Source organism: Delftia sp. WSY_10 (genome assembly GCF_043104705.1).
GTDB lineage: Bacteria > Pseudomonadota > Gammaproteobacteria > Burkholderiales > Burkholderiaceae_C > Comamonas > Comamonas tsuruhatensis.
Window position 1 is genome coordinate 1 of sequence record NZ_JBICKY010000034.1, and the last position, 54,006, is coordinate 54,006.

General features: G+C 68.3%; 54 protein-coding genes and 2 tRNA genes (1 of these 56 only partly in view). 25 read left to right on the top strand and 31 right to left on the bottom strand.

The window, feature by feature from the left end:
* The 3 genes from ACF8ML_RS15335 to ACF8ML_RS15345 all read right to left on the bottom strand — a co-directional run.
* Window positions 1–1,899, bottom strand: a 1,899-nt coding sequence (locus ACF8ML_RS15335) for a PAS domain S-box protein (RefSeq protein ID WP_392407337.1), incomplete at its 3' end; no start/stop codon positions are given.
* 15 nt (window positions 1,900–1,914) lie between these two features.
* Window positions 1,915–2,085, bottom strand: coding sequence for a hypothetical protein (locus ACF8ML_RS15340; RefSeq protein WP_016454269.1), 171 nt, complete (start codon window positions 2,083–2,085; stop codon window positions 1,915–1,917).
* A complete protein-coding gene (locus tag ACF8ML_RS15345) occupies window positions 2,085–2,456 on the bottom strand; it encodes a response regulator transcription factor (RefSeq protein ID WP_017407052.1) in 372 nt (123 codons plus the stop codon). The genes ACF8ML_RS15340 and ACF8ML_RS15345 overlap by 1 nt, the downstream gene beginning before the upstream one ends.
* A 113-nt stretch (window positions 2,457–2,569) precedes the next feature.
* On the opposite strand from ACF8ML_RS15345, the gene ACF8ML_RS15350 reads away from it, so the two are divergent.
* Both ACF8ML_RS15350 and ACF8ML_RS15355 read left to right on the top strand, forming a co-directional pair.
* Window positions 2,570–3,220: a response regulator gene (locus tag ACF8ML_RS15350; RefSeq protein ID WP_016450119.1), complete on the top strand. Its 651-nt coding sequence runs from the start codon at window positions 2,570–2,572 to the stop codon at window positions 3,218–3,220.
* Entirely contained in the window at window positions 3,217–4,017 is an 801-nt protein-coding gene (locus ACF8ML_RS15355; RefSeq protein WP_392407338.1) for a response regulator, read from the top strand. Before ACF8ML_RS15350 ends, ACF8ML_RS15355 begins: the two co-directional genes overlap by 4 nt.
* Before the next feature lie 24 nt (window positions 4,018–4,041).
* Here the strand turns inward: ACF8ML_RS15355 and ACF8ML_RS15360 are convergent, their stop codons facing one another.
* From ACF8ML_RS15360 to ACF8ML_RS15385, 6 genes are all read right to left on the bottom strand, one after another.
* Entirely contained in the window at window positions 4,042–4,239 is a 198-nt protein-coding gene (locus ACF8ML_RS15360) for a hypothetical protein (RefSeq protein ID WP_392407339.1), read from the bottom strand.
* Window positions 4,236–5,378 carry a PepSY-associated TM helix domain-containing protein gene (locus ACF8ML_RS15365; protein WP_392407340.1) on the bottom strand — a complete coding sequence of 381 codons (1,143 nt, stop codon included), beginning with the start codon at window positions 5,376–5,378 and terminating at the stop codon, window positions 4,236–4,238. Before ACF8ML_RS15365 ends, ACF8ML_RS15360 begins: the two co-directional genes overlap by 4 nt.
* 100 nt (window positions 5,379–5,478) lie before the next feature.
* Window positions 5,479–7,647, bottom strand: a complete 2,169-nt coding sequence (locus tag ACF8ML_RS15370) for a TonB-dependent siderophore receptor (protein ID WP_341723576.1) — start codon at window positions 7,645–7,647, stop codon at window positions 5,479–5,481.
* Window positions 7,648–7,709: 62 nt separating this feature from the next.
* The gene (locus tag ACF8ML_RS15375) at window positions 7,710–9,101 is read right to left on the bottom strand and encodes a TonB-dependent siderophore receptor (RefSeq protein ID WP_392407364.1); all 1,392 of its coding nucleotides are present in this window, start codon (window positions 9,099–9,101) and stop codon (window positions 7,710–7,712) included.
* 6 nt (window positions 9,102–9,107) lie between these two features.
* Entirely contained in the window at window positions 9,108–10,142 is a 1,035-nt protein-coding gene (locus ACF8ML_RS15380) for a TonB-dependent siderophore receptor (RefSeq protein WP_392407341.1), read from the bottom strand.
* 249 nt (window positions 10,143–10,391) lie between these two features.
* Window positions 10,392–11,588 carry an MFS transporter gene (locus tag ACF8ML_RS15385; RefSeq protein ID WP_392407342.1) on the bottom strand — a complete coding sequence of 399 codons (1,197 nt, stop codon included), beginning with the start codon at window positions 11,586–11,588 and terminating at the stop codon, window positions 10,392–10,394.
* A 95-nt stretch (window positions 11,589–11,683) separates the two neighbouring features.
* Between ACF8ML_RS15385 and ACF8ML_RS15390 the strand changes: the two genes are divergently transcribed.
* Entirely contained in the window at window positions 11,684–12,271 is a 588-nt protein-coding gene (locus tag ACF8ML_RS15390; RefSeq protein WP_016450112.1) for a TetR/AcrR family transcriptional regulator, read from the top strand.
* Here the strand turns inward: ACF8ML_RS15390 and ACF8ML_RS15395 are convergent.
* The gene (locus ACF8ML_RS15395) at window positions 12,268–13,647 is read right to left on the bottom strand and encodes a PLP-dependent aminotransferase family protein (RefSeq protein WP_016450111.1); all 1,380 of its coding nucleotides are present in this window, start codon (window positions 13,645–13,647) and stop codon (window positions 12,268–12,270) included. The two genes, ACF8ML_RS15390 and ACF8ML_RS15395, sit on opposite strands and share 4 nt — an antisense overlap.
* Before the next feature lie 123 nt (window positions 13,648–13,770).
* Here ACF8ML_RS15395 and ACF8ML_RS15400 point away from each other — a divergent pair, with 123 nt between their 5' ends.
* Window positions 13,771–14,634 carry a DMT family transporter gene (locus ACF8ML_RS15400; RefSeq protein WP_012203816.1) on the top strand — a complete coding sequence of 288 codons (864 nt, stop codon included), beginning with the start codon at window positions 13,771–13,773 and terminating at the stop codon, window positions 14,632–14,634.
* Window positions 14,635–14,685: 51 nt separating this feature from the next.
* Here ACF8ML_RS15400 and ACF8ML_RS15405 read toward each other — a convergent pair whose 3' ends face one another.
* Entirely contained in the window at window positions 14,686–15,615 is a 930-nt protein-coding gene (locus ACF8ML_RS15405) for a tripartite tricarboxylate transporter substrate binding protein (RefSeq protein WP_392407344.1), read from the bottom strand.
* A 3-nt stretch (window positions 15,616–15,618) separates the two neighbouring features.
* Window positions 15,619–16,548, bottom strand: a complete 930-nt coding sequence (locus ACF8ML_RS15410; RefSeq protein WP_070080618.1) for a LysR family transcriptional regulator — start codon at window positions 16,546–16,548, stop codon at window positions 15,619–15,621.
* A 145-nt stretch (window positions 16,549–16,693) separates the two neighbouring features.
* Here ACF8ML_RS15410 and ACF8ML_RS15415 point away from each other — a divergent pair, with 145 nt between their 5' ends.
* Window positions 16,694–18,082 carry a hypothetical protein gene (locus ACF8ML_RS15415; protein ID WP_392407346.1) on the top strand — a complete coding sequence of 463 codons (1,389 nt, stop codon included), beginning with the start codon at window positions 16,694–16,696 and terminating at the stop codon, window positions 18,080–18,082.
* Between the two features lie 348 nt (window positions 18,083–18,430).
* Here ACF8ML_RS15415 and ACF8ML_RS15420 read toward each other — a convergent pair whose 3' ends face one another.
* Window positions 18,431–19,321 (bottom strand): LysR substrate-binding domain-containing protein, encoded by an 891-nt coding sequence (locus ACF8ML_RS15420; RefSeq protein WP_016450106.1) that lies wholly within the window; start codon window positions 19,319–19,321, stop codon window positions 18,431–18,433.
* A gap of 64 nt (window positions 19,322–19,385) precedes the next feature.
* The gene (locus tag ACF8ML_RS15425) at window positions 19,386–19,784 is read right to left on the bottom strand and encodes a hypothetical protein (protein WP_047325991.1); all 399 of its coding nucleotides are present in this window, start codon (window positions 19,782–19,784) and stop codon (window positions 19,386–19,388) included.
* A gap of 814 nt (window positions 19,785–20,598) precedes the next feature.
* Between ACF8ML_RS15425 and ACF8ML_RS15430 the strand changes: the two genes are divergently transcribed.
* Entirely contained in the window at window positions 20,599–22,677 is a 2,079-nt protein-coding gene (locus ACF8ML_RS15430; protein WP_034367775.1) for a bifunctional 2',3'-cyclic-nucleotide 2'-phosphodiesterase/3'-nucleotidase, read from the top strand.
* Between the two features lie 100 nt (window positions 22,678–22,777).
* Here the strand turns inward: ACF8ML_RS15430 and ACF8ML_RS15435 are convergent, their stop codons facing one another.
* Entirely contained in the window at window positions 22,778–23,386 is a 609-nt protein-coding gene (locus tag ACF8ML_RS15435; RefSeq protein ID WP_392407348.1) for a PaaI family thioesterase, read from the bottom strand.
* Between the two features lie 105 nt (window positions 23,387–23,491).
* On the opposite strand from ACF8ML_RS15435, the gene ACF8ML_RS15440 reads away from it, so the two are divergent.
* On the top strand, window positions 23,492–23,980 hold the full coding sequence (locus ACF8ML_RS15440) for a MarR family winged helix-turn-helix transcriptional regulator (protein WP_047325988.1): 489 nt from the start codon (window positions 23,492–23,494) through the stop codon (window positions 23,978–23,980).
* A gap of 36 nt (window positions 23,981–24,016) precedes the next feature.
* Complete coding sequence (locus tag ACF8ML_RS15445) at window positions 24,017–25,300, top strand: MFS transporter (RefSeq protein ID WP_017406746.1); 1,284 nt, start codon at window positions 24,017–24,019, stop codon at window positions 25,298–25,300.
* A 30-nt stretch (window positions 25,301–25,330) separates the two neighbouring features.
* Here ACF8ML_RS15445 and ACF8ML_RS15450 read toward each other — a convergent pair whose 3' ends face one another.
* Both ACF8ML_RS15450 and radC read right to left on the bottom strand, forming a co-directional pair.
* On the bottom strand, window positions 25,331–25,990 hold the full coding sequence (locus ACF8ML_RS15450; protein ID WP_013803859.1) for a Smr/MutS family protein: 660 nt from the start codon (window positions 25,988–25,990) through the stop codon (window positions 25,331–25,333).
* A gap of 62 nt (window positions 25,991–26,052) precedes the next feature.
* The gene (gene radC / locus ACF8ML_RS15455) at window positions 26,053–26,733 is read right to left on the bottom strand and encodes a DNA repair protein RadC (protein WP_160853355.1); all 681 of its coding nucleotides are present in this window, start codon (window positions 26,731–26,733) and stop codon (window positions 26,053–26,055) included.
* Between the two features lie 97 nt (window positions 26,734–26,830).
* Between radC and ACF8ML_RS15460 the strand changes: the two genes are divergently transcribed.
* Both ACF8ML_RS15460 and ispH read left to right on the top strand, forming a co-directional pair.
* Window positions 26,831–27,301: a peptidylprolyl isomerase gene (locus tag ACF8ML_RS15460; RefSeq protein WP_016450099.1), complete on the top strand. Its 471-nt coding sequence runs from the start codon at window positions 26,831–26,833 to the stop codon at window positions 27,299–27,301.
* A gap of 1 nt (window position 27,302) precedes the next feature.
* Window positions 27,303–28,301 carry a 4-hydroxy-3-methylbut-2-enyl diphosphate reductase gene (gene ispH, locus ACF8ML_RS15465; protein ID WP_016450098.1) on the top strand — a complete coding sequence of 333 codons (999 nt, stop codon included), beginning with the start codon at window positions 27,303–27,305 and terminating at the stop codon, window positions 28,299–28,301.
* 78 nt (window positions 28,302–28,379) lie between these two features.
* Here ispH and ACF8ML_RS15470 read toward each other — a convergent pair whose 3' ends face one another.
* Entirely contained in the window at window positions 28,380–29,078 is a 699-nt protein-coding gene (locus ACF8ML_RS15470) for an HPP family protein (RefSeq protein WP_016450097.1), read from the bottom strand.
* A gap of 137 nt (window positions 29,079–29,215) precedes the next feature.
* On the opposite strand from ACF8ML_RS15470, the gene serS reads away from it, so the two are divergent.
* Window positions 29,216–30,532, top strand: coding sequence for a serine--tRNA ligase (serS, locus tag ACF8ML_RS15475; RefSeq protein ID WP_016450096.1), 1,317 nt, complete (start codon window positions 29,216–29,218; stop codon window positions 30,530–30,532).
* A gap of 33 nt (window positions 30,533–30,565) precedes the next feature.
* Window positions 30,566–30,655, top strand: a tRNA-Ser gene (locus ACF8ML_RS15480).
* 118 nt (window positions 30,656–30,773) lie between these two features.
* Here the strand turns inward: ACF8ML_RS15480 and ACF8ML_RS15485 are convergent.
* The 4 genes from ACF8ML_RS15485 to ACF8ML_RS15500 form a co-directional block, all read right to left on the bottom strand.
* A complete protein-coding gene (locus ACF8ML_RS15485; RefSeq protein ID WP_016450095.1) occupies window positions 30,774–31,055 on the bottom strand; it encodes an H-NS family nucleoid-associated regulatory protein in 282 nt (93 codons plus the stop codon).
* Between the two features lie 140 nt (window positions 31,056–31,195).
* A complete protein-coding gene (locus ACF8ML_RS15490) occupies window positions 31,196–31,555 on the bottom strand; it encodes a hypothetical protein (RefSeq protein ID WP_016450094.1) in 360 nt (119 codons plus the stop codon).
* A 152-nt stretch (window positions 31,556–31,707) separates the two neighbouring features.
* Window positions 31,708–32,058 carry a four-helix bundle copper-binding protein gene (locus ACF8ML_RS15495; RefSeq protein ID WP_047325987.1) on the bottom strand — a complete coding sequence of 117 codons (351 nt, stop codon included), beginning with the start codon at window positions 32,056–32,058 and terminating at the stop codon, window positions 31,708–31,710.
* 119 nt (window positions 32,059–32,177) lie between these two features.
* Entirely contained in the window at window positions 32,178–32,534 is a 357-nt protein-coding gene (locus ACF8ML_RS15500) for a PRC-barrel domain-containing protein (protein ID WP_016450092.1), read from the bottom strand.
* 401 nt (window positions 32,535–32,935) lie between these two features.
* On the opposite strand from ACF8ML_RS15500, the gene ACF8ML_RS15505 reads away from it, so the two are divergent.
* Together ACF8ML_RS15505 and ACF8ML_RS15510 are read left to right on the top strand one after the other, a co-directional pair.
* On the top strand, window positions 32,936–33,316 hold the full coding sequence (locus tag ACF8ML_RS15505) for a hypothetical protein (RefSeq protein ID WP_047325986.1): 381 nt from the start codon (window positions 32,936–32,938) through the stop codon (window positions 33,314–33,316).
* A gap of 99 nt (window positions 33,317–33,415) precedes the next feature.
* Window positions 33,416–33,766, top strand: coding sequence for a DUF1304 domain-containing protein (locus ACF8ML_RS15510; protein ID WP_017407778.1), 351 nt, complete (start codon window positions 33,416–33,418; stop codon window positions 33,764–33,766).
* A 97-nt stretch (window positions 33,767–33,863) separates the two neighbouring features.
* Here the strand turns inward: ACF8ML_RS15510 and pdxA are convergent, their stop codons facing one another.
* The gene (gene pdxA, locus ACF8ML_RS15515; RefSeq protein WP_047325985.1) at window positions 33,864–35,597 is read right to left on the bottom strand and encodes a 4-hydroxythreonine-4-phosphate dehydrogenase PdxA; all 1,734 of its coding nucleotides are present in this window, start codon (window positions 35,595–35,597) and stop codon (window positions 33,864–33,866) included.
* A 138-nt stretch (window positions 35,598–35,735) separates the two neighbouring features.
* On the opposite strand from pdxA, the gene ACF8ML_RS15520 reads away from it, so the two are divergent.
* Entirely contained in the window at window positions 35,736–36,638 is a 903-nt protein-coding gene (locus ACF8ML_RS15520; protein WP_047325984.1) for a LysR family transcriptional regulator, read from the top strand.
* A 17-nt stretch (window positions 36,639–36,655) separates the two neighbouring features.
* Here the strand turns inward: ACF8ML_RS15520 and ACF8ML_RS15525 are convergent, their stop codons facing one another.
* On the bottom strand, window positions 36,656–37,567 hold the full coding sequence (locus ACF8ML_RS15525) for a LysR family transcriptional regulator (protein WP_047325983.1): 912 nt from the start codon (window positions 37,565–37,567) through the stop codon (window positions 36,656–36,658).
* A 142-nt stretch (window positions 37,568–37,709) separates the two neighbouring features.
* Between ACF8ML_RS15525 and ACF8ML_RS15530 the strand changes: the two genes are divergently transcribed.
* From ACF8ML_RS15530 to ACF8ML_RS15550, 5 genes are all read left to right on the top strand, one after another.
* The gene (locus ACF8ML_RS15530; RefSeq protein WP_392407349.1) at window positions 37,710–37,916 is read left to right on the top strand and encodes a DUF3311 domain-containing protein; all 207 of its coding nucleotides are present in this window, start codon (window positions 37,710–37,712) and stop codon (window positions 37,914–37,916) included.
* Between the two features lie 13 nt (window positions 37,917–37,929).
* Window positions 37,930–39,312: a sodium:solute symporter gene (locus tag ACF8ML_RS15535; protein WP_016450085.1), complete on the top strand. Its 1,383-nt coding sequence runs from the start codon at window positions 37,930–37,932 to the stop codon at window positions 39,310–39,312.
* 14 nt (window positions 39,313–39,326) lie between these two features.
* Window positions 39,327–40,991: an amidohydrolase gene (locus tag ACF8ML_RS15540; protein WP_392407351.1), complete on the top strand. Its 1,665-nt coding sequence runs from the start codon at window positions 39,327–39,329 to the stop codon at window positions 40,989–40,991.
* A complete protein-coding gene (locus ACF8ML_RS15545; protein WP_209672571.1) occupies window positions 40,988–41,968 on the top strand; it encodes a GTP-binding protein in 981 nt (326 codons plus the stop codon). The genes ACF8ML_RS15540 and ACF8ML_RS15545 overlap by 4 nt, the downstream gene beginning before the upstream one ends.
* A gap of 77 nt (window positions 41,969–42,045) precedes the next feature.
* A tRNA-Gln gene (locus ACF8ML_RS15550) sits at window positions 42,046–42,122 on the top strand.
* Window positions 42,123–42,186: 64 nt separating this feature from the next.
* On the opposite strand, the gene ACF8ML_RS15555 is transcribed toward ACF8ML_RS15550, so the two are convergent.
* The gene (locus ACF8ML_RS15555) at window positions 42,187–43,155 is read right to left on the bottom strand and encodes an NAD-dependent epimerase/dehydratase family protein (protein ID WP_343740219.1); all 969 of its coding nucleotides are present in this window, start codon (window positions 43,153–43,155) and stop codon (window positions 42,187–42,189) included.
* A 101-nt stretch (window positions 43,156–43,256) separates the two neighbouring features.
* Between ACF8ML_RS15555 and ACF8ML_RS15560 the strand changes: the two genes are divergently transcribed.
* Entirely contained in the window at window positions 43,257–44,150 is an 894-nt protein-coding gene (locus ACF8ML_RS15560; RefSeq protein ID WP_016450081.1) for a LysR family transcriptional regulator, read from the top strand.
* A 27-nt stretch (window positions 44,151–44,177) separates the two neighbouring features.
* On the opposite strand, the gene ACF8ML_RS15565 is transcribed toward ACF8ML_RS15560, so the two are convergent.
* The 4 genes from ACF8ML_RS15565 to xsc all read right to left on the bottom strand — a co-directional run bounded on the left by ACF8ML_RS15565 (window position 44,178) and on the right by xsc (window position 48,662).
* Window positions 44,178–44,483: a hypothetical protein gene (locus ACF8ML_RS15565; RefSeq protein ID WP_016450080.1), complete on the bottom strand. Its 306-nt coding sequence runs from the start codon at window positions 44,481–44,483 to the stop codon at window positions 44,178–44,180.
* A 137-nt stretch (window positions 44,484–44,620) separates the two neighbouring features.
* Window positions 44,621–45,667, bottom strand: coding sequence for a YeiH family protein (locus tag ACF8ML_RS15570; RefSeq protein WP_016450079.1), 1,047 nt, complete (start codon window positions 45,665–45,667; stop codon window positions 44,621–44,623).
* A complete protein-coding gene (locus ACF8ML_RS15575) occupies window positions 45,664–46,638 on the bottom strand; it encodes a bifunctional enoyl-CoA hydratase/phosphate acetyltransferase (protein WP_016450078.1) in 975 nt (324 codons plus the stop codon). Before ACF8ML_RS15575 ends, ACF8ML_RS15570 begins: the two co-directional genes overlap by 4 nt.
* A gap of 212 nt (window positions 46,639–46,850) precedes the next feature.
* Window positions 46,851–48,662, bottom strand: a complete 1,812-nt coding sequence (xsc, locus tag ACF8ML_RS15580; protein ID WP_392407352.1) for a sulfoacetaldehyde acetyltransferase — start codon at window positions 48,660–48,662, stop codon at window positions 46,851–46,853.
* 131 nt (window positions 48,663–48,793) lie between these two features.
* On the opposite strand from xsc, the gene ACF8ML_RS15585 reads away from it, so the two are divergent.
* The 3 genes from ACF8ML_RS15585 to ACF8ML_RS15595 are packed head-to-tail and all read left to right on the top strand — an operon-like array spanning window position 48,794 to window position 52,272.
* Window positions 48,794–49,621, top strand: coding sequence for an IclR family transcriptional regulator (locus tag ACF8ML_RS15585; protein WP_392407353.1), 828 nt, complete (start codon window positions 48,794–48,796; stop codon window positions 49,619–49,621).
* Window positions 49,614–50,591, top strand: a complete 978-nt coding sequence (locus ACF8ML_RS15590; protein ID WP_013803829.1) for an AAA family ATPase — start codon at window positions 49,614–49,616, stop codon at window positions 50,589–50,591. The genes ACF8ML_RS15585 and ACF8ML_RS15590 overlap by 8 nt, the downstream gene beginning before the upstream one ends.
* Entirely contained in the window at window positions 50,581–52,272 is a 1,692-nt protein-coding gene (locus ACF8ML_RS15595) for a cobalt chelatase (protein ID WP_392407354.1), read from the top strand. Before ACF8ML_RS15590 ends, ACF8ML_RS15595 begins: the two co-directional genes overlap by 11 nt.
* Before the next feature lie 57 nt (window positions 52,273–52,329).
* On the opposite strand, the gene ACF8ML_RS15600 is transcribed toward ACF8ML_RS15595, so the two are convergent.
* Together ACF8ML_RS15600 and ACF8ML_RS15605 are read right to left on the bottom strand one after the other, a co-directional pair.
* Window positions 52,330–53,094 (bottom strand): alpha/beta fold hydrolase, encoded by a 765-nt coding sequence (locus ACF8ML_RS15600; protein WP_126312787.1) that lies wholly within the window; start codon window positions 53,092–53,094, stop codon window positions 52,330–52,332.
* Between the two features lie 108 nt (window positions 53,095–53,202).
* Window positions 53,203–53,823: a hypothetical protein gene (locus tag ACF8ML_RS15605; RefSeq protein WP_026063043.1), complete on the bottom strand. Its 621-nt coding sequence runs from the start codon at window positions 53,821–53,823 to the stop codon at window positions 53,203–53,205.
* A gap of 86 nt (window positions 53,824–53,909) precedes the next feature.
* On the opposite strand from ACF8ML_RS15605, the gene ACF8ML_RS15610 reads away from it, so the two are divergent.
* Window positions 53,910–54,006, top strand: the 5' end (the start) of a protein-coding gene (locus ACF8ML_RS15610) for a YafY family protein (RefSeq protein ID WP_241150422.1). It continues 641 nt past the right edge of the window; the window shows 97 of its 738 coding nt (coding positions 1–97); it begins with the start codon at window positions 53,910–53,912; its stop codon lies beyond the right edge, outside the window.

The window sequence follows — 54,006 nt, forward strand, 5'->3', positions numbered from 1 at the left end:
GCCGAGCTCGGCAAAGCCCATGATGGACTGCAGCGGGGTGCGCAGCTCATGGCTCATGTTGGCGACGAACTCCGATTTCACGCGGAAGGCCTCTTCGGCCGCGTCGCGGGCTTCGCGGGTGGCATGCTCGGCTGCGCGGAATTCGCTCACGTCCACAAAAATGCTGAGCACGCCGGTGATCTGGCCCTGGGCATTCTTGACGGCTGCCTTGGAGATCTGCACATCGCGGTAGCTGCCGTCCACATGGGGCAGCCGGGCCTCCAGCACCATGCGCTGGCCCGAGCGCATCACGACCTGGTTGCTGCGCATCTGCAGCAGGGCATCGTCGCGCGAGTGCAGGCCCTTGATCTCGTGGCCGAGCACGGCATAGCGGCCGCGGCCGAAGAAGTCCTCCCAGGCCTTGTTGACCAGGGCCACGCGCTGGTCCGCGTCGGTGACCAGCATGGGCAGGGGCGTGGTCTCGAACAGCAGATGCTGGAAGGCCAGCTGGGTCTGCAGCTCCTGCTGCGCCTTCCAGCGGGCCGTCACGTCCACGGCGCTGCCCGCGAAGCCCACGAGCCGGCCGTCGCGCAGCAGGGGGACGACGGCGATGTCGCAGAGTATTTCCCGGTGGCCCGGCAGCTGGAACATGGCCTGGCAGTTGCGCGGCGCCAGCCGGGCCAGGGGATCGAGCAGGGCCTGGATCTGCGCGCGGTACGGGCCGTCCACGATGTTCTCCAGCGGCTGCCCTACGGCCTCGGAGCTGGGCTGGCCGGTCAGCTGTTCCCAGCGTGCGTTCACGAAGGTCAGCAGACCCTCGCTGTCAGTGCGAAAGATCAGCTCCTGCACGCTGCGCATGAGCACGGCCATCTCATGCTCGCTGCGCGCCAGGCGTGCCTGGGCCTGCTCCATGGCCTGCTGTGCCGTCTTCTGCTCCCTGCGCGTCTTGAGCACCGACCAGCTCAGGCCCAGCACCAGGGCCAGCAGGGCCACGCCGGCCACGAAGAAGGCGAAGGCGTCATCCCTCCAGCGCGCCACCAGGGCTGCGTAGGGCTCCTCCACCACCAGCAGCAGGGGCCAGTTGCGCACGGTGCGAAACGACACGATCTCATGGGAGCCGAGCATGCCCGCGCCGATGTAGGAGCCGAATTCGCTGTGCGGCAGCCATTGCCGGAACAGCGGTGTCTGCAGCACGGCGGTCGCCTGCACGCCCGTGCCCGCATTGGTGCTGGCCAGCGGCCGGCCGTCGTAGGTCAGCAGCACGGCCTCGTAGCTGAGGATCTCCAGCGTGGCCTGGTAGAAGTTGGCCACGGCGTCGGGGTTGATCAGGGCCACCAGCACGGCGGGCATGCCGTTGTCCTGGTGAAAGCCCAGCAGCTGCGGCAGAAACGACACGCCGCGCGGCGACGGGTGCGCGCGGGGCGCCAGGGCCGACAGGCCACGGCCGGGCACCAGCCGGCCCAGCAGGGGCTTGCCGGGCACGACGACGGCGCTCTTGTCGTGCAGCAGCTCCTGCATGTCGATCTGCTGGCCGGCCTCGCCCGCCTGGGTGCTGGCCAGGATGAGTCCCTTGTCGTCGAGCAGGGCCATGCTGCGCAGGTAGGGCAGCTGGGCGATCAGCTGGGCCATGGCGGCCTCGCGCGTGCTGCGCGTGCTGCCGGCGGCCAGGATGGCGGGGTGGTGCGCCAGGCTGGACAGGGCCATTTCGGTGTTCTCGAAGGTCTTGGCCGTCTGGTCCTCCAGCACGCGCGCCAGCAGTGCGGCCTGGGACTTGCTCTGGTCGGCCTCGGCGTGCAACTGGCTCCAGACGAAGAGCACCAGCCCGGCAAGCACGCACAGGGCAAAGGTCAGCACCAGTGCCTTGATGTGGGCGCTGCGTCCGGCACCCAGGAAATGATGCGCGGTAGCTCGATCAGACATGATGAAGATGCTCCATCAGAAATTCCGGGGCGCGACGATGGCGGTCAACCCGTCGTGCGGCACAGGAACGGGCCGGGCCGGCGCGAACGCCTGCGTCCAGTGCCAGCCGCCCGCCAGCCTGCGGCTGGACGGGCCGTCTGCCATGGACAGGTCCACGCGGCCGGTCTCCCGTGCGCGCATCATCATCAGTCGCTCCTTTCAAGGCTGGCCAGGATCTGCAGCAGCCGGGTCGGGCTGAAGGGCTTGACCAGGTATTCGTCGGCGCCCGCATTGAAGCCCGCCTCGCGGTCCTCTGCGCTGTCCCGGGCGGTGAGCAGCACCACCAGGGTATGTCGCAGATCGTAGGAGGTCTTGATGCGACAGCACACCTCCAGGCCGTCCAGCGTGCCGGGCATCATCATGTCCAGCAGCACGATATCGGGCTTGTTGCGCTGGGCCACGGCCCAGGCTTCGTCGGCGGTGGGCACCTCCATGACCTCGTAGGCGCCGGACTCCAGCGTCATGCGCAGCAGTTTGCGGATGTCGGCCTGGTCTTCGACGATCAGTATCTTCTTCATGGTGGACCTTTCACAACGCAGTTGAAGGGGGCTGCGTGAGGCTAAATCATAAATATCAAATTCATCAAATTTATATTGAATTTTTCAATCGTATTTGATGCAAAATTGCTGCCATGTCCGAGAACAGCACCCCATCAGGCCAAATTCCGCACTACACGACTGCCGAGGTGGCAAAGCTGCTGGGCATGGCCGTGCGATCGGTCCAGCTCATGGTCGATCGCGGCGAGCTCGAGGCCTGGAAGACGCCCGGAGGCCATCGCCGCATTACGCGCGCTTCCGTGGAGCGCTGGCGCAGCAGGCAGGGCGAGCGCGCAGCGCCCGGGGTGCCCGGTGCACCAGCGGTGGCACAGGCGCCGGCCCCTGCCCAGGCGGGTTCGGGCACCGGGCAGCGCGTGCTGCTGATCGAGGACTCCGTGCACTTCCAGAATCTGGTGCGCATGCTGGTGCAGCGTCACTTTCCCGACGTCCAGCTGCATGTGGCGAACGACGGGATCACGGGCATGGCGCTGTACGGCCAGATCCAGCCCGATGTGCTGCTGGTGGACATCCTGCTGCCCGACATCGACGGCGCCGCCCTGATCACCACCTTGCGCACCCATGAGCAGTTCGCGCGCTGCAAGCTGCTGGTGGTCACCTCGCTGGAGGCGTCAGAGCGCGAGGCCTATGCCTTCGCATTGGGCGGCGTGCGCGTGATCCACAAGCCCCAGCTGGTGCAGGAACTGCCCGAAGCGCTGGGCGGGCTGCTGGGCGGGCCGGCGGCGTGAACGCGCCCCTTCCCGCGGTCCTGCTGGTCGAGGACGATGCCTCGATTGCGCGGTTCGTTGCGCTGGCGCTGGAGGGCCTGCCCCTCACGCTGGTGTCCTGCACGAGTGCGGAGCAGGCCCAGCAACTGCTGCAAACCCAGCCCTTTGCCCTGCTGATCACCGATCTGATGCTGCCCGGCGCCTCCGGCGTGGAGCTGATCGAGTGGCTGCGCCGCTCGCCGCAGGCGGGCTGCTGCGCCGTGGTCTTCAGTGCCGGCGTGCGGGCCGATGTTGCGCTGCAGCTGGAGCAGTTGAAGGTGTGGCGCGTGCTGCTCAAGCCGGTGTCGGTGGCGCAACTGGTGGACTGCGTGGAGTCGGTGCTCCAGCAGCATGCGCCGCCTCCCCCTCCCAGGCAGGAGGCCGGGACGGGCGAGGGCGCCGATGCGCAGCCGGATGTGCGATCGGATGTGCAACCGGATGCGCCGTCGGACGCGCTCGCCATCGCCAATTTCTTTGGTGGCGACGCAGGCCTGTTCCACAGCTACCGTGACATCTGCCTTGCACACTTGCCCGACGATATCGCCCGGATGGAGGTCCTTATCGCGGAGCAGAACGCCATGGCCCTGCGCAGGCGGGCGCACAGCCTGCAGAGCGTGTTGCGCCTGCTGGGACAGGAGCGGGCCAGCGGACTGACCAGGAGCCTGGAGCAGGCCTGCCTGGCCGGCGACTGGTCCGGTGTCACCGATGTCTGGCGGCCACTGGGCGCAGCCTTGCAGCAGCTGCTGGAAAGCGCAGGCCAGCGCGACCTGCGCGACTGAGCGCCGTGCCGGCCTGCCCCGGCTTCAGCCCGGCGGCCTGCCCCGCAGCCATCCATGCCAGATCCCGGCCGCCGTGGGAACGGCCAGGCAGACGCCGGCCAGCATGTCGCCAAGGCCGCCGTCGCTGAACAGGGCCGAGACCAGGCCGATGGCCGTCAGCACGCCCAGCGCGATGGGCCAGCCCCAGAGGGCGAGAAAGCCCCGGTGTCGCGCGCCGCTCATGCCGAGACCTCCTTGCCGCGCGGCGCGGGCTGCGGGGCCGGCACGCTCTTGCCCTTGTTGATCCACAGGTACAGGCCGGTGCCCAGCACGATGATGCTGGCGATGTCCAGCAGCGCCCAGAGGATCTGCATGGCCCGCCCGCCGTAGTCGCCGAAGTGCAGCGGCTGGGACACCAGCAGCGCCGTCAGATACCAGGGCAGGGCAGGCGCGGCCGTGACCTGGGCGGTCCTGGCGTCCACCAGCACGGGCAGGAACAGGCGCGAGGTCAGGGGCTCGTTGCCGCGCAGGAAGAAGGTGTGGTGGTGCGGGCTGGAGAACGTGGTGCCGGGGAAGGCGATGAAGTACAGCCTGGTGCCCGGCACCTGCTGCTGGGCGGCCTGCAGCGATTGCTGCAGCGAGGCGCGCTCCGCCACCGGCACCGTGTCCTGGCCCTGGTAGGGCGCCAGCACGCTGCTGAGCTGGTCATGCTGCCAGTACTTGATCAGCAGGTCGGCCCAGGTATTGATCATGCCGGTGGCGCCCACCACGAACAGCCACACCAGCGTGACGATGCCCAGCAGGTTGTGCAGGTCCAGCCACTTCAGGCGCGGCTGGCGCGTGCGGCGCACGGTGCCGAAATCGAGCTTGCGCATGAAGGGCGCGTACAGCACCACGCCGCTGACGATGGCGATCAGCAGCAGCAGCCCCATGAAGCCCAGGAACAGCTTGCCCGGCAGCCCCGCGAACAGGTCCACGTGCAGCTTGAACATGACCCACATGAAGCCCTGGTCGAAGCGCGGCTGGGCCAGCAGTTCGGCCGTGCGCGCATCGATGACCACGGAGCGGAAATCGTCCGTGGGCGCCGGCGTGGGCGTCATGGTGACGAACCAGAGGTCGTCGGTGTCGTCGGACTTGGAGACGAACTGCACCACGCGGTCCGGGTGCTGGGCACGGGCCACCTCCAGCACCTTGTCCAGGCTGGCATGGGGCGTGCCCTGGGGCATGGGCGGGGCCTCCACCTCGGTGCCCAGCAGGTGGCCGATTTCGTGGTGGAAGATCAGCGGAAGGCCGGTCAGGCACAGCAGCAGCATGAAGACGGTGCAGACCAGGCTGCTCCATTTGTGCAACCAGGCCCAGGTCTTGATCGTGTGGCTTTGCATGGGGTGTTCTTTTCTCTGACAGAAGGGGGCCGGGGGCCCCCGCCATCACCGCGCCCCCGGCGCCATGCCGGGGGCGGGGCGGTTGCCGGTTGCCGGGGGCTTAGAAGTCCACTTGTGCCGACAGCATCAGCGTGCGCGGTGCGCCCGTGGTGGTGTAGCCGGCGGCAGTCACCCAGTAGCTCTTGTTGCTGACGTTCTCCAGGCTGGCGCGCAGCACCACCGGCTTGCCGGCCACGTGGGTGCGCAGGCGTGCGCCCAGGTCCAGGCGTGTCCAGCCGGGCATGCGCAGGATGTTGGCCGCGTCGTAGTACATGGACGAGGTGTGGATCACGCGGCCGTTCAGGCTCAGGCCCTCCACCCAGGGCGTATCCCAGTCCAGGCCCAGGTTGAAGGTGCGCTCGGGCACGCCGTTGGCATCGTTGCCCTGGTTCACGCCGCCTGCCGTGCGCGAGAGCTTGGCGTTGTTGAAGGCCGCGCTGGCCAGCAGGCGCAGGCCCTTGTGGATCTCGCCGTAGGCGGTCAGCTCCAGGCCGCGGTTGCGTGTCTCGCCGCCGAAGCTGTAGACATTGGTCACCGGGTCTGTCATGGAGCCCGGGCGCTGGATCTGGTAGAGCGCGGCCTGCGTGGTCATGCGGCCCCAGTCCACCTTCACGCCGACCTCGTACTGCTTGGACTTCTGCGGCGCGAACACCTGGCCGGCATTGGCCGTGTTGGGCCCGGCCGTGCCGCCTGCCGACAGGCCTGCCGTGTAGTTGGCGTAGACCGCGACATGGTTCTGCGGCTTGAACACCACGCCGGCCAGCGGCGTCACGGCGCTGGCCTTGTACAGCGTGGTGCCGCTGGCGTTCTTCTGGTCGATGGTCTGGTCGCGCAGGCCCACGGTCACCAGCAGGCGGTCGCTGAACAGCGCCATGGTGTCGGCCAGCGCCAGGCTGTGCTGCGTCAGCTCGGCGTTCTTGGTGGGCGCGCCGCGCACGAAGTCGATGGCAGGCAGGGGCGACGGGTTGTAGATGTTGGAGGGGACGGCTTTGGTGGTCAGCTGGTAGAAGTAGCCGCTCTCGCGGTCCATGTAGTTGGCCGCGGCCACCACGGTGTGGCCGATGGCGCCGGTCTTGAAGCGTGTGCGCAGGCCCACGTCGGCCGAGGTGGTCTTGTTGAACTCGTCGTAGAAGCCGTTGCGCACGGTGAAGTTGCCCAGCGAGTCGATGCGCTGCACGGCCGTGGGGAAGCTCTGGTCGCTGGACACATCGCTGTAGCCCACGCCGCCGTAGACGGAGGTGTTGGCGTTGATGTCGTATTCCACGCGCGAGATCACGGTCTTGGCCTTGTCCAGCAGTTCCGTGCCCGGGTTGAAGTTGGTGCGGCTGTCGGGCACGGCGGGCACCTGGGTGATGCCGGCCAGGAAGGCGCTTTGCGGGCGGAACTCCGTGGTCTTGCCGCTGGTGGTCAGCGCGTCCAGCGACCAGCGCAGGCCCTGGCCTTCGTAGTCCAGGCCCACCGAGGCCAGGCCCAGGCGCTGGCGGCCGCCGTCGATGTTGCCTTCGCCGTTGCGCCACACGCCGTTCACGCGCACGCCCCACTGGTTGTCTTCGCCAAAGCGGCGGCCCACGTCCAGGTGGGTGCCGAACTGGGCCTTGCCCATGTAGGTGGCGGTCAGGCGGTTCAACGGCACGTCGCCCGCGCGCTTGGTCACCACGTTGATGCTGCCGCCGATGCTGCCGCTGGGACCCACGCCATTGGTCAGCGAGCCGGGGCCCTTGAGCACTTCCACGCGCTCGATCACCTCCAGCGGCAGGCGCGTGGAGGGCGACAGGCCGTACAGGCCGTTCACCGACACATCGCGCATGGACAGGGAAAAGCCCCGCACCTGGAAGTCATCGCCATAGCCGCCGCGCGCCTGCAGGGTGCGCACCGAGGCGTCGTTCATCACCACGTCGGCGATGGTCAGCGCCTGCTGGTTCTCGATCAGCTCCGAGGTGTAGTTGGTCGTGCTGAAGGGCACGTTCATCTGGTCGGTCTTGCCCAGGATGCCCAGGTCGCCGCCGCGCGCGATCTGGCCGCCGGCATAGGTCTTTTGCAGTCCGCCGATGGCCTCGGCCTGGTCGCTCACCGTCACCTCCTTGAGGGCCGGGCCCTCGGCCGTCTGGGCCGCCACGCCCACGGCGGCCAGGGCCAGGCCGGCGCCCAGGCATTGGCGGATCAGGCGCGTGAGGGGATGGGGAGCGAAGCGGAAGTCCGCAGGAGTGCTGGGGTGCGTCATGGCAGTCATGTGCAAAGGTTGGAAAAACCGTGAAGAAAAAGCCGGGAAAGGAGGGCAGGCCGGCCGTGGCCCTAGAAGCGCGCGCGCAGCGACACCGTGACGTTGCGCGGATCGCCGTAGTAGTTGTTGAAGTAGGTGCTGTTGGGCGAGAACTTGGCGTAGTAGCGCTTGTCCAGCAGGTTGCTCACGTTCAGCTGCAGCGAGTAGGTGTCGTCCAGGCGGTAGGCCAGCAGCGCGTCAAAAAGCGCATAGCCACCCTGGCGGGTGGTGACATCGCCCACGCTGGCGTAGGCATCGCTTTGCAGCCGCACGCCGGCACCTGCGGTCCATCCCTGCAAGGGCCCCTTGAAGCGGTGGCTGGCAAACAGGCGCAGCGCATGGCGCGGGTCCACGGGCCGCAGCGGCTGGCCCACGTTGGCCTCGGAGGTGTCGCGCAGGTACCTGGCCTGGGTATAGGTGTAGCCGGCCAGCACCTGCCAGCCCGGCGCGGGCTCGCCGGACAGCTCCAGCTCCCAGCCCTGGCTGCGGCTCTTGCCGCCGGCCATGAAGCAGTGGCTGGTCGGGTACCACGGCAGGCAGGGCATGGCCGATGCCGTGTCCTGCATGGCGCTGCCCACGCGCTGGATGCGGAACAATGACACGCTGGCCTGCAGCCGGCCGTCCATGAAACTGCCCTTGAGCCCGGCCTCCAGGTCCTCGCCCCGGGCGGGCGCCAGGATGCTGCCATCGGCGGCCTTCTTGTCCTGGGGGCTGAAGATCTCGCTGTAGCTGGCATAGGCGTCGAGCGTGTCCGACAGCGCATGCACCAGGCCCGCATAGGGCGTCAGCTCGCGGCGCACGCTGTAGCCGCTTTGGGCATTGCCGGGCTCGAGATAGCTCCACCAGCTCAGGCGCGCGCCGGCAATGGCGGTGAGCGAGTCGGTCAGCGACAGCCGGGCCCGCGCGAATCCGCCGTACTGGTGGATGTGGGACACGGGCGATGAATAGGCGTTGCCGTTGCCCTCGCTGTAGAACGGCTCGGGGTAGCTGGTGTATGGATTCCAGCCGCGGATGTCCACATTGCGCAGCGGGCTCACGCCCCAGTAGCCCGTGGCGCCCGTGCTGCGGATGCGCTGCAGGTCGGCGCCCAGCGACAGCTCGTGCCTGCGGCCCAGGGCCTCGAAGGGGCCGCTGGCCAGCAGGCTCAGCGCGTTCTGCGTGCTGCCGTCGCCGCCATAGATGGAGGTGCTGACATCGAACAGATAGGGATTGCTGTCGCTGGCCCTGGAAAACGAGGTCTGCTTGAACCCGTCCGACCGAAAGCGCGTGTGCGCCGCCTGGGCCTTCAGTTGCCAGCCGCTGTCCAGCCGGTGCTCCAGCTCGGCAAAGGCCTGCTGGTTGTGGCGGTCCCAGGTATTCCAGGGCGTGCCCAGGTAGGTGCTGCGCGGCAGGCCGAGCTGGCTGCCGTCGGCGGCGGCGGGCAGGCCGCCCTAGGAGCCCGTGGCCTGCAGGTCCGTGTGCTGCAGGCCGGCCGTGAGCGTGGTGCGCGGCCCCAGGTCCGCCTCCAGCACGCCGTACAGGCCCAGGCGCTTTTCCTTGCGCGCGGTCTGGAACGATGCCTTGTCGTCCGCCAGCGCCACCAGCCGGCCGCGCAGCGTGCCGGCTGCGTTCAGAGGGCCGGACAGGTCGGCCTCCATGCGCTGGCGGTCCCAGGAGCCCAGCGTCAGCGCGGCCGAGCCCTGCCATTGCGCCGTGGGCCGCTTGCGCACCATGTTCACCATGGCCGAGGGCGAGCCCGCGCCACGCAGCAGGCCCGTGGCGCCGCGCAGCACCTCCACGCGGTCCAGCATGGCCGTATCGGGCTGGATGAAGGTGGAGGCCGAGGCCACCTGGTTCACATTCAGCCCGTCCACCTGCAGCGAATCGATCTGGTAGCCGCGCGAGTAATAGGCGATGCGCTCGCTGTCGATGTACTCCACCGTCACGCCCGGCGTGTGCTGCAGCACGGCATGCAGGTCGGGCAGGGCCTGCTCGTCCAGCCACTGGCGCGTGAGCACGGTCACGGGCTGCGGAATGTCGCGCACCGACTGAAGCCCCTTGTAGCCCGTGACCAGGCTGGCGGCATAGCTGTCCGAGGTTTCGGTCGTTGCACTGGCCGGCGCCGTGGCCCGGACGTTGACGGTGCCCAGCATCTGGCCGCCCGTGCCCGAGGCCGCCGCTGGCAGGGGCCGCAGCGTATAGACGCCGCCGGACTCGTGCACGGCCTGCAGCGCCGTGCCCTCCAGCAGCCTCGCAAAACCATCGTCCACGGCATAGCGGCCCTGCAGGCCCGGCGACTGCCGCCGACCCAGTTGGGCCGCATCGAACGAGAGCGCCACACCGGCCTGGTTGGCGTACTGGGCGATCACATGCGCGAGAGGTCCGGCGGCAACGGAAAAGCTGCGCTGCGCCGCCTGGGCTGACGACGCCGCCCGGGAGGGTGCCGGCGCCGCAGCGGCCAGCAGCAGCGCGATTGCCAGCAGCACGGCGCTGCCCCTGGACGCACGCCACCCCGGGGCGGCGGGGCAGCCGTGCTGGGGCTGTCGGGAGTGCGGGCGTGGCATGGTGGCTGGGAAAAGTGGCGTGACTCCCCGTATGCCGAACAAGCCATGCCCATCCTGCAAGTTCGGCTGGACTTTTTTTGCGCTGCCGCTGAGATTTTCTCCCTTATTTCCCGTTGATCACCAGGTGGATTAAGGCTGGATTGCTATGGTTTTATTTTTCCAGCCAACGCATCAGGACACCACCACCGGCCTGGGCTGGCGCGTCCCCGCCAGCGCCAGGCCCGCGAACAGCATCAGCATCAGGCCGTAGGCATAGGTCACCGGCAACAGGCCGAAGCGCGCGGCGGCCATGCCCGCCGCGATGGCCGGCATGCTGAACGCCAGGTAGCTGGCAATGTAGATGGCCGAGATCAGGGCGCCGCGCTCGTGCGGCTCGGCCAGCGGGACCACGCTGCGCAGCGCGCCCTGGAAGCCCACGCCGAAGCCCGCGCCCGCCACCACCGAGGCGCCCAGCACCAGGGGCAGGCTTTGCAGATGGGCGCCGACCAGCAGCAGGGCCACCCCGGCCAGCAGGCCGCTGCCGCCGAACTGCAGCATGGCGCGCGGCGCGCGGCTGCGCAGCGTCCAGATGGCGGCGGCGGCGCTCAGCGTGTTGATGCACACGGCAAAGCTGGCGGCGACCTCCGAGCCCGTGACCGAGCGGATCATCGAAGGGCCCAGCGACAGGTAAAAGCCCCCCAGCGCCCACACCGTGATGCTCATGGGCAGCACGCGCATGAAGTCGGCCCGGGCCTGGCCCGGAATCCGCACGCGCGGGCGCATGGCGGCCAGTGCGCCGGGGCGGCGCGTGCCCGTCTCGGGCAGCACGGCCATGGCGGCGGCCACGGCCACGAAGATCAGCGCCATGAGCCAGAACACCAGGCCCAGCTGCTGGCGCCACAGCTGCGCGAACTCGCCCGCCACGACAATGCCCGCCGCCATGCCGACCATGGGCGCCATGGTGCTCACCAGCGTGCCGCGCTCGCGGTGCAGATCCAGCAGCGCCGCGCCCATGGCCGCACTGGCCATGCCGGTGGCAAAGCCCTGCAGCACGCGCGCCAGCACCAGGGCCTGCACGTCGCCCGCGCGGGCGAACACCGCCAGCGAGACGATCTCCAGCACCAGCGCCGCCAGGATCACGGGCTTGCGGCCCAGGTGGTCCGACAGCGCGCCCGTGGTGAGCAGGGCCAGCAGCAGGCTCAGCGCATAGACCGCGAAGACCAGGGTCAGCATGCCGGAGGAAAAGCCCCAGTCCTGCTGGTAGAGCCTGTACAGCGGCGTGGGCGCGCTGGAGGCCGCGAAGAAGCTGCCCAGGCCGAAGGCCAGGACGGCCAGGCTGCGGCCGGGCCGGGCAGCGGAAGTGGAGTTGGATGGTTGCAGTACCGACATGGTTAAGAGCCCTGCTGCACAATTAATGCAAAGTTTTTGCGTTAGTGAATTCTGCGCTTGTGCGCTGTTAACGCAAATTTTTAGCTTTAATAACCATGAGCACGCAAGTCCCATCCCTTTCCAAAACAGGCGGTCCCGCCCGTCCCGGCGGACGCAGCGCGCGCATCCAGGCCACGGTCTACCAGACCGTCAAGGGCCTGCTGGAAACCATGCCGCGCGAGGAACTGAGCTTTCCGCTCATCGCCGCCCAGGCGGGCGTGACGCCGTCCACCCTCTACCGGCGCTGGGGCGACCTACAGCAGCTGCTGGCCGATGTGGCCGTGGAAATCATCCGGCCCACGGCGCCGCCGCTGGACACGGGCACGCTGGAGGGCGACCTGCTGGCCTGGGCCGAGCAGTTCCTGGAGGAGTCGGCCTCGCCACTGGGCCGCACCATGCTGCGCGACATGGCCGCCGCAGCGGGCAACGAGCACACGCCCTGCGCCTGCGTGGAAATCCTGCGCGGGCAACTGGCGCAGATCGGCGAGCGCGCAGCGCGGCGTGGCGAGGCGATGCCCGCTGCGGACACCCTGATCGACGCGCTGGCCGCGCCCATCGTCTACCGCGTGCTGTTCGACCTGCCGCCGTCCCTGGAACACGTGCAGGCACGGGTGCGCGGCCTGCTGCAGGCTGAAACGGCCTAGCCCTTCAGCGCCCGCGCCAGCACCTCGAAGATCCGCGCATCCGAGCACTGCGCCACATTGAAGCGCAGGAAATCGCCTGCGCTCTGCGACTGGCTGAAGGCATTGCCGGGCGCCAGCACCACGCCATCTTCCAGGCAGGTGCGCGCAAGCGCCGTGGCATCCATGCCCCCGGGCAACTGGCACCACAGGAACATGCCGGCCTGCGGCACCAGCCAGGGCTTCATGCCCAGGGCCTGCAGCCGCGCGGCCGTGCGTTCCATCTCCTGCGCCAGCCGCAGCCGCACGGACTCCATGTGCCTGCGGTAGCCGCTGTCGGTCAGCGTGCGCAGCACGATGTCGGCGGCCATGCGCCCGCCGCCGAAGTTGGTGGCGATCTTCAGGTCCGCCAGGTCCTGCGTCCAGTCGGGCCGCGCCGCGATGAAGCCGCAGCGCAGCGAGGCCGACACGGTCTTGGAGAAGCTGCCGATCTGGATCACGCGCGACAGGCCGTCGAAGGCCGCCAGCCGGGGCGCCGCATGGGTCTCCAGGTCGCAGAAGATGTCGTCCTCCACGATCACCAGGTCCGAGCTGTCGGCCAGCTTCAGGATGCGGTGCGCCACCAGTGGCGACAGCGTGGCGCCCGTCGGGTTGTGGATGGCCGAATTGGTGATGTACAGGCGTGGCGAGTGGGCCTGCAGCGCGTCGGCGAACCGGGCCACGTCGGGCCCCTGCGGCGTGTAGGGCACGCTCACGGCCTGCACGCGGTGCGCCTTGAGCAGCGCATGGAAATTGAAATAGCAGGGATCGTCGATCAGCACCGTATCGCCGGGCTCCAGCAGGAAACGGCAGACCAGGTCGATGGAGTGCGTGCCCGACTCCGTCAGCAGGATCTGCTCGGGCGAGGTCTCCAGCCCCATGGCGGCCATGCGCCGCGCCAGCAGGCGGCGCAGTGCCGGGTGGCCCAGCGGCGTTGCGTACTCCGTCAGCTCCAGCGTGCCCGAGCGCGCCAGGGAGCGCAGCGCGCGGCGCACGCCTTCCTCGTACAGCCATGAAGGCGGCAGCCAGCCGCAGCCCGGCTTGAGCGCGTGGGCATCTGCCTGCAGCGACTGGCGGGCCAGCCACAGGGGGTCGACCTCCCTGTCCACGCGCGGCCCGATACCGCCCAGCGCCAGCGGCGCCACCGGCCCCGCCACATAAAAGCCCGAGCCCGGGCGCGAGGCGATCACCCCCTCGGCCGCCAGCCGCTCATAGGCCTCCACCACCGTGGACACCGACACCTGCATGGCCTGCGCCTGCGCGCGCACCGAGGGCAGGCGCGTGCCGGGCAGATAGGTGCGCGCGGCAATGCGCGACTGGATGTCCTCCATCACCGCCTGGATGCGTGTGCCGCTGCGCATGGCTGCTCTCTCTTCTGTAGTGGATTTGTGTGCATAACAGTTCTTTTGAATTGTATTGGACTGTCTATGGAAGATCCGGCCGTGCAATGGCCCACTGCCTGCTGCAAACCAAGGAGCTTTTTGATGGACAAGACAAGCAGCGGGTGGATCAACGGATTCATCGGCGTGGCGATCTTTGCGGGATCGCTGCCGGCCACCCGCGTGGCGGTCGCCGACCTGGACCCCACCTTCCTGACCTGTGCGCGCGCCAGCATCGCGGCATTGCTGGCCCTGGCCATGCTGCTGGCGCTGCGCCAGCCCCGGCCCGCGCGTGCCGACATGCCTTCGCTGGCGCTGAGTGCGCTGGGCGGCGTGGTGGGCTTTCCGCTGCTGACCGCGCTGGCGCTGCAGTACGTCACCTCGGCGCATTCCATCGTCTTCGTGGGCCTGCTGCCCCTGTCCACGGCCGTGTTCGCCGTGCTGCGCGGCGGCGAGCGGCCGCGCCCGGCCTTCTGGCTGTTCTCGCTGGCGGGCGCGGCCTTCGTGGCCGGCTATGCGGCCGTGGGCGGGGCCGGGGGCTCGCTGCGCGGCGACCTGCTGATGCTGGCCGCCATCATCGTCTGCGGCCTGGGCTATGCCGAGGGCGCGCGCCTGTCGCGCACGCTGGGCGGCTGGCAGGTCATCAGCTGGTCGCTGGTGCTGGCCCTGCCCGTCATGCTGCCGGCCGCCCTGCTCAGCATGCCGGCATCGCTGGCCGATGTGGGCCGGCCCGCATGGCTGGGCCTGGCCTATGTCTCGCTGTTCAGCATGCTCATCGGCTTTGTGTTCTGGTACCGGGGCCTGGCCCAGGGCGGCATTGCGGCCGTGGGCCAGATCCAGCTGCTGCAGCCCTTCATGGGCCTGGGCCTGGCGGCCCTGCTGCTGCATGAACAGGTGAGCTGGGGCATGGTGCTGGTCACCATGGCCGCCGTGGTCTGCGTGGCCGGGGCCAAGAAGTACGCGCGCTGAGCCCGTCCGGCGTGGTGCAGGGCGTGGTGCGGGGGGAGCGATGCAGGGCGGTCAGCGCCCGGCCTCGCGCATCACCTGCCGTGCGAACTCTGCGGCCGAACCCTCGAACGGCTGGTTGCTGGCCGCCTCCAGCCGGCTGCGGATGGCCGGCGCGCGCAGCGCCTGGGCCACCGCGGCATTGATGCGCTGGGCCAGCGCTGGCGCCATCTGCGGCGGCGCGAACAGGCCGAACAGCGAATCCAGATTGGCCTGCGCATGGCCCAGCTGCGCCAGCGTGGGCACATCGGGCAGGGCTGCCAGCCGCTGCGGCGCGCCCACGGCCAGGGCCTTGAGGCGGCCCGCGCGCAGCGCCTGCAGCTGCAGCGGCGCCACATTGGTGGACAGCAGCTCGAAATGCCCGGCCAGCGCATCGTTGAGCTGCTGGCCCCCGCCCTTGTAGGGCACATGCACGATGGGAATGCGCGTGGCCTGCTCTATGCGCTGCAGCACGGCGTGGCCCGTCGTGCCCTCGCCCGTGGTGGCCCAGCGTATGCCGCCGGGCATGCCGCGCGCCTCGGCCAGCATGCCCTCGAAATCTGCGGCCTTCAGCGCCGGCGTGCCCACCAGCAGCATGGGCGTGCGCATCACGCCGGCCACGGGCGTCACGGAGGCTGCGGCCAGGCCCACGGCGGTGGCGGCGGCAAAGACCAGGGTGCGGCCGTCGGGCGCGCTGCGCGCCAGCAGCTCCAGCGCCACGGTGCCGCTGGCGCCGGGGCGGTTGTCCACGATCACGGCCGTGCCCCATTGCTGCGCCAGTTGCTCGGCCAGGGCGCGGGCCACCATGTCGCTGACACCGCCTGCGGGGTAGGCCACCACGATCCGCACGCTGGCGCCCGGCCAGGCGGGCCGGGCCGGCAATGCCTGGGCGGGCCAGGCCAGCGCGCAGGCGCCCGCCGCCAGCAGGGCGCGCCGGCCGGTATCGGTGCCTTGGGGTGCCCGCATGCCTCAGCCGCCCGGCGCCTGGTGGCGCTGCGCCAGCTCGCGCGCCAGGGCGATGAAGGTGGCCGCGGGTCCTGCGCCGCCGGTTTGCGTGCCGGCCTCGCGGTGCACCAGGGTGAGCGGGGCGCTCAGCCGCACGGCGGGCTCGAAGGCGCGGTAGACCACGGCCTCGGGATGGGCGCCGCGCACCGAGGCGGGCACGATGGACAGGCCCACGCCCGCCGCCACCAGGTTCACATTGGTCATCATGCGTTCCACCTCGGCGGCCACCTCCACCTGTACCTTGTGCCGGGCGCACAGCGCCAGCAGGTTCGCATACAGCCCCGGCGCGCCCGTGCGCCGCACAAGGATCAGGCGCTCGCCATCGAGCTGCCTGAGCGCCACGGGCCGCGATGCATCGCGCGCCAGCCGGTGGTCCACGGGAATGGCCAGCAGCGCGGGCTCCTGCAGCAGCGTCTCGAACACCAGGCCTTCGGGCCGGGCCACCGGCACGCGCAGAAAGCCGCAGTGCATGCGCCCGGCCTGCACGGCCTCGGTGATCTCGGCGGCATTGTTCTCGCTCACATCCAGCGCAATGTCGGGATGGCGGCCACGGCACAGGCGCAGCACCTCGGGCGTGAAGGCATGGGCCGCCGCCGAGCTGGTGAAGCCCACATGGATGCGCCCGCGCTCGCCGCGCGCAAAGGCCTGCATGCGGTCGCGCATGGCGGTGAAGTCGGCCAGCAGCCGCGTGGCCTCGCCCTGCAGCTCCAGGCCCGCGTCGGTCAGGTCCACGCCCTTGGGGTGGCGCCGGAACAGGGCAATGCCCAGCTCCTCCTCCAGCGCACGGATCTGCTGCGACAGCGGCGGCTGCTGCATGCCCAGCAGCTCGGCCGCGCGCGTGATGTGGCCGGTATCGGCCACGGCCAGGAAGTAACGGAGATGGCGCAGTTCCATATATGTGAAAAGTATCCAGCCGATATCCTAAAAATCTTTGAAATATTGGACAAGCCTCTACAGAATCCCATCCAGTCACCGATGCGACCGCTTGCCGCGGCGCGGCAGGTGACTTCCAACAAGAAGCCAAGACAGGAGACAAGACATGCAAGCATCCGCGTATTTCCCCCTGCGTCCCGCCAGCGCCTCGCTGCTGGCCGCGCTCGCCCTGGCCGGCTGCGGCGGCGGCTCGGCCGTGCTGCACGGGCCGGTCACCTCCATCGAGACCGCGCCCAAGAGCACGGCCTGCCCTGCCGAGATTCCTGCGGGCATCAGCTGCTGGGCCGGGCAGGACTCCAAGGGCGCCTACTACCTGATCGCCAAGCCCGCGCAGTGGAACGGCACCCTGGTGCTGCACGCCCACGGCGGCCCGGACCTGGCCGCGCCCACCGCCGCCCGTGCGGCCGAAGACCTGGTGCGCTGGTCCATCATGGTGCGCGCAGGCTACGCCTGGGCCGGCTCCACCTACCGCCAGGGCGGCGTGGAAGTGCGCGCCGCCGCAGAGGACACCGAGCGCCTGCGCGGCATCTTCCGCCAGCATGTGGCCAAGCCGCAGCGCACCATCCTGCACGGCCAGTCCTGGGGGGCGGGCGTGGCCGCCAAGGGCGCGGAAATGTTCAACGAGCAGACCGTGGGCGAGCGCCCCTACGACGGCGTGCTGCTCACCAGCGGCGTGCTGGGCGGCGGCACCCATGCCTATGACTTCCGCACCGACCTGCGCGTGGTCTACCAGTACCTGTGCGGCAACCACCCGCGCCCCAATGAGCCGCAGTACGCGCTCAACCTGGGCCTGCCCGCTGACGCCAAGATGCGCCAGGCCGACGTGGCCCTGCGCGTGAACGAATGCCTGGCGCTGGACAAGCCCGCCGCCCAGCGCACGGCCGCGCAGCAGGCGAAGATCGACACCATCACCAAGGTCATCAAGATCCCCGAAAGCGCCATCCAGTCGCACATGAACTGGGGCACCATGCACTTCCAGGACATCTCGGCCAAGCGCACGGGCGGCGCCAGCCCCTTCGGCAACGAGGGTGCGGTCTATGCCGGCTCGCCCGACGATGCCGCGCTCAATGCCGGCGTGCTGCGCTACCGCGCCGATCCTGCGGCCTACCGCAAGTTCGCCGATGACACCGACCCCGTGGGCAGGATTGGCGTGCCGGTCCTCTCGGCCAAGTGGATCAGCGACCCCACCGCCTTCGTGGAGCTGGATGCGCGGTTCCGTGCGGTGATGCAGCAGGGCGGCAGTGGGGACCGGCTGGTGCAGACCTTTACGCGGCAGGGGACGCACAGCTATATCAGCGATGCGACCTATCCCACGTTGATGACTGCGTTGATGCAGTGGGTGGAGGCGGGGGTGAAGCCGACTGCGGCTGGGATTGCTGCGGCCTGTTCTGCTAATGAGGCCAAGTTTGGGGTGGGGTGTAGTTTTGATGCGGCTTATGTGCCGGCTGCGTTGGGGGCTCGGGTGCCTGAGAGGCAGCGGCCTTCTTTGCAGTGAGCGGGTTTTTGACCCTGCCGGGGGGGGGGGGCGAGGCCGGGTTTCGGCCCGGTGGCCGACCTCCTTTTCTTTGATTCGTCACCGGTACGCCCGCCGAAGAAAAGGAGGCAAAAGAAAGACGACCCGGATGTCCGCGACCCCTTCGCTGCGCTGCGGGGCAACCTGCGTCGGGCCGCCTGCGGGGTTCGCCGCAGAACTCACTGCGCGCTCCGTTCAGACAGCTGCGGCGAGTCAGTTGACGAAGCAGTCCTGTCCTTCGGCAGGACTGCAAGCCCGCAGGCGGCCCGACGCAGGCGCTGACATACGGGGAGTGGGCTCGGGCCTTTGCTGCGCTCGGCCTGGTGTTTTTTAGCGGGGCATGTTGGTTCTGGTGGCGGGGGCCAGTTGCGCCGCGAACTCGCGCGCGGCCGCACTGTAGCTGGCGCCTCGGCGCCACAGCAGGCCTGCGGTGCGGATGAGCTGGGGGGCGACCAGGTGGATGGCCACCATGTCCGTGGCCTGCTGGGCGGCGCGCTCGGGGACGATGGTGGCCATGTCGCCCCAGCGGCACAGCGCGATCAGCGATTCCACCGAGCCCATTTCCGCGCGCAGCAAGGGCGTGACGCCTGCGGTGCGCAGCCCGTCCTCGATCAGGCTGCGCGTGTAGAACGTGCGCGGCAGCAGGGCCAGGGGCACGCCGGCCAGCGACTTGACGGACAGCGTGCGGCGCCCGGCCAGCGGGTGCGAGGGGTTGACCAGCAGCATCATGCGTTCGTCGAACAGCGGCAGCGCGTCCAGCTCGGCGCGCTGGGGCGGGTGAAAGCTCACGCCCAGGTCCAGGCTGCCGTCCAGCAATCCCTGCTCCACGGGCGGGGCCAGCAGCTCGATCACCACCACGTTGACCTTGGGATAGGCACGCATGAAAGCCGCCACGGCCGGGGCGACCAGGGTGTTGAGGAAGGTGGGAATCACGCCGATGGTCAGCGTACCGGTCTGCAGCTCGCTGAGGTCGGCCAGGGCCATGCGCCCGGCCTCCACCTCATGCAGCGCGCGCTCCGCATAGTTGCGGAACACAACTCCGGCCTGCGACAGCTTCAGCCCCCGGCCAATGCGCTCGAACAGCGCCATGCCCAGCTCCTCCTCCAGCTGGCGCAGCCCATGCGAGAGCGTGGACTGCGTGACATAGAGGTTTCTGGCCGATGTCGTCAGGTGCTCGGTCTTGGCGATATCGACAAAGTAGCGCAGCTGGCGCAGTTCCATGGGTGAAGGCAAGGGGGTGTTCGGCGGGCCAGTTTCTCACAGAGATACGGGCGCGCCGCACAGTTCACTCGCCGTCGTCCTGGTCCACGAACTCCACCAGCTCCGGCAGCATCTCCAGCTGCTGGATAGCATCCTTGAGCCGCAGGCCGAAGCGTGATTCCGGCCGCCCGAAGGCGCCCTGCGCCAGCCGCAGCGCCGCTGTTGCCTTGATCCACTCCACCTCGAAGGCATAGCGGTCCGCATGCTGCTGGACACTCATGCGCTTGATGTGCTCCAGCGCCAGCTCCACGGCGCAGTCCACATCGACTTCGCTGTCGTCCCTGTCAGGATCGTCGACCATCAGTTCGATCAACTGCTGCAGCGTGCTGTGCACCAGGCCCAGCGAGGCGTGCATGGCCTGCCGCCAAGTGGGAAGAAAAGGTGGTTGGGGAGAAGACGCCTGTGCGGCGATGAGGGGGTGCATATCTTGGTTCCTGCGTGAATCAAGAGAACCACTCGCTACCCTACGACAGGCGACGGGTGGACGGGATGTTCGTAACACGCACGCAGACGTGCGGCCATCCTTGCGGGTAGGCCCATCCCGTCCAAAACCGATCGAAGCGAATGCGTGCTGACGCACCCGCCCCAGGTATCTGGACATGACAAAGCCCCCTTTAAGGTGGGGGCTGCACCTCTACGTGTTTGGTGTTACGACACACCAAGCCTTTCGGCTCGCCGCAAGTTTAACGGCTGCGTATCAAGAAACCAGGCCGAGCGCAGCGAAGGCCCGAGCAAGCTCCCCGTATGTCAGCGCCTGCGTCGTGGCGGTTGTGGGGTTGCAAGCCTGCCGAAGGACAGGCTTGCTTCGTGATCTGACTCGCCGTGATGTTTGAACGTAGCGCGCAGCGCGAAGTGAGTTTCACGGCGAACCCCGCAACCGCCACGACGCAGGTTGCCCCGCAGCGAAGCGAAGGGGTCGCGGACATCCGGGTCGCCTTTGCTTTGCCTACTTTCCTTCGGCCGGCGTACCGGTGGCGAAACAAAGGAAAGTAGGTCGGCCGCCGGGCCGAAACCCGGCCTCGAAAAGAAACCCCCCGGCAGGGACAAAAAACAGCACCAGACCAAGTCCAGACCAAGTCCAGACCAAGTCCAGAACAAGACCAGAACAAGACCAGAACAAGACCAGAACAAGACCAGAACAAGACCAGAACAAGACCAGAACAAGCCCCCCCACCTGTCACACCCCTGTAAACCCCCACCAACAAACTCCCCCCCTTCACTACCCCCACAAAAACCACATGCCGCTGAGCAAACTCCCCACATTGCAATCCCTGCTCCTGTCCCGCCGCCTGGCGCTGAGCGTCCTGGCCAGCGCCGCGCTGGTGGCCGCCTGCGGTGGCAGCGACAGCAACGACAGCACGACGCCCCCGGTGGCCAGCCAGCCCGCGACGGCCACGCTGGCCGTGCTGGAGACCACGGATCTGCACTTCAATGTGCGCAGCTATGACTATTTCAAGCTGGCCGAGGATGCCTCCTACGGCTTCGAGCGCACGGCCACGCTGGTGCGCGCGGCGCGCAAGGAGTTTGCCAATACGCTGCTGGTGGACAACGGCGACACCATCCAGGGCACGGCCCTGGCCGATTACGAGGCCGAGGTGGCCAAGATCCCCTGCACGCAGCAGCTGTCCATGTACAAGGCCATGGGCGCGCTGGGCTTCGATGCGGGCACGCTGGGCAACCATGAGTTCAACTACGGCCTGCCCTTCCTGAACCAGGTGCTGGGCGGCGGCCTGGACGTGGACGGCGTGGACAAGTCGGTCAAGTGCGCGGGCAATGGCTTTCCGGTGGCGCTGTCGAATGTCTACAGCAGCAAGACCAAGCAGCCGCTGGTGCAGCCCTACGTGATTCTGGAGCGCAAGATCGCGGCCAAGGACAAGGATGGCAAGGCGGTGGAGCTGCCCATCAAGATCGGCGTGATCGGCTTCACCACGCCGGGCATCATGAACTGGGACAAGCGCTATCTGGAGGGCAAGCTCTACACCGAAGGTGCCGTGGAGTCCGCCCAGAAGTACCTGCCCGAGATGCGCGCCAAGGGCGCCGACGTGGTGGTGGCCATGCTGCACGGCGGCCTGGATGGCGCGGCCTACTCGCCGACGATGGAAAACCCCGGCCTGCACCTGAGCAAGGTGGCCGGCATCGACGCCATGGTCATGGGCCACCAGCACGGCGTGTTCCCCGATACGGCGGCCACGCCGGCGTTCACGCAGGCGGGCGTGGACAACAAGGCGGGCACCATCAACGGCGTGCAGTCGGTGATGGCCAGTTCCTGGGGCAAGGCGCTGGGCGTGATCCAGCTGGCGCTCAAGTGGGACGGCAAGCAGTGGAGCGTGGACAAGAGCGCGGGCAAGAGCGAGCTGCGCAATATCCAGACCGGCAAGGACGCCGCAGGCAAGGCCACCTACGTGGCCGTGGACCCGACGGTGGCACCGCTGATCGAGAGCCAGCACCAGGCCGCCATCCAGTACGTGAAGACGCCCATCGGCAGCACGGACTTCCGCATGAGCACGCTGTTCGCCGATGTGGGCGACCCGGGCGCCATCCAGATCGTCAACCAGGCGCAGCGCGACTATGTGGCCGACTATGTGAAGGCCAGCCTGCCGCAGTACGCGCAGCTGCCCGTGCTGTCGGTGAGTGCGCCGTTCAAGTCGGGCTTCCAGGGCGGCGCCGACTACACCGACGTGGCCGTGGGCCCGCTGGCCATCTACAACGCGGCCGACCTGTACCTGTACCCCAACACCGTGTATGCGGTGAAGGTGAATGGCGCCGACATCAAGGACTGGCTGGAGGCCGCTGCCAAGCGCTTCAACCAGATCGATCCGGCCAAGACGGGTGAGCAGCAGCTGATCAGCACCTTCCCGGGCTACAACTTCGACATGTTCACCACGGCCGATGTGCAGTACGAGATCGACGTGACCCAGCCCGTGGGCAGCCGCATCAAGAACCTGCAGTACCTGGGCAAGGCCATCGACCCCGCGCAGGAGTTCGTGATCGCCACGAACAACTACCGCGCCACCAGCGGCAAGAGCTTCATCGCCAAGCTCGACGGCTCCAGCGCCATCTGGGCCTCGCCGGACGCCAACCGCGATGTGGTGATCGGCTACGTGCGCAAGAACGGCAGCATCACGCGCGCTGCCAATGGCGCGGCCAAGAGCTGGCGCTTCACCAAGGTGGCCACCTCGGCCAACGTGGTGTTCAGCTCCGGCGCCAACGCGCTGCCGGTGGCACAGGCTGCGGGCCTGGCCAACATCTCGCTGGTGGCGGCCGATGACGGCTCGGGCAAGGGCACGTCCAAGTACCGCCTGGATCTGTCGAAGTAAGCCGGACCGGCCATCAAAAAGCCCCGTGCCTGGCGCACGGGGCTTTTTGCATTGGTGGCGGCTTTCTGCGTGTTGAGCGGGTTGAGCTTGTTCAGCGTGCTCACCGAGCAGGAGGCATCTCGAACACCAGGCAGGTGGTCGTGGCATGGGCGTAGAGCGTGCCGTCGGGGCCGACCAGGCGCGCCTCGGCCGTGGCCAGCTGGCGGCCGCAGTGCAGCACGCGGCCTTCGGCGCGCACGCGCGGCACGCGCGGGGTCAGGGCCTTGACCAGGTTCACGCCCAGCTCGGCCGTGGTGTAGCCCCGGCCCGGCGGCATGCAGGTGTGGACGGCGCAGCCCAGCGCCGAGTCCAGCAGGGTTGCGAACCAGCCGCCGTGCACCGTGCCCATGGGGTTGAGGTGGTTGGCGCCGGGGCGGCCCTGGAAGACGGCGCTGCCTTCGCCCACGGAAATCAGCATGAAGTCCAGCGTGCGTGCAATGGGCGGGTAGGGCAGTTCGCCGCGCAGCATGGCCTGCATCAGCTCCAGCCCGCTGCGGCCTGCGACCTGGTCGGGGCGCGATACGCCTGCGCCGGGGCCGGCGTCCAGCCGGAGGGTGACCGCCTGTTCCTCGTCCAGCCAGGCTTGCAGGGCAGGGGAGATGGCGCTGGAGGTGACGCTGGAGGTTGTGTTGCGGGCGGCCTGCTCCGGGGAGTGGGTGCGGGTGTCCATGGAATGTCTCTCTTTCATTGGGAAAAGTGCGGGCTCCAGGCTGTCTGGGATGGCGGCGTGGATATTATTGTATCTACAACAGTTGTATATGCAATAATCTGCGCCATGCCAGTGAATCCAGACATCCTCGCCGTGCCCCAGGGCTGCACCAACCACCGCGTGCGCCAGCTCATGCGCAGCGTGGGCCAGGTGTATGACGCCCATCTGAACGAGACGGGGCTGCGCATCACACAGTATTCGCTGCTCAGCCACGTGCTGGCCGCCAGTCCGGTGCGGCCCTCGGACCTGGCGCGGCGCATGCGCATGGACGCCTCGACGCTGACGCGCAACCTCAAGCCGCTGATCGACGCCGGCTGGGTGCGCATGGGCCAGGGCGAGGACCAGCGCAGCCGCCTGGTGCACATCACCGACGCGGGCCAGGCCAAGCGCGAAGAGGCCAAGCAAAGCTGGAAGACCGCACAGAACGAGCTCAACGCCCGCGTTGGCCTGGAGCGCGTGGCGGCCCTGCATGCGCTGATCGACGAATGCCTGGTGCTGCTCGATGGCGGCAATGGCGATGGCGATGGCAACGCTGCAGACGGCCCGCAGGCGTAGGCCCTACCTAATTCCCAACCCCCCGAAGAGACTCCCATGCTCTCCAACTCCACGGCGCGCTGGCTGCAGCGGCGCGGCATCCACTACGGCTGGCTGGTCGCGGCCATCACTTTCCTCACCATGCTGACCATGTCGGCGGCGCTGGGCCTGCCGGGCGCCATGCTGCAGCCGCTGTCGCGCGAGTTCGGCTGGAGTACGGAGCAGATATCGAGCAGCCTGGCGCTGCGCTTTGCACTGTTCGGCCTGCTGGGGCCGTTTGCGGCCGTGATGATGGAGCGCTTCGGCCTGCGTGCCGTGATGTGCATGGGCCTGGCCCTGGTGGGCGGCGCCATGGCGATGGTGACGCAGGCCACGCAGCTGTGGCATCTGTTTTTGCTGTGGAGCCTGCTGCTGGGCATGGGCACGGGCCTGACGGCGCTGGTGCTGGGCGCCGTGGTGGCCAACCGCTGGTTTGCGGCGCGGCGCGGGCTGGTCATCGGCGTGCTCACGGCCAGTGCGGCCACGGGGCAGCTGGCCTTCCTGCCGCTGGCCGCCTGGATGATCGAGCACTGGGGCTGGCGCTCGGCCACGGTGCCGGTGTTCGTGGCCAGTGCCCTGATCGCGGTGCTGGCCCTGCTGTTCGTGCGGGACCGGCCTTCGGACCTGGGCCTGGCGCCCTTTGGCGGCGATGCATCAGCCCCGCCGCCGCCGGCCATGGCCATGAACTTCGGCACGCCCTTCAAAGTGCTGGCCGAAGCCGCGCGCAACCGCACCTTCTGGCTGCTGGCGGGCACCTTCTTCATCTGCGGCCTGTCCACCAACGGCCTGGTGCAGACGCACTTCATCTCGCTGTGCGGCGACAACGGCATGGGCGCGGTGCCCGCCGCGTCGGTGCTGGCCATGATGGGGGCCTTCGACTTCGTGGGCACCGTGCTGTCGGGCTGGCTGTCGGACCGCTACGACAACCGCAAGCTGCTGTTCTGGTACTACGGGCTGCGCGGCCTGTCGCTGTTCTGGCTGCCGCATTCGGAGTTCACCTTCTACGGCCTGGGCCTGTTTGCCATGTTCTACGGGCTGGACTGGATCGCCACGGTGCCGCCCACGGTCAAGCTCACGGCCCAGCATTTCGGGCCGCAGAAGGTGGGGCTGGTGTTCGGCTGGATCTTCGCGGCCCACCAGCTGGGCGCGGCCGCCGCTGCCTGGGGCGCAGGCCTGACGCGCACTTTGCTGCTGACCTATACGCCCGCGCTGTATGCGGCCGGCCTGGCCTGCCTGGTGGCGGCGGTGATGGCGCTGGTGATAGGGCGGGCGCGCAAGGCGGCGGCGGTGGCCGCGGCCTGAGCCCCATCACCGCTCACGCCATCCACGCCTTCAGTACAGCTGGCGCTTGCCTGGCTGCAGCAGGACGACCAGGGCGCCCGCGCCACCTTCGGCCGGGCGGGCCTGCACAAAGGCCAGCACTTCCTTTTTCTGCACCAGCCAGCGCAGCACGCGGCCCTTGAGCACGGGGGTCTTGCCCGGCGAGCCCAGGCCCTTGCCGTGCACCACGCGCACGCAGCGTATGCCGGTGCGGTGGGACAGGCGGATGAACTGGCCCAGCGCCTCGCGCGCCTCGTCCACGCGCAGGCCGTGCAGGTCCAGCTGGCGCTGGATGCTCCACTGCCCGGCGCGCAGCTTGTGCGTCACGTCCAGGCCGATGCCGGGGCGCCGGAAGCTGAGCTGGTCGTCGGTGTCCAGCAGGGTGCTGACGTCGAACTCGTCGCTCATGGCCTCCTGCAGCACGCGCTGCTCGTCCAGCTCCAGCTGCAGGGGCAGCGGCTCGGGGGGCTCGGGGGCATGGAGGTGGCGGGCGTGCGCGGACTTGAGCGCATGCACCGGGCCCACGGTGTTTTCGAACAGCTTTTGCTCGGCCAGGAGGCGGCGCGCCGCCTCGGCGCGCTGCTGCTGGAGCAGGGCCTCTTGGGCGGCGGCTTCGGCCAGTGCGCGGCGCACTGGCGCGAGGTCCTGCAGGCTGGTGGCTTTCAAAGTCATGGTGACGCCGGTTGTACCGCAATTTCGGCACCCCGGCGGCCATGGCGGGCCCAGCCGGGGTCCTACAGCATCCCCTGGCCCGCCATGGACAGAGCGGCGCCCGGCGCCACGATCACATGGTCCAGCACCTGGATGTCCATCAGGCCCAGGGCAGCCTGCAGGCTCTGCGTGACGGCCCTGTCCGCAGCGCTGGCCTGGACATGGCCGCTGGGGTGGTTGTGGGCCAGGATGACGGCACCCGCGTGGTGGTGCAGGGCGCGCAGCACCACTTCCCGGGGGTAGACGCTGGTGCGCGTGAGCGTGCCGCGGAACATCTCCTCCAGCGCGATCAGCCGGTGCTGGCTGTCCAGGAACAGCACGGCGAACACCTCGTGCTGGCGTGCCGCCAGGTGCAGCTGCAGGTAGCGCGCCACGGCCTCGGGCGAGGCCAGGGCAGGGCGCTCGCGCAGTTGCTCGGCCGTGGCGCGGCGCGCCAGTTCGAGCACGGCCAGGAGTTGTGCGCTCTTGGAAGGCCCCAGCCCCTTGATGGCCTTCAGGTCGGCATGCCCGGCCTGCAGCAGCCCGGACAGGCCGGGCCGGCCGGGCAGCTGCAGCAGTTCCTGGGCCAGCTGCAGCACGCCCTTGCCGGCCATGCCGGTGCGCAGCACGATGGCCAGCAGTTCGATGTCGGAAAGCGCCGAGGGGCCGTGTGCCGCGAGCCTTTCGCGCGGCTGGGCCTGGGCGGGCAGGTCTTTGAGAGCCATGGTTCAGCCAGGTGAGGGGCGCCGCAGGGGCACCGTTGCACGGGGCGTGGGGACATGGATGTTTTTCTACAATACGGGCCAGTTTATCGGGACTTCCATGACCTCTAGCGCTTCTTCCCCGGCCCACCCCACGGTCCAGGCCGGCTCGTTCCTCACGCTGCACTACCGCCTGTCCGGGCCTGCAGGCGATGTGATCAACACCTTCAATGACAAGCCCGCCACGCTGTCCCTGGGCGCGGGCGAGCTGTCGCCCGCCGTCGAGCAGCGCCTGCTGGGCCTGGCCGAAGGCACGCGCACCACGTTCGAGATGCCGGCCGGCGAAGCCTTCGGCGAGCGCAACGGCGACATGATGCAGTGGGTGGCGCGCAAGCTGATGAACGAGCTGGGCGACCCGCACGAGCAGTACGCGCCCGGCGACGTGGTGCAGTTCCCCACGCCCGACGGCCTGGGCAGCTACGCGGGTGCCGTGGTGCAGGTGCGCGAGGACGGCGCCGTGCTGTTCGACTTCAACCACCCGCTGGCCGGCCAGCCGGTGACCTTCGAAGTGCAGATCATCGGGGTGCTCTGAGGTGCTGGATTCGACCTCGCCCCAGGAAATCCTGCTGGCCGAGCCCCGGGGCTTCTGTGCCGGCGTGGACCGCGCCATCGAGATCGTGGAGCGTGCGCTGGCCAAGTTCGGCGCGCCCATCTACGTGCGCCACGAGATCGTGCACAACACCTTCGTGGTCAACGATCTCAAGGCCAAGGGAGCGATCTTCATCGAGGAGCTGGACGACGTGCCGCCCGGCGCCACCCTGGTGTTCAGCGCCCACGGCGTGAGCCGGGCAGTGCAGGAAGAGGCGCGGCGGCGCGGTTTCTCCATCTTCGACGCCACCTGCCCGCTGGTGACCAAGGTGCATGTGGAAGTGGCCAAGCTGGCCAAGGAAGGCTACGAGTTCCTGATGATCGGCCACAAGGGGCATCCAGAGGTCGAGGGCACCATGGGCCAGCTGTCCGAGGGCATCCACCTGGTCGAGGACGAGGCCGATGTGGCCCGTGTCACCCCCCGCCAGACCGAGAAGCTGGCCGTGGTCACGCAGACCACGCTGTCGGTGGACGATGCCGCCGGCATCACGGCGGCCATCCGCGCGCGCTTTCCGCAGGTGCGCGAGCCCAAGCAGCAGGACATCTGCTACGCCACGCAAAACCGCCAGGACGCCGTCAAGGTGCTGGCGCCGCAGGTGGATGTGCTCATCGTCGTGGGCAGCCCCACCAGTTCCAACAGCAACCGCCTGCGCGAGCTGGCCGCGCGCCTGGGAACGCCCGCCTACATGGTGGACAACGCGGGCGAGCTGTGCGAGGAATGGTTTGCCAATGCCGGGCGCGTGGGCCTGACGGCCGGCGCCTCGGCGCCCGAGGTGCTGGTGGACGAGGTCATCCAGCGCCTGCGCCAGCTGGGCGCGCTGTCGGTGCGCAAGATGGATGGCATCGAGGAGACCGTGAAGTTCCCGCTGCCCAAGGGCCTGAAGATCGACGCGGCCACGGGCCTGGAGATCTCCGTGGGCAAGCAGCCCGAGACGGGCGGCTGAACCGCAGGCGCAGCGGGCATATTGGCCAAAAAGCAAACGGGCGCCTGGCGCCCGTTTTGCATGGTGGGGCCGAAAGCCTCAGCTCCACAGATCCAGCGGCGGATCGGAGGCCACGGCGCGCAGGATGTCGGTGCGGCTGATGAAACCGGCCAGCAGGCCCTGCTCATCGGTCACGGGCAGGCCCGGCAGGCCGGTCTCCAGCAGCACGCCGGCCACGCGGCGCAGGTCGGTGGTGGTGGCCACCGTGGGTATGGGGGAGATCATGACCTCGTTCACGGGCCGGCGCGCCAGGGCAATGGCGTCCTTGATCGCACCGGGCTCGGGCAGCAGGTCCAGCGGCGCCATGTCGGCACGCAGCAGCAGGCCGACCACGCGGCCACCGGCATCCAGCACGGGGGCCTGGGCCACGCCGTGCTCGGCCAGCACGCGCCAGGCGTCGTTGACACCGGCCTCGGGCGACACCGTCACGGCCTCGTGGCTCATCACGTCGGCCACGGTCTGCAGGGGCTGGCGTGGCTGGCTGGGGCCTTTTTCCGTGGAAAGGTAGGCATCGACCGCGCCACGGCTGCGCGGAGCGGGCTCCGGCGCGCCGGCAGGCTGGCCCGCGAGGTCGGCCAGGATGGCGGGGAACGAGGCGGCGGCGTCGCCCGCCATCACATCGGCCGAGCGCGTGCGCAGGGCCTGCGGGCGTTGTACGCGGCGCACGGGCGCCACCTGGCCCAGCCGCTCGGCGGGACCGCGAAACATCTGTCCGTTGGGACCGAAGACAAAAAACATGGGTGCTCCCGGGTGCGCAAACCGCTGTGGGCGGCATATTGGAAGTATCGGCGCCGGCGCGGGATTTCTGTAGCAGCAAGACCCCCAACGCCCAGGGGCGGGCGCTGCCATGGCGATACCGCCTAAAATTGCCGGCTATGCTCGATATCCTTCTTCTTCGCAAAGACCTTGACTCGGCCGTCGCACGGCTGGAGACCCGCAAAAAGCCCCAGGCCTTCCTGAACGTGGAGGCCTTCCAGTCCCTGGAAGCAGAGCGCAAGTCCCTGCAGACACGGACCGAGGAGCTGCAGTCCAAGCGCAACCAGCTGTCCAAGCAGATCGGCATGCTGATGGGCAAGGGCGAGAAGGACGCTGCCGAGGCCGCCAAGGCCGAAGTCGGCAGCCTCAAGACCGAGCTGGACCAGTCGGCCACGCGCCTGGAGCAGATCCAGGGCGAGCTGCACGCCATGCTGCTGGCCGTGCCCAACCTGCCGCACGAAAGCGTGCCCGTCGGTGCGGACGAAAGCGGCAATGTGGAGGCGCGCCGCTGGGGCACGCCCAAGACCTTTGATTTCGAGGTCAAGGACCATGTGGACGTGGGCCAGCCGCTGGGCCTGGATTTCGACATGGGCGTCAAGCTGTCGGGCTCGCGCTTCACCGTGATGAAGGGCCCCATCGCCCGCCTGCACCGCGCCCTGGCGCAGTTCATGATCGACCTGCAGACCGACTCGCATGGCTACACCGAGTGCTATGTGCCCTACGCCGTCAATGCCGACTCGCTCAAGGGCACGGGCCAGTTGCCCAAGTTCGAGGGCGACCTGTTCGCCGCCAAGAAGGGCGGCCAGGACGGCGAGCCCGTGCCCGACAACGCGGCGCTCTACCTGATTCCCACGGCCGAGGTGCCGCTGACCAACTTCGTGCGCGACGTGGTCGTGGCCGAGGACCAGCTGCCCATCAAGCTCACGGCCCACAGCCCCTGCTTCCGCTCGGAGGCCGGCAGCTACGGCCGCGACACGCGCGGCATGATCCGCCAGCACCAGTTCGACAAGGTCGAGATGGTGCAGATCGTGCATCCGGAAAAGAGCTACGAGGCGCTGGAAGAGATGACCGGCCACGCCGAGGCCGTGCTGCAGAAGCTGGGCCTGCCCTACCGCGTGATGAGCCTGTGCACGGGCGACATGGGCTTTGGCTCGGCCAAGACCTATGACCTGGAAGTCTGGCTGCCTGCGCAGAACACTTACCGCGAGATCAGCTCGGTCTCCAACTGCGAGGCCTTCCAGGCGCGCCGCCTGCAGGCGCGCTTCAAGAATGCCCAGGGCAAGAACGAGCTGGTGCACACCCTCAACGGTTCCGGCCTGGCCGTGGGCCGCACGCTGGTGGCGGTGCTGGAGAACTACCAGAACGCCGACGGCTCGGTGACCATCCCCGAGGCGCTGCGCCCGTACATGGGTGGACAGACTTTGCTGAAGGCCTGAATTTTTAGGCTATAATTTCAGCTTCGACGCTGCGGAGAGGTGGCAGAGTGGTCGATTGTACCTGACTCGAAATCAGGCGTACGTGCGAACGTACCGAGGGTTCGAATCCCTCCCTCTCCGCCAGAAACATGAAACCCAGTGCTATGTGAATAGCACTGGGTTTTTCTGTTTCCGGCATTGCCTGGCGAGAGTCCGGGCGATTGGGGCCGCCATAAAAAATGCCCGCGTTGGCGGGCCATGCTCAGATCTCGAGGGCCTTGCGGTCCTTGCCTTCGATCCAGCGCGGCGGCTTGCCCCGTCCCGTCCAGGTGGCTCCGGTGGCGGGGTCCCGGTATTTCGGCACGCCAATGTTGGCGGACTTGGATTTGCGGGCGCTGAAGATGTCGTCGTGGGTCAATCCGAACTCATGGACGAGTTCTCGGACCTTGGCGATGACTCCGCCTTTCTCCGCCTTCAGCGTTTCGGCAATCCGTGCCTCAAGCTCGCTCTTTTGCTTGAGCAGGGTTTTGTAATCTGCTGTCATATGTTCCTCATGGATAGTGTGCTACACAATGACGCATTTTATGGAGACAGGGTCGATGTCGCATGTGGGACATCGTCGGTGTTTGCACCTAGGTTTTTCAATATTCCGCCATTGTTCGGGATTGAGCGCGAGGCATTTGTCTACGCCTCGACAAACTCCCGGTGGCTGCTGAAGTGCAGGATTTCGGAATCCTGCGCTCCGCCCTGTCTTTGAATGACGATGGTGCCATTGGCATGCAGATAGATTCGGATGCCCGGCGTGGTCTCCGAATCCCAGTAGCAGGGGCTTTTGTCGAGGTTTTTCCAGCCGTGCTCTGCGCACAGCGTGCGCTGGCGCATGCTGTTGAGCAATTGCCTGCGCGCGCCTGCGCCCTCGCAGATGCGCATCCACAGCAGCAGGAGCATGTCGTGCGCTTCCTGGCGGGATGAGCAGGGAGGCATGTGCTTCAACTGGCCCAGGAGGGTAAGGAACCGCTGTTCTATGCTGATGTTCAGTGCCATGCCCATCTCCTTTGTGCGTGGATATGCATCAAAGTGTAGGCAGCGTCGAAGGCTGCCGATATAGGGCGGATGACGACAGCGCCGGTGGCTTTTTTTCCTGCCGGTTTGCAGGATGGGTGCCTGGCCGGCTGTCGTGACAAAGGCCAGCGGCGTCAGTGCGACTGCATGCCCATGAGATTGCACGACATGGCGCATTGCTGGCAGGCTGCCGCGCAGGTCTGGCAATGGTCGTGGGAATGCTTGCTGCATTCGTCGGCGCAGGCCTGGCAGATCCGGGCGCACAGGCGGCAGATGTCTGAGACATGCGGACTTTGGCGCGCCATTGAGGCCACGGCCAGTTCGCAGACCTGCGCGCATTCAAGATCCTGGGCAATGCAGGCGGCCATCATCTGGACGTCTGTTTCCTTCAGGCAGGCGGCGGCACAGGTATTGCAGGCAATGATGCAGGCCTGGCAGGCATCCATGCAGGCCTTGTAGTCGATGGACGGTGGGGTGGTATTCATGGGAGTTCTCCTGGAATGAGGGAGTGAAGTCGCGCAGGGCGTTCTTCCTTGGCCAGCTATCCGCACCAAAGAAAACGCCCCGCGAACGGGGCTGTGTCAAAGACCGCAAGGGTCGGGATTTACAGGTAGGGCACGCCGTAGTAATCGTTCACGCGGCGTCCATATTCATCGGTGTAGGCCGGTGCCGTGTCGCGCTCATAGCGGGGCGCGTTGTCCAGCTGCTCGCGCGTGAGCGACACCACGTAGCCGTTCATGTCGGGCTCGTACTTGAGGGATTCCCAGGGCAGCGGATAGCGGTCCGTGCCGATGCCCAGAAAGCCGCCGAATTCCATGACGGCGTAGCGCACCTTGCCGGACAGCTTGTCGATCATCAGCGTGTCTATGCTGCCCAGCTTGTCGCCCGCGGGGTTGTAGACATTGGTGCCGCTGACGGTTTCGGAAGAAATGACGCTCGATACGGTGTTGGGTGTGACCATGAGGCTCTCCATTGAGTGGGTTGGTGCTGGCACGCCGACGCTGTGCATCTGGCGGCTGGGCGATGCGGCATGGGAAAAGGCGCGGGAGGCGGCCCCTTCAAAGCCCGTGCATCGCCTGGCGAAGTCGAAGCCTGTGTGCTTCTGGGTTCCAGCTTAGGACCGCAATGAAGTGCTCCGGGTAGTCGGTGCGCCGCGACCGGCGTAGGAGGGTCCTTGGGCGCCGGAGGCCAGGTCCTACGAGCCCTTGTAGTCATGGTCTGCGCAGCTGCGGCCGTTTGCTGACGCGGCAGTGCAGCCTGGGCCGGCGTCGGCCTGGCGGGCACAGGCGTACAACGAAAACAGCAAGAGGGATGCTGCGGATGCAGTCCCGCGTCCACGGTCCATCCCCGAAGGAGATTCCCATGAATGCAAGCAACAAGCCATCCATCCCGCCGGTGTCTGCAGATGCGGTGGAGGACGAAGACCTGGCCGAACAGGCACGACCGGGCCACGGCGTACCTTCCCAGGACCCCGAGGCAGCTGCCCAGTACCAGCTGTCGCCGCAGGATGCGCAGCGCGAGTCACGCTCGGTGTTCATCGGCGGCGGCGTACTGGCCGGAGCCGCTGCCGGCGCTGCCGCCGGTGCGGTCATTGCAGGCCCGGTGGGTGTGGTGGTGGGCGGCACGGTAGGCAGCGTGGCCGGTGCGCTGGGCGGTGCGGCCGCAGGTGCCGTGGCGCCGGCAGAGAGTGCGCAAAAGCCAGTGGAAAAGCCCGTGCCACCCGGCAGCCAGTCTTCCGGGTGACACGGGCAGGCCGTTGCAGGCCATGTGTGGCGCGGCGGGCATGGACGGCGGCGGATGCATCCCGTATACAGGGGCCTGTCCACTTTCCTATCCACCCAGATGGCCAACGTTCTCATAGGCATCGTCGCCGCAATCCATGTCTACATCCTCGTGCTGGAGATGTTTCTCTGGGACCGGCCGGCTGGCAGGAAGGCCTTTGGGCTGACGCCGGAATTTGCGCAGCAGACCAGGACGCTGGCCGCCAACCAGGGGCTTTACAACGGCTTTCTCGCCGCAGGGCTGATCTGGGGGCTGGCGCAGGGCGCCGACGGCCTTGCGTTCAAGTACTTTTTTCTCCTGTGCGTGTTGGTGGCAGGCCTGTATGGCGCCGCCACGGCCAGCCGCAAGATCCTCTGGGTGCAGGCCGTGCCGGCCGCCGTTTCGCTGCTGGCCCTGTACCTGGGGCTGTGAGAACGCCCGGGCACCGGTGGGCGAAACCGCTGCAGCTGCTGCTGGACCGTGACCCCGGCGTGCGAGGCGCGGGCCGGCATAGCCGACATGGCCGGCGTCAGTCCACCAGCGCCTGTATGGCCTGCAATTGCGCCGCCAGCCCGGGCCGCGCGGCCGGAAAAGTCTCCTCGAAGGCGGCAGTGCCTATCGTGAAGCCCGCTGCGCCGCCGGCCAGCACGGCCGCGATGCGTTCACTGCGATCAATGGAGCCGGCCACGACCACGGGTTTGTCCACCGCATCGCAGACGGCCTTGATCAAGGCCGGCACGTCGCCGTGGAAGCGGTAGGCCAGCAGGTCCAGGCCATGCACGCCGTCCAGCCCCGCCATGCGGCGGGCGCTGGCCACGATGTCCTGTACCGGGCCTGAAAGCACGCTCGGATGCCCGCTCACCTTGCCGGGAAACGGGTAGTACGCAATGCCGCTGCCGCGCAGCACGGGCAGCACCGCCTCGGGCCGTGTGCCACCCATGAGCACGTCCACACCGAGCTCGACCGCCGCGCGGGCCGAGGCCACTTCGCTGGCCTCGTCCAGGCTGACAACCTCCAGATAGACCCTGGCGCCGCCCGCCCGGATGTCCCGGGCCAGGGCATGCAGCTCGGGCAGGGGCAGGCCGATGTCCTTGAAGCCCACATGGCGAACGCCCTGGGCCAGCACCTCGCGCAGCCGCTCGCGCGCATCGGCAATGGTCCTGTCCTGCTGCGTGAGCATGAAGATGAAGTCCGGGCGTTGCGTTCGTGCACTGGCACCGGTACGGGTGGCCTGCACCATGGCTGCCGCCTGGCGCAGCGCGCAGGCCAGGCTGGCGTGGTCGGCGCGGCCCGTGCCCGCGATGTCGAAGGCCGTGCCATGGTCCACCGAGGTGCGCACAAAGGGCAGGCCCACGGTGATGTTCACGCCTTGCTCCACACCCAGGTATTTCACGGGAATCAGCCCCTGGTCATGGAACTGGGCGACCACCACGTCGAACTCGCCCCGGCGCGCCCGCATGAAGACCGTGTCGCCGGGCCAGGGGCCGCTGGCGTCGATGCCTTCGGCGCGCGCGGCGGCAATGGCGGGGATGATCACCGAGCGGTCCTCGTCCCCGAACAGACCGTTTTCACCGGCATGCGGATTGAGCCCTGCCACGGCCACCCGGGGCCGGGGGATGCCGAACGCGCGGCAGGCCTGGTGCGCGAGGCGAATGGCGCGCAGCTCGTTGTCCATGGTCACGGAGGCGATGGCCTGCTGCAGCGGCACATGGATGGAGACCAGCAGCACCCGCAGCTCATCATTGGCGAGCATCATGGCGAAGTCGCGTGTGCCGGAACGCTCGGCCAGCATCTCGGTATGGCCCGGATGCGGGCAGCCTGCCGCGCGCAGCGCTTCCTTGTGGATGGGGGCGGTCACCAGGCCCGAGACGTCGCCAGCCAGGGCCAGGTCGATGCCGCGCTGGATATAGGCATGGCAGGCCGCGCCGGCACGTGCATCGACGCAGCCCCAGGGCAGGTCCGGCGGCAGGTCCTCGCCGGCCTGCAGCACGAAGAGCGTGGCGGGCGGCACCAGGGCAGGTACCTGGGCCGGTGTCTCGATGGCCCGGATCTGCGGATGGACGTCCAACCCATCGGCCGCCCGCTGCAGCCGGGCGATGTCGCCGATGACGAGAAACGGCGTGCAGGGCCGCGCAGGGTCCATTGCCAGCTTGACGATGATCTCGGGCCCGATGCCCAATGGATCGCCCATGGTGATGGCCAGGGGCGCGCTGGCCGGGGTGCTGGCCGAGGGGTTGGCGGAGTTGGGGCTGGAGTGCTTCATGGTTCTTGCTGAAACCTCAATCGATGGGCTTACTTTGCATGAAGATGCTCCAGTAATAAATCGATATAGACTCATCATTCAATTGAGCAATGTTCAACTGAAAGTCCGCTGTTCCACCTGTCTAGAGCCGCCATTGCCATGCCCGCACCCGTCCACATGCCGCCGCTGTCTGCCTTGCGCGCCTTCGAGGCCACGGTGCGCCATGGCAGTGTCTCCAAGGCCGCGCGCGAGCTGCACCTGACCGATGGCGCCGTGAGCCGTGCCGTGCGCGACATGGAGGAGGCGCTGGGCTTTGCGCTGTTCCAGCGCAGCAACCGCAGCATCATTGCCACGCCCACGGCCCGCGTGCTGGCCGAGGAGGTGGCCCTGGCGCTGGAGCGCCTGCGCGGCGCGCTGGGCCGCGCGCGGCAGGCGGCAGGGCCGGACCGGCCGCTGGTGCTGTCGTGCGAGCCCACGTTTTTGATGCGCTGGCTGATTCCGCGTCTGGGTGGTTTGCAGGAAGCGATCGGCACGCAGCGCGAGCTGCGCCTGGTATCGGCCGGCGGCTCCGTGCCCTTTGCGCGCGAGGGCATTGATCTGGCCATACGCCGCGCGGATTTCGACATGGGCGCCGATGTGGTGGCCGAGCCCTTTCTGCAAGAGCGCGTGGGGCCCGTCTGCAGGCCCGCGCTTGCCAAGGCGCTGGCACGTTCAGGGCCGCTGGGCGGGGTGCTGCTGCATACGCAGTCGCGGCCGGACGCATGGCGGCATTGGAGCGAACTGACCGGCGTGCCGCTGCGGGCCGGTCGCGAGGTGCGCTTCGAGCATTTCTACCTGAGCCTGCAGGCCGCCGTGGCCGGGGCCGGCGTCGCCATCGGCCCGCTGGCACTGGTGGCCGATGACCTGGCCAGCGGCACGCTGTGCGCGCCGCGCGGCTTCGTGGCCGATGGCTCGCACTACGTGCTCATGTCACCCAGGCCGGTGCATGACGAGGCCCGCTTCGCCCTGGTGCTGGAGTGGCTGCGCACGCAGACATTGCCGCTGGCGCGGGCCGATGCATGACTTGCGCCTGCCCGGCTTCACTGGTCGTGCTCGGACAGCTCCCGCCAGTGCGTGCGGGTGAATGCATAGACGGTTTCCAGCGCCGGTGACAGGCTGCGCGCGGCCATGCGCGCCATGCCGTAGCGGCCGCATCGGCGGGGATCGGCGGGCAGGGGCACTTCGGCCATGGCGCCGCTGGCGCGCTCCTTGCGGGTGATGGACAGCACGCCGAACAGCAAGGTGTCCGTGGCCAGGGTCACGCCGCGCAGCAGGTCCAGGTCGTTGCAGTGCAGGGTGAACAGCTTGTCGGGCTCGGCGCCTTCGCCCCACAGCTCGGCCAGCTGCCGCGCCATGGCCGTGCTCAACGTGGTGGTGGCCAGCGGGTAGCGGCGGATCTCGTCCATGCCGGGGTTTTGCAGCACGGGGTGGCCCGCGCGGCAGACTAGGCCGGCTGGCAGCTCGCCCAGCAGTTCCATCTCCACGTCATCGGCGGCGCGCAGCACGTAGGCGTCGCCGACGATGGCATCGATGGATTCGTTGCGCAGCAGCTGCAGCAATGCGCTGGTGGCACCCATTTCGGCGCGCACCTTCACGCGCGGATGCGCCTGCGCCATGTGGATCAGAAAGGGCTTGAGCAGCAGCGCCGCGGGCGCGGGCGCCACGCCAATGGCGAGCGCGCCTTCCTGGCCGCCGCGCAGCAGCTCCAGGTCACGCCGCAACTGGGTTTCCTCCAGCCGCATGCGGCGTGCACGCTCGGCCACGAGCTCGCCAAACACTGTCAGCCGGGCGCGCCGCGCGCCCCGGTCGAACAACTGCGCCCTGAGTTCATCTTCCAGCGCGCGGATGCTGCGGCTGAGCGCCGGCTGGGTGAGATGCACGGCGCGCGCCGCGTCGGAAAAGGTGCCGTGCTCGACGATGGCCAGCAGGTGCCGCAGCTTCTGTGTATCCATGCGGAGTCCTCATGGTTTGTTGGCAAATTTTTCATTTGAATTATAGGTAGGCGCTTCCTAAGATTGCATCCAGGGACATTGAAATGTTCTATAGAGCGGCCACAACCGCCAACTCTTTCATCGGAGCAAAAGGAGACAAACCATGCTCAAGCTGTTCATCGGCATAGGCATCCCGTACATCGCGGTGATCGGCCTGCTTCCCTTGGTCGCGTCCGTCGATCGCTTCGTGTTCGGCGTGCCCTTCATCTACCTGTGGATCTTCATGTGGTTCGTGCTGACGTCGCTGTGCATGCTCGTGTGCTGGCTGATGTTCGACCGCCACGAAGCCGACGACGCGCAGTCCGCCTGAAGGGAGCACCGCCATGACCACCGCAGTCTTTCTGGGCTTCATCGCGCTGTCCCTGTACCTGGCCATCCGCTCGCGCACGGGCAAGGGTGCACAAAGCGTGCATGACTTCTTCGTCGCCTCCCGCCAGTTCGGCGCCTACCTGGTGTTCTTCCTGGCCGCTGGCGAGATCTACAGCATCGGCACCATGGTCGGCTTTCCGGGCGGCATCTACGCCAAGGGGCCGACCTATGGCGTCTGGTTCCTGGGCTACATCCTGCTGGCCTATCCGCTGGGCTACTTCCTCGGCCCCATGATCTGGAAGGCGGGGCTGCGGCACAACGCCATCACGCTGCCGGACCTGTTCAAGGGCCACTTCGGCAGCCGTGCGCTGGAGCTGATCGTGGCCGGCTCGGCCATCCTGTTCCTGCTGCCCTGGGGCCAGCTGCAGTTCACGGGGCTGGTGGCCGCGCTCAAGGGCCTGGGATGGAATTTCCAGCCGCTGCACCTGCTGCTGATCTCTGCGGGCCTGGCCTTCACCTACATCGCCATCTCGGGGGTGCGCGCCTCGGCCTATATCGCCATCCTCAAGGACATCCTGATGGTGGTGGCCATCATCGCCACGGGCGTGGCCGTGGGCTGGCATGCGGGCGTGGGCGATGTGTTCACCGCCGCCAGTGCCAAGGTCAGCAACCACATGACCGATACGCAGCTGCGCTTTTCCATGAGCACCATGCTGTTCCAGGCGCTGGGCTTCTACATGATGCCGTTCGCCGTGCAGAACTTCTTTACGGCCAAGAGTTCGCACACCATCCGCCGCACCCAGATCGCCATGCCGCTGTACATGCTGATGTACCCGTTCCTGGTGCTGGCCTCGTACTACGCCATCAGCCAGAACCTGCAGCTGGCATCGCCCAACGAGGCCTTCTTCGCGGCTGCCGTGCGACTGCTGCCCGACTGGCTGCTGGGCCTGGTGGCCGCAGGCGCCGCGCTGTCGGGCCTGCTGGTGCTGGCGGGCATCTGCCTGGCCATCGGCCCCATCGTGGCCCGCAACCTGCTGCCCGGCCTGCCCGAGGCCAAGCAAAAGCAGGGCGCCAAGGTGGTGATCGTCATCTACCTGGTGCTGTCCATCGTGATGACGCTGCTCACGCCCAACCTGATGCTGACGCTGATCAACACCACCTACTACGGCGTGACGCAGTTCTTCCCCGGAATGATGGCCATCCTCTTCGGCTGGCGCATCCGGCCCATGGCCGTTGCCCTGGGCATTGCCTGCGGCCAGGCGCTGGCCATTGCGCTGTACATCCAGCAGCCGGATTTCGGCGGCATCAACCTGGGCTTCATCAGCCTGGCGCTGAACCTGCTGGTCACGGCCATCGTCCACTATCTGCCCGGTGCCGCGCGCGTCAAGGCCGCCTGAAAAAGACCACCACCATGAACCACGACGAGAACGCGCGCACGCAGGTCTTTGTGGCGCGCACCATCCTCACCATGAACCCGGCCCAGCCGCAGGCCACCCATGTGGCCGTGCAGGGCGGCCGCATCTTGGCCGTTGGCCAGGAGGCCGACATGGCTGCCTGGCCCGAGGCCGAACGCATCGACCACCTGCACGGCAAGGTCCTCATGCCCGGCCTGATCGAGGCGCACAGCCACCTGATGGAAGGCGCCATGTGGGAGGCTGTGTACCTGGGCTACTTCGATCGGCGCGATCCCGAGGGCCGCCTGTGGCCCGGCCTGCGCACGCTGGACGCCGTGCTGGCGCGCCTGGCCGAGGCCGAGCGTGCCCTGCCCGATGCGCAGGCCACGCTGCTGGCCTGGGGCTTCGATCCCATCCTCTTCGGCAGCAGCCGGCTGTCGGTGCGCGAGCTGGACCGTGTCTCCGCCACGCGGCCCATCGTCATCCTGCATGCCAGCGTGCACCTGATGAATGTGAACTCGGCCATGCTGGCGCTGGCCGGCATTGACGAGGACACCGACATCGACGGCATCCACAAGGACGCCGAGGGCCAGCCCACGGGCGAGCTGCAGGAATTCGCCGCCATGTACCCCGTGCAGAAGGTGATCGGCAGCGCGCTGTCGCTGGCCGCTGCCGAGCAGCGCGAGGCCATCTGGAAGTTCGGCCGCGTGGCCCAGCTCGCGGGCGTGACCACGGCCACCGACCTGGTCAGCGATCTCTCGCCCCAGGGCCTGGCCGCGCTGCGCGAAGTCACGGGCGACGCGGCCTATCCGCTGCGCATCGTCCCGGCCTTCGCGCCGCAGCGCAACCCGGAAGGCGGTGCCGCGCGCGTGCATGCTGCAGCGGCGTCCTCGGCCAGCGACAAGCTGCAGTTCGGCCCCGTCAAGTTCATCGTGGACGGCTCCATCCAGGGCTTCACCGCGCGCCTGCGCGCTCCCGGCTACGCGGGCGGGCAGCCCAACGGCCTGTGGCTGATTCCCCCGTCGCAGCTGCCCGCGCTGTTCGAGCCCTTCCACCTGGCCGGGCTGCAACTGCATATCCACACCAACGGAGACGAGGCCACCGAGGTGGTGCTGGATGTGATCGAGGACCTGCTGGCCAGGCACCCGCGCGCCGACCATCGCCACACCCTGCAGCACTGCCAGCTGGCCAGCAGCGCCCAGCTGCAGCGCGCCGCGCGCCTGGGAATGTGTGTCAACTTCTTCTCCAACCATCTCTATTACTGGGGCGATGCCCACGCCGAGCAGACCGTGGGCATGCAGTGGGCCTCGCGCATGAACGCAGCGGGCACGGCGCGGCGCCTGGGCATGGATTTCGCCATGCATTCCGATGCGCCCATCACCCCTATCCACCCCCTGTTCACCGCCTGGTGCGCCGTGCAGCGCGAAACCGCTTCAGGCCGCGTGCTGGGCGAGGCCGAGCTCCTGTCGGTGGACGATGCCCTGCATGCCATCACCATGGGCGCGGCCCGCACCCTCAAGCTGGAGCGGCGCGTGGGCAGCATCGAGCCCGGCAAGCTGGCGGACTTCGCCGTGCTGGAGGACGATCCCCGCGCGGTGGCGCCAGCGGCCCTCAAGGACGTGAAGGTCTGGGGCACCGTGCTGGGCGGCCGCATCTTCCCCGCGCCCGGGTCAGCGCCATGAGCACGCCGGCCGCCGCGGCGCAGCGGGCGCCCGTTCCCATGGTCGTCGTGGGCGGCTATCTGGGCGCGGGCAAGACCACCTTGCTCAACCGGCTGCTGGAGCGTGCCGATGGCCTGCGCGTGGCCGTGCTGGTCAACGACTTCGGCGAGATCAACATCGACGCCGCCCTGATCCGCACACGCAGCAGCGACGTGCTGCAGCTGGAAAACGGCTGCATCTGCTGCTCCATCGGCGGCCGGCTGGCCGAGGCCCTGGCCGCCGTGGGCGCGCGGCCCGACCGCCCGGACCTGCTGGTCATCGAGGCCAGCGGCGTCTCCGACCCCGTGCGCATCGCCCAGGTCGGCATGCTCGACCCCGCGCTGCAGCTCAACGCCATCCTGGTGGTGGTGGATGTCCAGGCCGTCGATGAGCAACTGTGCGACCCGCTGGTCGGCGACATGGTCCGCCGCCAGATCTCGGGCGCGACGGCGCTGGTGCTGACCAAGGCCGATCTGGCCGGCGCATGTGCCACCGAAAAGGTGGCCGCGCGGGTGGCCGGCATGGCGCCCGGTGCCGTGGTGCTGGCGGCCCGCCATGGCGAGATACCGCTGGCCGTGTTCATTGATGCGGCTGCCTCGCCACGCCGCGCGCAAGGCCTGCTGCAAGCGGGCGGCTCCTGGAAAAGCCAGGCCGGGAACATGGCCGGCATGGCCGATGTGGGCAGCTTTTCCTACGCAACGCGCCGCTGCTTTGACCGGCAGCGGTTGCGGCAGGCGCTGCGTACGCTGCCTGTCCCCCTGTTGCGGGCCAAGGGCATCGTGCGGCTGGGCGGGCAGGACAGCGTCCAGGAAGTCCACGTGGTGGGTGGGCGCTTGCGCATTGCCAGCCTGCATGGGGCCAGGGTCTCGGAGTCCGTGTTTGTCTTCATTGGCTGTTTCACGGCGATGGGGCGGGAGGCGATACTCCGCTGTCTTGAGGGAGCCCTGGCCGCGCCATGAAGACAACTTTGGCGGTGTCGAAATTTTTGGAGTTTTGGATTTCGGGCCAAAAAAACGTATTAGAATTTAGGTCTTCTAGGGGAGTCGCCAAGTTGGTAAAGGCACCGGATTTTGATTCCGGCATGCGAGGGTTCGAGTCCTTCCTCCCCTGCCAGATAGACAAAAGCCCTGACAGTTTTGCTGTCAGGGCTTTTTTGTTTTCGGGCTGCAGGCCAGGCTCAGGCCGCAGCCAAGTGTGAGTCGGCACTTGCCATGGCGGCGTTGAGCGTTGCGCATATGCCCTGCGCATAGGGCGTCTTGGCGATGGGGCCCAGCAGGGCGTGCAGGGCGGAGTCCTCCATGATCAGCGGATCGGTCAGCAGGTAGTGCATCTCGGCCAGCTCGCGCATGAAGGGGTTGAACAGGCCGGCCAGGCGCAGCGCGGTCTTTCCTGCAACGCGCAGCTTCAACGGCCTGCCGGTCAGGCGTTCGATCTCCGAGACGACGTCGCGCTGCGTGATCGCCCCCGCGCCGGCGAGGTGCCAGACCTTGCCGAAAGCCTGCGGCGTGCCGATCAGGCGCGCCACGACGGGGCCCACATCGGGCACATAGACAAACTCATGCGGCCGGTCCAGCGGGCCGACCATGTCGGCCCGGCCGCCACGGGCCGCTGCCTCGAAGGCTCCGTGCAGCAGGCTGTTGTGCACGCCCGGGCCGTAGAAGTCGGGCAGGCGCAGTACGGTGGCCTCGATGCGGCCCTGTGCGTGGGCCTGCAGCAGCAGGTCTTCCTGCGCCTTGCGCATGCGGCCCTTGAAGGTATGCGGGTTGCGTGGATGGTCTTCCTTCACGGCATGGGCCTGCGCCTTTCCATAGGGATAGACGGTGCCGATCAGTACGATGCGGCGCACGCCGGCGGCAATGGCGCCGTCCAGCGTCCTGCGCATGAGCTCGGGATGCAATGCGAACTGCCAGTAGTTCACGCCCACCAGGTAGACCAGCGTGTCCACGCCGTGGGCGGCAGCCTCGACGGAGCCGGTGCTGTCCGGGTTCCAGGGGACGATCTCGGCCAGCGGGTCGGCGCCGAAGGTCTGGCGCAGGCTGGCTTCGCTGCGGCCGACCACGCGGTAGGCGCGGCCCTGTTGTCTGAGCGCGGCGGCCAGGCTCTGGCCGATGGCGCCTGCGGCGCCGAAGAGTGCAATGGATGGCATGGGCTGGGTCCTGTGGTGACAGCCTCAGTGTCAGCAACCCGCTGCAAAAAGAAAATTGCCTAGAATTCTCTGGTGTCCATGCATAAATGAATGGATGAGTGATGTCGGAACCCCACTGGGAGTGGTATCGCAGTTTTTTGCAGGTGCTGGAGTCCGGGTCGCTGTCAGCGGCGGGCCGGGCCATGGGTGTGGCGCAGCCGACCGTGGGCCGCCACATCGACGGGCTGGAGTCGGCGCTGGGCCTGCAACTGTTCACCCGCTCATCCGATGGCTTCGCGCCCACGGAGGCGGCCTACGAGCTTCAGCCCTATGCAGCCAGCATGGCCGCGACGGCGGCCGCGCTGCGCCGCGTGGCGGCCAGCCATGGCTCGGGCGTGCGCGGCACGGTACGGCTGACGGCCAGCGAGGTGGTGGGCGTGGAGGTGCTGCCGCCTGTGCTTGCGCAATTGCGCGCGGCACACCCTGAACTGGGCATCGAGCTGGTGCTGTCCAACGCGGTGGACGACCTGTTGCGCCGCGAGGCCGACGTGGCCGTGCGCATGTTCCGGCCGCAGCAGGAGGCGCTGGTGGCACGCCATATCGGCGCCATCGAGCTGGGGCTGCATGCCCATGAAAGCTATCTGTCCGCACGCGGCGTGCCGGAATCGCTGGAGGACCTGGCCGGGCATTCGCTCATCGGCTTCGACCATGAAAGCGCCCTGATCCGAAAGATGCAGCAGCAGTTTCCCATGCTCACGCGCGAAGGCATGGCGCTGCGCTCGGACAGCGACCTGGCCCAGCTGGGCGCCATCCGCGCGGGCTTTGGCATTGGCGTGTGCCAGTCGGCATTGGCGGCCCGGGAGCCGGGCCTGGTGCGGGTGCTGCCCCAGGCGTTTTCATGGAAGCTCGATACCTGGGTGGCCATGCACGAGGACCTGCGCAAGAGCGAGCGCTGCGCCGTGGTCTTCAAGGCCGTGGCCCAGGCGCTGACGGCCTATGCCAGAGGCGGTGCCTGACGCCCGGCACCCAGGGGCACTTGTGCTTCAGCCGGCGTGCAGCAGGCAGGAGCGCGCGAGATGGCGCAGCGTGGACTTTCTGCGCTGGGTGGCGACAAAGGACTGGCAGTTGTGGGCGATGTAGGCGGCCATGACCACGGTCAGGCTGGCGATGGCCCACAGCGGAATGGGCAGCAGGGAATCGAGCAGCACCGCGCACACGGCCAGCATCGACAGGCAGGGCAGCAGCCGCAGCAGGGCGGCTTGCCGGGGTTGCTGATTGCGCAGCAGGGTGAGGACTTGGGTGGCGGTCAGCCTGCGGAATCTGCCGGCTTGCTTGCGAAAAACGTTCACGGCGCGGTAGGGCGTTGATGTGGATCAAAAATTTGTGTGCAAATGTATCATCTTGGTGCATGCCCATCAAGCGATGTGTGGCGCCATGACAAAGGCCCGCGCAGGGCGGGCCTCTTGCGGCAATGCCTGTGCAGGCGTCAGCGCATCTCGATCTCGATGGCGATCAGCACGAAGGCCGCCATCCACAGCGTCTCCACCACCAGCAGTGCAAAAGGCCGCCAGCCGGCCTGGGCCAGTTGCTGGAACGAGGTCTTCAGGCCCAGGGCCGCAATGGCCAGCACCAGGCAGTTGCGCGACAGGTCGCTCAACTGGTGCTGCAGGCCCGGCGGTACCCAGCCCAGCGAGTTGATGGCCACCAGCGCGACGAACACCCACAGGAACCAGGGCACCAGGCCCGGCTTCTTGCCGTGGTGCTGCTCGGCCGCCGCCTCGCGCTGGCGCTTGAACAGGGCCGAGACCATGACCACCACCACGGCCAGCATGGACACGCGGAACAGCTTGACGATGGTGGCGTAGTCCCCCGTGGCCTGGTCGATGGTGTAGCCCGCGCCCACCACCTGGGCCACATCGTGGATGGTGCCGCCGATGAACAGGCCCGCCAGCTCGGGCGGCAGATGCAAGGCGCGCGCCACCAGCGGATACAGCACCATGGCGGCCGTGGACAGCACGGTGACCGTGACCACCACGGTGAGCGTGAAGCGGTCGCTGTCCTTGTCGCGCGGCAGCACCGACGAGATGGCCAGCGCCGCCGAGGCACCGCAGATGGCCACCGCGCCGCCCGACAGCACGCCCTGCGGGCGTGTCAGGCCCAGGCGCCGGCCCAGCAGCGTGCCGCACAGCAGCGTGGTGACCACGGCGGCGATAACGATCAGCGCCGTGGTCCAGCCCAGGCCCGCGATCTGCGTGGCCGTGATGCGCGCACCCAGCAGGCCCACGCCCAGGCGCAGCACGCCGCGCGCGCAGAACTCGATGCCCGGCTTGGCGCGCGCGTCCTGGCTCAGGAAGTGGAAAGCCACGCCGAAGAACAGCGCGAACAGCAGCTGCGGCCCGCCATGCAGCGTGGAGACGAAGGTCGCCGCCAGCGCGATCACGCCCGACAGGCCCGTGCCGGGCAGGAGCCTGAGCCACTGCAGCATGCGCGGCACGGGCGCCTGCGCAGCCACCTGTGCTTGGACCTGGCTCATGACTGCTCCTTGCCGCCCGCCGCGCTGGCCAGCACGGCCAGCGCGCAGGACGCAATGCGGCTGGCCACGGAGTCCGAACGGCTGGTCAGCACGATGGGCACGCGCATGCCCAGCACCAGGCCCGCGCATTCGGCGTCGGCCATGTAGACCAGCTGCTTGTAGATCATGTTGCCGGCCTCCAGGCTGGGCACCAACAGCACGTCGGGCTGGCCGGCCACGTCGGAGACGATGCCCTTGTGGTGCGCCGAGCGCAGCGAGATGGCGTTGTCATAGGCCAGCGGCCCGTCAAGGATGGCGCCGCTGATCTGCCCCCGGTCGGCCATCTTGCACAGCGCGGCCGCGTCGATGGTGCCGGGAATGGCGGGGTTGACCGTCTCCACCGCCGAGAGCACGGCCACGCGCGGCCGGGCAATGCCGATGGCACGGGCCAGGTCGATGGCGTTCTGCGCAATGTCGCGCTTGTCCATCAGCGTGGGGAAGATGTTGACCACGCAATCGGTCATCAGCAGCGGGCGCTCGAAGCCCGGCAGGTCCATCACGAACACATGGCTGGCGCGGCGGCTGCCGCGCAGGCCGGCCTCACGCGCCACGGCGGCGCCCAGCAACTCGTCGCTGTGCAGGCTGCCCTTCATCAGCGCGCGGGCCTGGCCGCTGCCGCACAGCGCCGCCGCCTGGGCAGCCGCCGCGCGTGGATCGTCGGCGGTGGAGTGGATGGACGCGCCCGCCAGGTCCAGCCCGGCCGCCTGGGCCGCCGCCCGGATGCGTGCCTCGGGGCCGACCAGCAGCGGCGTGATCAGGCCCGCCTGCGCGGCCTGCATGGCGGCCTGCAGCGAGCCCGCATCACAGGGATAGGCCACGGCCACGGGAATGGGGCCTTGCGCCTTGGCCTGGTCGAGCAAGTGCTGGAGATGGGGACGGGGCGTGGCGGGCGCATCATCGGCGGCCACGGCAAGTGAAAGTGGGGGGACCATGAAAGCTCCTGCGGGAAAGTACAGGGCCCGGCGCGAGCAACGCAGGGAATCTGGGAATCGGCTTTCGAGGGCCTTGCGCTTCACCCAGGCGCATGAAACCGGCGCGGCCCATCCCAGGGACACCGAGGAAGGGCCGCCCCGCACCGAGGGTGTCGTCCCCCTCCCCCGCGCAGCGGGTAGAGAGGGGGAAGGCGCGTCAGCGCCTCAGGGGGTTAGACAAAGTCCTTGTACTTTTCGAGGAAGCGCACGGGCTTGGAGAGCGCATCGCGGCGGAACGGGTCGCCCAGTTCGCGCGTGCACATCACCTCGATCACGCAGGTCTTGCCGTGGTTCATCTGCAGGTCGATGGCCTTTTGCAGCGCCGGGCCCACGTCCTCGATCTGGTCGACCACGATGCTCTCGGCGCCCATGGCGCTGGCAATGGCCGCGAAGCTCTCGCTTTCCAGCTCGCCGGCCACGAAGCGGCGGTTGTAGAAGTCCACCTGGTTCTTCTTCTCCGCGCCCCACTGGCGGTTGTGGAAGACCACGGCCGTGACGGGAATGTCATGGCGCACGGCGGTCATGATCTCCACCATGCTCATGCCCCAGGCGCCGTCGCCGGCGTAGGCGATGGCCGGGCGGTCGGGCGCCGCGCACTTGGCACCGATGATGGTGGGCAGGGCATAGCCGCAGTTGCCGAAGCTCATGGGCGCGAAGAAGCTGCGCGGCTCGTCGAAGCGCAGGTAGCTGTTGGCCACGGAGTTGATGTTGCCGATGTCGGTGGAGACCATCACGCGCGGCGGCATGGCCTTTTCCAGCTCGCGCAGCACCTGGCGCGGGTGCAGGTACTTGCCGCCCGTGGGCGTGCGCTCGCCCTTGGCCTCTTCGATCATGTCCAGGCTGTAGGGGTCGCGCTCATGCGTCCACTCGTCCAGCTCCTTCTCCCAGGCGGCCTTCTCGGTGGCGATGGTGTCGGCGCGCGCGGCCTTGGTGGCGTCGCAGGCCAGGGTCTGGCCCTGCAGGCGGCGGCCCAGCTCGCGTGCCACGGCCTTGGCGTCGCCGTGGATGCCCACCGAGATCTTCTTGACCAGGCCCAGGTTGGTGTGGTCGGCCTCGACCTGGATGATCTTGGCGTTCTTGGGCCAGTAGTCCATGCCGTGCTGGGGCAGGGTGCCGAAGGGGCCCATGCGCGAGCCCAGCGCGATCACCACGTCGGCCTGGGCGATGAGCTTCATCGCGGCCTTGGAGCCCTGGTAGCCCAGCGGGCCGGCCCACAGCGGGTGCTTGGCGGGGAAGGCGTCATTGCGCAGATAGCCCGTGACCACGGGTGCGCCCAGGCGCTCGGCCAGCTGCTTGCACTCCTCGACCGCATCGCCCATGACCACGCCGCCGCCGGCCAGGATCACGGGGAACTTGGCCGTGGCCAGCAGTTCCGTGGCGGCCTGCAGGCTGTTTTCGCCGCCCGAGCCGCGTTCCACGCGCATGGGCTTGGGGATTTCGCACTGCACTTCGCCATAGAAGTAGTCGCGCGGAATGTTCAGCTGGGTGGGGCCCATCTCGGAGATGGCGCGGTCAAAGCAGCGGGCCGTGAACTCGGCCATGCGCTTGGGGTTGCAGACATGGCCCTGGTACTTGGTGAACTCCTGGAACATGGGCAGCTGGTTGGCTTCCTGGAAGCCCCCCAGGCCCATGCCCATGGTGCCGGTCTCGGGCGTGATCATGACCACGGGGCTGTGGGCCCAGTAGGCGGCAGCAATGGCGGTCACGCAGTTGCTGATGCCGGGGCCGTTCTGGCCGATCACCACGCCGTGGCGGCCCGAGACGCGCGCATAGCCGTCGGCCATGTGGGCCGCGCCCTGCTCGTGCACCACGGGGATCAGGCGGATGCCGGCGGGCGCGAAGATGTCCATGGCATCCATGAAGGCCGAGCCCATGATGCCGAACATCTCCGTGACGCCGTTGGCCACGCAGGTCTCCACAAAGGCTTCGGAAGGGGTCATCTTCTGGACGCCTTCGACCACCGTACGATTGTTGGCTGCAGTCATGTTGTCTCCTTGAAAATGGAACTTTAAGTTCCGAAAAAAGAAATTACGGCGCAAGTCTAGGTGTGATTTCGCCTGGATGTCAAACAAATTTCTTTTTTCGGAACAAATTGACTCGAAAAATTGAAAAACATATGATGGCCAACACCATGAACACCCGAGACCCTGTCCCTGCCCGTATTGATGGCGATACCCCCAACCTGCGGCTGTTCGCGCTGCTGGAGGCCATTGCGCAGAAGAACGAGCCCTTCACGCTGCAGACCATGGTCGAGGAGACAGGCCTGCCCAAGCCCACCATGCACCGCATGCTCCAGCAGCTCGAAGGCGCGGGCATCCTGCAGCGCGAGGGCAATGGCCGGCACTACGGCACGGGCCGGCGCCTGATGCGGCTGGCCGAAAGCGTGCTGCTCAACAACACCACGCATGGCGCGCGCCACGCGGTGCTGGCGCAACTGGTGCGCGATATCGGCGAGAGCTGCAACATCACCGCCTTCTCGGGCAGCGAGGTGCTCTACCTGGACCGGGTGGAGACGCCCGCGCCGCTGCGCTTTTATCTGCACCCGGGCTCGCGCGTGCCGGCCCATTGCTCGGCCACGGGCAAGCTGTTCCTGAGCCAGATGGCGCCCGCGCAGCGCAGGCGGCTGCTGTCGGCCGTGCCGCTGGAGGCCTTCACGGGCAACACGCTGACGGCCTTCGACGCGCTGGACGCCGAGCTGGACCAGGTGCGCGCCCAGGGCCATGCCTTCGACAACGAGGAATTCCTTCCCGGCCTGCTGTGTCTGGGCGTACTCGTGCCCTCCATCCAGGGCGGCCCCTCGAACATGGGGCTGGCCGTGCAGGCGCCCATCATGCGTTTCCCGCGCGAGCGGGCGCTGTCCTTTCTTCCCCAACTGCGCGCGGCGGCCGAGGCGATTGCGCGCATCAACGACGAAGTCCCCCCGGGAGCCCCTGACGATGACTGAGCTGACCCTGATGCATCCCACGCGCACGCTTGGCGTGCGCGAGACCTTCGGCCTGGACACCGACATGCAGGTACCGGCCTTTGCCGAACGCAGCGAGCATGTGCCGGCCGTGGACCCGGCCTACCGCTTCAACCCGCAGGCCACGCTGGCCATCCTGGCGGGCTTTGCGCACAACCGGCGCGTGGTCATCCAGGGGCTGCACGGCACGGGCAAGTCCACCCATATCGAGCAGGTGGCGGCGCGGCTGAACTGGCCCTGCGTGCGCGTCAACCTCGACGGCCACATCAGCCGGCTGGACCTGGTGGGCAAGGACGCCATCGTGCTGCAGGAGGGCCGCCAGGTCACGCAGTTCCAGGAAGGCATCCTGCCCTGGGCGCTGCAGCGGCCCGTGGCCCTGGTCTTCGATGAATACGACGCGGGCCGGCCCGACGTGATGTTCGTCATCCAGCGCGTGCTCGAACGCGAGGGCAGCTTCACCCTGCTGGACCAAAAGCGCGTGCTCCAGCCGCATGCGCAGTTCCGCCTCTTCGCCACCATGAACACCTTGGGCCAGGGCAACCTCAGCGGCCTGTACCACGGCACGCAGATGCTCAACCACGCCCAGCTCGACCGCTGGAACCTGGTCACCAGCCTGGACTACCTGGCACCGGCCGAGGAAGCCGCCATCGTGCTGGCGCGCGTGCCGCAGTTGGCCACGCCGCAGGGGCGCGAGCAGGTGGCCGCCATGGTGGCGCTGGCCGCGCTCACGCGCAAGGGCTTTGCGGTGGGCGACCTGTCGCTGCTGATGTCGCCGCGCACCGTCATCACCTGGGCCGAGAACGCGCAGATCTTCCATGACCTGCGGCTGGCCTTCGAGCTGTCCTTCCTCAACAAGTGCGAGCCGGCCGAGCGGGCCATCGTGGCCGAGTACTTCCAGCGCTGCTTCGGCCAGGAACTGGCGCTGCGCGACGAGCCCGCCCATGCCTGCTGAGGCATCCCCCTCGCTGGCGCGCATGGAGGCCTGGGGCGGCGCGCTGCTGCGCGCCATGGCGGGCGATGCCTCGCTGCAATGGAGCGGGCAGACGCTGTACCGGGGCACGGCGCCCGTGGTGCTGGCAGCGGCCCACCAGGCCGATGTGCCGGCCCGATTGGCCGACCAGCGCGGCCTGCTCGACGGTGCCAGCCTGCGCCTGCGCCTGAGCGATGCCGCGCTGCACGCGCGCCACCTGCCCGGCGACCCGGTGGAGCGGCTGGTGTTCGAACTGCTGGAGCAGTTGCGCGTGGAAAGCCTGGCGCCCGAGGAATGGCCCGGCGCGCGCGACAACCTGCATGCGCGCTTTGTGCACTGGAGCCAGGCCTTTGCCGATTCGGGCCTGACCGAAAGCAGCCTGGGTATCCTGCTGTTCACCGTGGCGCTGACCGCCTGGAGCCGCCTGAGCGGCCATGAGCCGCCCGATGCCCTGGCCGACCTGGCCGAGGCTACGCGCGCCGGCCTGTCCGCGCAACTGGGCGCGCAGTGGGCCCTGCTGCGCCGCCACCGGCAGGACCAGCAGGCCTTCATTGCGCCGGCCCTGGCCATCAGCCGCTGGGTGGGCCAGGCCGTGCGGTCAGCCCAGGAAGAGGCGCCGCGCGGCGCTGGCGGGCCGCGCCGGCGGGGCAGCTTCGCGCTGCCGCTGCACTTTGAATCGCAAAGCCTGGATGCGCCGCCCGTGGCGCTCAGCGGCGACAGCCGCGCCTGGGCCGGCTCGGCCCACAGCTACCGCGTGTTCACGCGCGCCTATGACCGCGAGGCGCAGGCGGCCGAGCTGATCCGCGCCGCGCAACTGGCCGAGTTCCGCGAGCAGATGGATGAGGAACTGGCGCGCAGCGGCTTGCACGCGGGCCGGCTGGCCCGCCACCTGCAGCAGCGCCTGGCCGTGCCGCGCCACGACGGCTGGCAGTTCGGCCTGGAGGATGGACACCTGGATGCAAGCCGGCTGGCGCAACTGGTCAGTGATCCGCAGCAGCGCGCCATCTTCAGGAACGAGCTGCCGCACCCCGTCAGCGATGCGGCCGTGGCCATCTTGCTGGACTGCTCGGGCTCGATGAAGGCGCATGCGCGCCCGCTGTCCCTGCTGGTGGACCTGCTGGGCCGCGCGCTGTCCATGGCCGGCGTGCCGGTAGACGTGCTGGGCTTTTCCACCCAGGCCTGGAACGGCGGCCGCGCCCGCCGCGACTGGCAGCGCGCGGGCCAGCCCCACATACCGGGCCGGCTCAACGAGCGGCTGCACATCGTCTTCAAGGACGCCGCCAAACCCTGGCGCCACGCCCGCCACGGCATTGCCGCGCTGCGCAGGCCCGACCTGTTTCGCGAGGGCGTGGACGGCGAGGCCGTGGAATGGGCCTGCGAGCGGCTGCTGGCGCGGCCCGCGCAGCGCCGCATCCTGCTCGTCATCTCGGACGGCTGCCCCATGGACACGGCTACGCACCAGGCCAACGACGAGCACTACCTGGACCAGCACCTGCGCCAGGTCATCGCCCGGCACGAGCGCGCGGGCGACGTGCAGATCCGCGCGCTGGGCGTGGGGCTGGACCTGGGCGTGTTCTACCGGCGCAGGCTGGCCGTGGACCTGCGCGAGCAGATCGATGAGGCCTTGCTGATGGAAGTGGCGGAGTTGATCTGCCGGCCGTGATGCCGGCCTGCTAGCGGCGTCGCTCAGCGACCATTCCGTCCGGGCAGGACGGCAGATCTAGCGGATCTGCGCGACAAAGTCGCTCACCAACTGCGCAAATTCCACCGGCATTTCCACGGCACTCAAATGCGCGGCGGGTAGCGACACCAGCTGCGCGCCCGGAATCTGCGCCTGCATGTCTTCGGACAGGGAAGGGGGCGTGGCCTCGTCGCGGCTGCCTGCAATGACCAGCGCGGGGCAGGCGATGCGCCGGTTGCTCTCGCGCAGATCGATGCCGCCCACGGCCGCACAGGCCGCCGCATAGGGCGCGGCCGCCGTGGCCTCCAGCCCGGCGCGCAAGGCTGCCACTCGGGCGGCCTGCCCGGCGCGGAATTCGGGCGTGAACCAGCGCTGCATGGCGCCATCGGCAATCGCGGCCACGCCCTGGGCGCGCACCGTGGCAATGCGCGCCTGCCAGCCTGCGCGCGCGGCCTCGTCGTAGTAGCTGGCCGAATTGGCGATGGTGATGCTGCGCACCAGCGCCGGATGACGCGCGGCCAGGGCCTGGGCCGTCATGCCGCCCATGGACAGCCCCACGAAGTGCACCGGCCCCTGGCCCAGCGCCTCGATCACGCCGGCTGCGTCGTCGGCCAGGTCGTTCATGTCGAAGGCCTCGCCGATGGCGGGCGAGCGGCCATGGCCCCGGTGGTCGTAGCGCACCACGGTGAAGCGGTCTTGCAGGGCCTGGGCCACGCCGTCCCACATCTGGAGGTCACAACCGAGCGCGTGGCTCAGAACGAGGGCCGGGCCTTGGCCCTGCTGCACAACATGGAGTTTCGACATGGCGGTCACTGCTTGGGGAAAAGGCGATTATGGGATGGCCGGTGCAGGCTGGCGGATACGGATACCACGCATATCCGGCATCCGGCCAAGGCGCGGCGATGGCGGCGCTCAGGCCACCCTGTCCCAGAACTGCAGCTGTGCCGACCCCGGCGCGATCAGTTCCAGATAGTCCTGGCAGGCCGGATCGAACGGTCCCTGGCCCCACTTGCTGCACAGCTGGTGGGCGCGGCCGGCGCTGTCGGCCAGCACCACGTCGGCATACAGGCCGGGGTCGTGGGCGCTGCGCATCACGCCATGGGCCGTGAAGCCGGGCTCATTCCGGTACAGGCCATCGGCCATGCGGTGCGCGGCGGCGGCCAAGGCATGGGAATCGGCGCCGGGGCGCAGCCGGAACAACGAGAACTCCATGCCCTGCGGCAGCCCATGTTCCCCGCCGTGGCTGAACACGCTGGCGCCCAGCAAGGGAGGATGCTCCACGCGCATCAGCCCGAAGTAGGCCGCGCAGGCAGCCGACCGGCCGGCCTGCGCCAGGGCGGCACGGGCCGCCTCCTGTGATTGCCAGGTGACGACATCCGCATAGCGCCCCTGGCCCAGCTGGACCAGATGGCGTGACAGGCATCCGCCCTGCACATCCAGGAACTGGTGCTGCATGGCGCTGGCGGCTTGCAGCAGGGTGTTTTCCGTCACACCGGGCAGCAGGCTGAACGCTGCCCATTCGATGACTTGCATGGCATTTCTCCGTGGATTGAACATGCCGCCCATGGTCCCTGCATCGCTGCCATTCAATGGCTGTCAATTGCGCCATGATGCCGGCCATGAAACCGCGCACGCTGCCCGCCCGTCTGTCCCGGCTTGAAGCCCTTTCCCAGCGCCTGTCCGATGGCGCCGTGCACGGCGTGGCGGCGCTGTCCG

Bases quoted from the DNA above. Each gene is read 5' to 3' on its own strand.
- ACF8ML_RS15340 (WP_016454269.1), bottom strand. From the start codon at position 2,085: ATGATGATGCGCGCACGGGAGACCGGCCGCGTGGACCTGTCCATGGCA.
- ACF8ML_RS15345 (WP_017407052.1), bottom strand. From the start codon at position 2,456: ATGAAGAAGATACTGATCGTCGAAGACCAGGCCGACATCCGCAAACTG.
- ACF8ML_RS15350 (WP_016450119.1), top strand. From the start codon at position 2,570: ATGTCCGAGAACAGCACCCCATCAGGCCAAATTCCGCACTACACGACT.
- ACF8ML_RS15360 (WP_392407339.1), bottom strand. From the start codon at position 4,239: ATGAGCGGCGCGCGACACCGGGGCTTTCTCGCCCTCTGGGGCTGGCCC.
- ACF8ML_RS15365 (WP_392407340.1), bottom strand. From the start codon at position 5,378: ATGCAAAGCCACACGATCAAGACCTGGGCCTGGTTGCACAAATGGAGC.
- ACF8ML_RS15370 (WP_341723576.1), bottom strand. From the start codon at position 7,647: ATGACTGCCATGACGCACCCCAGCACTCCTGCGGACTTCCGCTTCGCT.
- ACF8ML_RS15385 (WP_392407342.1), bottom strand. From the start codon at position 11,588: ATGTCGGTACTGCAACCATCCAACTCCACTTCCGCTGCCCGGCCCGGC.
- ACF8ML_RS15390 (WP_016450112.1), top strand. From the start codon at position 11,684: ATGAGCACGCAAGTCCCATCCCTTTCCAAAACAGGCGGTCCCGCCCGT.
- ACF8ML_RS15395 (WP_016450111.1), bottom strand. From the start codon at position 13,647: ATGCGCAGCGGCACACGCATCCAGGCGGTGATGGAGGACATCCAGTCG.
- ACF8ML_RS15400 (WP_012203816.1), top strand. From the start codon at position 13,771: ATGGACAAGACAAGCAGCGGGTGGATCAACGGATTCATCGGCGTGGCG.
- ACF8ML_RS15405 (WP_392407344.1), bottom strand. From the start codon at position 15,615: ATGCGGGCACCCCAAGGCACCGATACCGGCCGGCGCGCCCTGCTGGCG.
- ACF8ML_RS15410 (WP_070080618.1), bottom strand. From the start codon at position 16,548: ATGGAACTGCGCCATCTCCGTTACTTCCTGGCCGTGGCCGATACCGGC.
- ACF8ML_RS15415 (WP_392407346.1), top strand. From the start codon at position 16,694: ATGCAAGCATCCGCGTATTTCCCCCTGCGTCCCGCCAGCGCCTCGCTG.
- ACF8ML_RS15420 (WP_016450106.1), bottom strand. From the start codon at position 19,321: ATGGAACTGCGCCAGCTGCGCTACTTTGTCGATATCGCCAAGACCGAG.
- ACF8ML_RS15425 (WP_047325991.1), bottom strand. From the start codon at position 19,784: ATGCACCCCCTCATCGCCGCACAGGCGTCTTCTCCCCAACCACCTTTT.
- ACF8ML_RS15430 (WP_034367775.1), top strand. From the start codon at position 20,599: ATGCCGCTGAGCAAACTCCCCACATTGCAATCCCTGCTCCTGTCCCGC.
- ACF8ML_RS15435 (WP_392407348.1), bottom strand. From the start codon at position 23,386: ATGGACACCCGCACCCACTCCCCGGAGCAGGCCGCCCGCAACACAACC.
- ACF8ML_RS15440 (WP_047325988.1), top strand. From the start codon at position 23,492: ATGCCAGTGAATCCAGACATCCTCGCCGTGCCCCAGGGCTGCACCAAC.
- ACF8ML_RS15445 (WP_017406746.1), top strand. From the start codon at position 24,017: ATGCTCTCCAACTCCACGGCGCGCTGGCTGCAGCGGCGCGGCATCCAC.
- ACF8ML_RS15450 (WP_013803859.1), bottom strand. From the start codon at position 25,990: ATGACTTTGAAAGCCACCAGCCTGCAGGACCTCGCGCCAGTGCGCCGC.
- radC (WP_160853355.1), bottom strand. From the start codon at position 26,733: ATGGCTCTCAAAGACCTGCCCGCCCAGGCCCAGCCGCGCGAAAGGCTC.
- ACF8ML_RS15460 (WP_016450099.1), top strand. From the start codon at position 26,831: ATGACCTCTAGCGCTTCTTCCCCGGCCCACCCCACGGTCCAGGCCGGC.
- ACF8ML_RS15470 (WP_016450097.1), bottom strand. From the start codon at position 29,078: ATGTTTTTTGTCTTCGGTCCCAACGGACAGATGTTTCGCGGTCCCGCC.
- serS (WP_016450096.1), top strand. From the start codon at position 29,216: ATGCTCGATATCCTTCTTCTTCGCAAAGACCTTGACTCGGCCGTCGCA.
- ACF8ML_RS15485 (WP_016450095.1), bottom strand. From the start codon at position 31,055: ATGACAGCAGATTACAAAACCCTGCTCAAGCAAAAGAGCGAGCTTGAG.
- ACF8ML_RS15490 (WP_016450094.1), bottom strand. From the start codon at position 31,555: ATGGCACTGAACATCAGCATAGAACAGCGGTTCCTTACCCTCCTGGGC.
- ACF8ML_RS15495 (WP_047325987.1), bottom strand. From the start codon at position 32,058: ATGAATACCACCCCACCGTCCATCGACTACAAGGCCTGCATGGATGCC.
- ACF8ML_RS15500 (WP_016450092.1), bottom strand. From the start codon at position 32,534: ATGGTCACACCCAACACCGTATCGAGCGTCATTTCTTCCGAAACCGTC.
- ACF8ML_RS15505 (WP_047325986.1), top strand. From the start codon at position 32,936: ATGAATGCAAGCAACAAGCCATCCATCCCGCCGGTGTCTGCAGATGCG.
- ACF8ML_RS15510 (WP_017407778.1), top strand. From the start codon at position 33,416: ATGGCCAACGTTCTCATAGGCATCGTCGCCGCAATCCATGTCTACATC.
- pdxA (WP_047325985.1), bottom strand. From the start codon at position 35,597: ATGAAGCACTCCAGCCCCAACTCCGCCAACCCCTCGGCCAGCACCCCG.
- ACF8ML_RS15520 (WP_047325984.1), top strand. From the start codon at position 35,736: ATGCCCGCACCCGTCCACATGCCGCCGCTGTCTGCCTTGCGCGCCTTC.
- ACF8ML_RS15525 (WP_047325983.1), bottom strand. From the start codon at position 37,567: ATGGATACACAGAAGCTGCGGCACCTGCTGGCCATCGTCGAGCACGGC.
- ACF8ML_RS15530 (WP_392407349.1), top strand. From the start codon at position 37,710: ATGCTCAAGCTGTTCATCGGCATAGGCATCCCGTACATCGCGGTGATC.
- ACF8ML_RS15535 (WP_016450085.1), top strand. From the start codon at position 37,930: ATGACCACCGCAGTCTTTCTGGGCTTCATCGCGCTGTCCCTGTACCTG.
- ACF8ML_RS15540 (WP_392407351.1), top strand. From the start codon at position 39,327: ATGAACCACGACGAGAACGCGCGCACGCAGGTCTTTGTGGCGCGCACC.
- ACF8ML_RS15545 (WP_209672571.1), top strand. From the start codon at position 40,988: ATGAGCACGCCGGCCGCCGCGGCGCAGCGGGCGCCCGTTCCCATGGTC.
- ACF8ML_RS15555 (WP_343740219.1), bottom strand. From the start codon at position 43,155: ATGCCATCCATTGCACTCTTCGGCGCCGCAGGCGCCATCGGCCAGAGC.
- ACF8ML_RS15560 (WP_016450081.1), top strand. From the start codon at position 43,257: ATGTCGGAACCCCACTGGGAGTGGTATCGCAGTTTTTTGCAGGTGCTG.
- ACF8ML_RS15570 (WP_016450079.1), bottom strand. From the start codon at position 45,667: ATGAGCCAGGTCCAAGCACAGGTGGCTGCGCAGGCGCCCGTGCCGCGC.
- ACF8ML_RS15575 (WP_016450078.1), bottom strand. From the start codon at position 46,638: ATGGTCCCCCCACTTTCACTTGCCGTGGCCGCCGATGATGCGCCCGCC.
- xsc (WP_392407352.1), bottom strand. From the start codon at position 48,662: ATGACTGCAGCCAACAATCGTACGGTGGTCGAAGGCGTCCAGAAGATG.
- ACF8ML_RS15585 (WP_392407353.1), top strand. From the start codon at position 48,794: ATGATGGCCAACACCATGAACACCCGAGACCCTGTCCCTGCCCGTATT.
- ACF8ML_RS15590 (WP_013803829.1), top strand. From the start codon at position 49,614: ATGACTGAGCTGACCCTGATGCATCCCACGCGCACGCTTGGCGTGCGC.
- ACF8ML_RS15595 (WP_392407354.1), top strand. From the start codon at position 50,581: ATGCCTGCTGAGGCATCCCCCTCGCTGGCGCGCATGGAGGCCTGGGGC.
- ACF8ML_RS15600 (WP_126312787.1), bottom strand. From the start codon at position 53,094: ATGTCGAAACTCCATGTTGTGCAGCAGGGCCAAGGCCCGGCCCTCGTT.
- ACF8ML_RS15605 (WP_026063043.1), bottom strand. From the start codon at position 53,823: ATGCAAGTCATCGAATGGGCAGCGTTCAGCCTGCTGCCCGGTGTGACG.